The following is a 57,084-nucleotide window of genomic DNA, read 5'->3' as shown; positions in this document are numbered from 1 at the left end:
CGGCGGGGGAGCGGAGTGGCCCGACGTTCCAGCCCATCGATCAGCAACCGCTCCAGCACCCGGATGGTGCGGTAGAACTCGGCCACCGCCTCCGCACTGCTGACATCGATGACGTGCACGTAGGCCGCACAGTGTTCGCGATCGATCTCCAGCACCATGGTGCCCGGGATCAGATTTATCAGGTTGGTGCACAGCACCATGACCAGATCCGACCGGAACGCGAACTGCACCTTCAGCACGCCGGAAGGGGGCGGTGGCCCGGGCCGCAATGCGAACCAGGCAAGTTGCAAACTGGATTCCAGGGCGTAGTAGATGCTGACCGCCGTCAGTTTCACCAGCGGTACCGGCCGTAACCGTCCGCGCGTCGGTATCCAGGGCAGTGGGAGGGCCACCATGATGACCACTCCGACGCCGGCGCCCGCCAGCACATTGGCGACGCTGACCTGGCCCCACAGCGCCACCCACACCGCGGTCAGCCAGATCAGGATGCCGACGCGCAGCACATTGTCGCGGTTCATCAGTTTGCTCATCGCGACCCCCCGCCCAGGACCGCGCCGATATAGACGCCCCGGTCCTGCAGTTCGGCCGCGGCACGGTCGGCGATCCCCAGGACCGGGCCCGCCCATACCGTCAGCGCCAATCCGACCGCGACCAGCGCCGCGGTCGGCAGCACCATCATGGTCGGCAACCGGCCCGGATCGGTGCGTTCGTCGTAGAGCATGTCGGTGTTGTCCTCCACCAGCGACGGCAGGGTGGCGGCCACCAGATGCCCCTCGGGGGCCTGTTCGCGCGGCCGCCAGAACGCCTTGCTCCAGACCCGCGCCATGACGTACAGGGTCAGCAGACTGGTCACCACCGACCCCGCGACCAGCACCCAGGCCAGCGCGCTGCCGTCCTGCGCACCGGCCTGGAGCAGCGCCACTTTGCCGATGAAACCGGAGAAGGGCGGGATCCCGCCGAGGTTCAGTGCCGGGATCAGGAACAGTCCCGCCAGGAGTGGGCTCGCCGCGGCCAGCCCGCCCACCCGCCGCAGCGAGGTGGAGCCCGCCTGGCGTTCGATCAGCCCGGCCACCAGGAACAGCGCCGTCTGCACGAGAATGTGGTGCGCGATGTAGTACACCGTGCCCGCCAGCCCGATCGAACTGGCGATGCCCACCCCGAACATCATGTAGCCGATATGGCTGACCAGCGTGAACGAGAGCAGTCGCCGGATATCGCTCTGCGCGATGGCGCCGAATATGCCGATCAGCATGGTGAGCAGGCCGCTGATCATCAGCAGATTGTCGAATCCGCCGTCCGGGAAGAGCAGTGTTTGGGTGCGCACGATCGCGTACACACCGACCTTGGTGAGCAGGCCGGCGAACACCGCGGTGACCGGCGCCGGCGCGGTGGGGTAGGAGTCGGGCAGCCAGTTCGACAGGGGGAACACCGCGGCCTTGATACCGAAGGCGACCAGCAGCACGGCGTACACCGCCTGGCGGACGCCGTCCGGGATGGCGTCCATCCGCTGGGCCAGTTGCGCGAAGTTGAGGGTGCCGGTGGCGCCGTAGGTGACAGCGGTGCCGATCAGGAAGATCAGCGACGACACCATGGAGACCATCACGTATGACACCCCGGCGCGGATACGTTCCGCCGTCGCGCCCAGGGTGAGCAGGACGAACGAGGCCACCAGCAGGATCTCGAAACCGACGAACAGGTTGAACAGGTCGCCCGCCAGGAACGCCATCGCCACCCCCGCACTGAGGATCAGGTAGGTGGGCCAGAAGATGGAGGTCGGCTGGCGGACCTGGGCGTCGCTGATGTTCTGGCCGGCGCCGTAGAGGGCGACCGCGAGCAGCACGATCGCCGAGACCAGCAGCATGGCCGCGGAGAGCCGGTCCACCACGATGGTGATACCGATGGGGGTTTCCCAGCCGCCGACCTGAACGGCCACCGTCCCGTCGCGGTCGGCCAGATACAGCAGCACCGCGCAGACGGCCACCGCGGCGCTCAGCGCGACCGTGGCCAGGATCCGCTGGACGCGGGCGCGACGCCCGGCCACCAGCGTCGCGGCGGCGGCCAGCAGCGGGATGAGCACCGGCAGCGGGGCGAAGGCGGGGACCAGATCGGGGGACAAGCTCATTCTTCGGGTTCCTCCGGCCGGCGCGCGGCGATCCCGACATCCTCCGGGTCGTTCTCGACTTTTTCGCTCGTGGTCAGGATGTAGGAGCGATAGGCCAGGGCCAGCACGAACGCCGAAACACCCATGGTGATGACGATGGCGGTCAGCACCAGCGCCTGGGCCAGCGGGTCGGCCATGGTGCTGTGTGCGATATCGTCCGTACCCCGGATCGGTGCCGCCCCGTCGGGTCCGCCCATGGTGAGAATGAGCAGGTTCACCGCATTGCTGAACAGCAGGATGCCGAGCAGCATTTTCGTCACGGTGCGTTCGAGCAGTAGGTACACACCGCAGGCCACCAGTACGCCGACGACGATCAGCAGGGTCAGATTCGCGCTCATGACTGCACCAACTCGTCGTCGAGGCGCGCGCCGAGGCTGCGCAATACGTCCAGTACGAGACCCACCACGATCAGATAGACACCGAGGTCGAAGAACAGCGAGGTCACCAGCTTGACATGGCCGAGCAGCGGAACGGTCGTCTCCAGGATGACCGAGCTCAGCGGCGGCGCACCCAGCAGCAGTGAGGCGCCGGCGGTACCGGCGGCGAGGATCAACCCGGCGCCCAGCAGATGGCCGGCCTCCACCGGTAGTGCCTCGCCTAGTTCGTACTGGCCGCCCGCGAGATAACGCAGTACCAGCGCCAGTCCCGCGATGAGACCACCGGCGAAACCGCCGCCGGGCGCATTGTGGCCGGAGAAGAAGAAGTAGACCGACAGCACCATGATGGTGGGGAACACCAGGCGGGTCGTGATCTGCAGGACCATGGAGCGGTCGCGGCGGTCGACCAGCCGGCCCGCGGGCAGCCAGCCCACCTTGCCGCCGGGCCGATAGTTGGGTGCGTCGGCGGCCCGCGGCGGCAGACCGAACCGCCGGCTGCGGAACACCAGTGAGGCCACGCCGGTGGCAGCTACGACCAGCACCGATATCTCGCCGAGCGTGTCCCAGGCACGGATATCGACCAGCAGCACATTGACCGCGTTCTTGCCGCCGCCGAATTCGTAGGCCGCGTCCGGGATACGTTCCCAGATGGGCCGGGCGTTGCGCGCCGCCGCGGCGAATGCCGCCAGCACCGGCACCGCGATACCGGCCGCGATGGCGATCGTAGCCCGGCCGACCTGGAAGCCGGCCTGCTGTTCCGGTCCGATCTCGGCCGGGAAGGCCCGCAGGACCAGGACGAACACCACCAGCGTCAGCGTTTCCACGAGGAACTGCGTCAATGCCAGGTCGGGCGCGCCGTGCAAGGCGAAGACGACACCGCATCCGTATCCGGTGAGCCCGACCACCAGCACGCTGGCCAGCCGGTTGCGCAGTACGGTCGCGCCCAGTGCCATGGCGATCATGATGGCGCCGATCACCATTTGCAGCGGAGAGTCCCAGAGGCGAAGTTCGACCCCGGCCCGGGTGCCGACGGCCAGTACCACCGCGGGCACGATCACCAGGGTGACGAGGATGACCGCCTGGGTGAGCGGCAGCGAACCGCGCTGGACGGCACCGGTCATGCGTAGCGAGAGCCGGTCGGCCGCCCGCAGTGCGGCATCGTAGCCGCGGTCGGCGTTGCCCAGCAGTGTCGCCGACTCACCGAACCGGTCCCGTGCCGCGAACAAAGCGAGGCCACCGGCGATGATCACGACGGTGAGCAGCAACGGCCAGGTCAGGCCGTGCCAGAGCTGGAGGTGACCGGTCAGGGTGCCGGGCAGGGTTTCGGCATAGGGCGCCAGCAGACCGTCCATCCAGGGGGCGGCGAGTCCGGCGCCCAGCGAGCCCACGGCCAGCAGCACCGGCGCCGCGCTCAGTCCGATGCCCGGCGCGTGCCACCCCGGGACCGGGACTCCGGGCTTGTCGGCGAAAGCGCCCCAGATGAAGCGCGCGCTGTAGGCGACGGTGAGCATGGACCCCAGCACCAATCCGGCGGCCAGCAGCAGCCGCACGGTGGGTGAGAGCGGCGCGGCGTCGAGTTCGGCGGCCAGCGCCGCCTCCTTCGCCACGAATCCCCAGAGCGGTGGGATGCCCGCCATGCTCAGCGCGGCCAGCGACGCGGCACCGAAGAGGACAGGTGAGCGCCGGCCCAATCCGGAGAGTTCGCGCAGGTCACGGGTGCCTGCCCCATGGTCGATGATGCCGACCACCAGGAAGAGCGCGGCCTTGAACAGCGCGTGCGCCACCACCAGGCCGATACCGGCGAGCGCCGCATCCGGGGTGCCCAGGCCCACCATGGTCACCAGGAAGCCCAGCTGACTCACGGTGCCGAAGGCCAGAACGAGTTTCAGGTCGGTGACCTGCATCGCGCGCAAACCGGCCAGCAGCATGGACGCCAGGCCGAGAGTGAGAACGAGCGGCCGCCAGACCGGGGCGTCGGCGAACGCGGGCGCCAGGCGCGCGATCAGGTAGACGCCGGCTTTCACCATGGCGGCGGCGTGCAGGTAGGCGCTGACCGGGGTGGGTGCGGCCATGGCGCCGGGCAGCCAGAAGTGCAGCGGCACGATGGCGGACTTGCTCAGTGCGCCCACCAGGACGAGGACCACCGCGACCTGTATCGCGACGCCGCCGGGCCGGTCGGTGGCAGTCAGCAGATCCGACAGCAGGTAGCTGCCGTACGCCTCGCCGAGGATGACGATGCCGGCGAGCATGGCCAGGCCGCCCGCACCGGTGACCAGCAGCGCCTGCAGAGCCGCGCGGCGGCCCGGCACGCTGTCGGAGTTGTGGCCGACCAGCAGGAACGACAGGACGGTGGTCACTTCCCAGAAGGTGAACAGCAACAGCATGTTGTCGCTGGTGACCAGGCCGAACATGGCGCCGGAGAAGGCGACCAGCCAGGCGGCGAAGGAGCCGAGCTTCGGTTCGTCGTCGGTGAAGTAGCGGGCGCAGTAGGCCAGGACCAGGGCGCCGATGCCCAGGACGAGCGCGCTCATCACGGTGGCCAGGGAGTCGAAGCGCAGGTCCAGGCTCAGATCGATGGTCGGAGCCCACTCCATCCGGACCTTTATCTCGTCGTTCCAGTGGGCGATCACCCAGCCGAGGCAGCCGAGCGGTACCAGCGCCAGCGGGTAGAACGCGTTGCGGCCCAGTACTCGCACGGCGGGGGGCGCGATCAGCGCGGCCAAGGCGTGTGCGAGCAGAATGGCGAGCAAGCGTTACCTCCGTCGAGAGAGGGGCGGCGGGGTATTGCGCGCTCATCATATGCGAGCACGAACTGGGACAATCGTACAGATTAAGAGATGCGCGCTCGCATCCGGCTACCCTCGGGCAACGATTTCACCAGGTCAGGCATATCGGACAGAACGGGAACGAATCAGCGGCGGGCCTCCGCGTACCGGCGCAGCGACTCCACCTGATCGGCCTCCAGCGAGGGGCGCACCGCCCGGCGGGCGGCGTCGATATCCGCGGCCGTCACATCCGCGGCGTCCACATCACGGCGCATGGCCGCCAGCGCCGCCTCGCGCAGCAGTGCCGCGCAGTCCGCGGCGGAGAAACCGTCCAGCTCAGCCGCGAGCCGGTCCAGGTCCACCGACTCCGCCAGCGGGACCGCGCGGCCGGTCGTACGCAGAATGGCCGCCCGGGCCTCCGCGTCCGGTGGGGGCACGAACACCAGCCGTTCGAGCCGGCCCGGTCGCAGCAGGGCAGGATCGATCAGTTCCGGCCGGTTGGTGGCGCCCAGGACCACCACATCGCGCAGCGGTTCCACTCCGTCCAACTCGGTGAGCAGCGCCGCCACCACCCGGTCGGTGACTCCGGAATCGGAGCTCTGGCCGCGGCGCGGCGCCAGCGCGTCCACCTCGTCCAGGAAGATCAGTGAGGGCGCCGAGTCCCGGGCCCGCTGGAACAGTTCGCGCACCGCGCGTTCGGAGGAGCCCACCCATTTGTCCATCAGTTCCGCGCCCTTGACGGTGTGGACGCTCAGCTGTCCGCTACCCGCCAGCGCCCGTACCAGGAAGGTTTTCCCGCACCCCGGCGGCCCGTACAGCAGCACCCCGCGGGGCGGCTCGATACCGAGCCGCGCGAACGAATCGGGGTGCCGCAGCGGCCAGAGCACCGACTCGGTCAGCGCCTGCTTGGTCTCGGCCATATCGCCCACATCGTCGAGACCGAGATCACCGAGCGCCAATTCCTCGGTTCCGGAACGCGACAGCGGCCGGATGACCTCCAGCGCGCCGCGCAGGTCCTCCTGCTCGAGTAGTGGTTCGGTGCCGTCCCGGCTCGCCCGAGCGGCCGCCCGCAAGGCCGCCTCCCGGCACAGCGCGGCGAGATCGGCGACCACGAACCCGGGGGCCGACGAGGCGATCTCGTCCAGTCGTAGCTCGCCGGTGGGCACCTTGCGCAACAGCTGTTCCAGCAAGGCCCGGCGCATCCCGGCGGTGGGCAGCGTCAACGCGAGTTCCCGGTCACACAGATCGGGCGCCCGTAACCGCCGGTCGATCGCCGCCGGATGCGCGGTGGTGGCCAGCAGCGCCACGCACGGTTCGGCCAGCGCCGCCCGCAACTGATCCAGGATCAGCGTCGCGACCGGTTCGGCCGGTTCGGGTAGCAGCGCATCGATATCGGTGATCAGCAGAATGCCGCCCCGGCCCGAACCCACGGCCGCGGCCGCGGCGGCGACCGCGCGCAAGCGGGCCCCGCTCTCCGCCGCGCCGACCGACGGCCCGTCCAGTTCCACGATCCGGCGCGGTGCCACGACCGCTCTGGCCAGCGTGGTTTTACCCACCCCGGCCGGGCCGGTGACGAGCACACCCAACCGCGGGGCCGCGCCCAGCGCCTTCAGCAATTCGGGTTCGTCGAGTGCCAGGCTCAGCCATTCCGCCAGCTTCGCCGCCTGCGGCTGCACCCCGGCCAGATCCTCCACCTTCAGTTCAGGAGGGGGCGCTGTCCCGACCGGAACGGATCCGGGCAGGTCGCCGCCCGTCACTGTGTCGAGGTGGCTCGGCGCCAGCGCCTGCTCCGGCCCGGGATATTCGTGCACCCGGACCGGGGCCGGCTCGTCACCGGTGGCGACTCCCGCCGTCCACTCGACCGCGGTGTTCGGTTGCACGCTGACCGGCACACCGGGCGGATCGGTGGTGACCACGGTGAGCAATTCGGAGGTCCAGGCGATCCCGAACGCCCGCGACAAGGCCTGACTCGCCACCGACGACGGAATATCCGGTCCCAGTTCCCGGGGCAGCAGGGAGACCGTGTCACCCACGGTCACCACCTTGCCGAGCAGCGCCTGGCGCAGCGTGGCCGCCGGAATCGACTGCGTGGCCTGCCGGGATCCGCTCACGGTGACGCGGCGGGCGCCGTACACCACGGCCGGCGCCACCACCACGCCCGCATTCTCCCGCAGTCCGGCATTGGACAGGGTCACATCGTCGAGGAGCGCGGTACCGGCCGGAGTCCCCGCGGGGGCCCGGCCCACCACGGCCGCGGTACGGCGTGCACCGATGAGTGAGACACCGTCCCATTCGCGTAACCCGAGGGCGGTAAGCGCCTCGGGATGCAGCCGGACCACCCCGCGCCGGGCGTCGGCGGCGGAGGGATTCAGACGAACGGTCAACGCCAACTCAGCCACCGTGCCATTCTGCGCCGTTTTCGGGAATGCCGGGGCGCGGGCCCGGTGACCGGCTACGCAATCCGGGTGTCCGAGGCCGGGCATGGCGACGAACGGTTCTGTCGATCGTGTCCCGGGAGACGGGCCGGGTTCTCGGGTCCGTCCCGGTGCACGGTGAGCGCCACCGTCGATCTCGGTGACGGGGTGTCCCGCGAGCTATCACGATCGATACCGGGTGGAGATACCGCTTACCTCACCCATGGTAACGATGAGATCGCGGTGATCGGTAGCTGAAAGTGTGCGGCCGCGGCCGGCCGCACCCTCTTTATCCGTTGGCGACGATCCCCGCGACCACGGCGACCTTCTGATCGGCCAGCTTCTGCGAGTTGCACACCAGTTTGGCGGTGCCGAGTGCGGCGTTGGGGTTGCCCACGAACGCGCTGTCGGGATTCTCGGCGAGGATCTGACCGATGAGTTGCTGCTGCTGCGGTTCGTCGAGCTGTGCGAACTGGCTGCAGGTGGTGTCGGAGGGGCGGTCCGCGGCAGGGGCGTCGCCGGCGGAATCGTCCTCGGTCAGGGTGGTTTCCGGCGACGGCGCGGGGGTTTCCTCCGCGCCGGGGGTGGTGGTTCCGGCGGTGGCGACGTCGCCGGATTCCGTCTGCGGCGCCGTCTGCGCGGTCGCGGTGTTCTTGCGCAGGCCCGACGCCTCGGCCGGCTCTTCTTCGGAAGAGCAACTCGAAAGCGCCAGCGCCGCGGTGGCGGCAGCGGCGAGCACAACAGTTGAGATTCGCTTCATAACGCATTCCCCGGTGGTCGGCCACGCCGGAGCCTCCGGCGCGCCCAGCAGCGTACCGGGTGGCGCGCGGCCACCCCGGCCGCAGCCGGGGCTCCGGACGCCGGGGTTCAGACTCGGTGGTGCAGGACCATATCCAGTTCGGTGGGGGTGAGCAGACGTTCCAGCCGTTCGTCGATCCTGGCGGTTCCGGAGGGGTCATCGGGTTCGAGTGCCGGGAGTTGCGGCAGTCCCCCGGGGGTCTGGCGGCGCAGTAGCGAGCGAAAGTTCACGGCCCATCACCTCACGGTAGCTGTGTATTTGCTGGCGACGCGTCTTGCTGGCGGTGGCGTGTACGGCAACCGATGGGGTCCCGCAATCAATTCTGCTTCCGGATCGGTGATATCGATACACGGCACGGGAAAATGTGACCGAGCCGTCGCCTATCGCTACTCTTTCTGATACTTGGAGTTTCATCTACCTGGAGGCAATGTTGCCGAAAAACCTCGAAGCCAGCATCGAAATCGCCGCGCCGCCGGAGCGGGTCTGGGCGGTGCTCGCCGACCCGAGCCGGATGCCGGAGTTCAGCCCCCAGTGTGTCCGCATGGTCCCGATCGGCAAGCCGCGAGCGGGCACGCTGACGATCAACCTCAACCGGGACGGTTGGAAGTTCTGGCCGACCACCTCGCGCATCCTGCGCTACGAAAAGAACAGTGCGCTGGCCTTTCGCGTGAGCCAGAACCGGACGGTATGGACCTACACGCTCGAGCCCACCGAGAACGGGACCCGGCTCGTCGAACGCCGGGACGTCCCCAACGGCACCACCTGGGTATCGCGGACCCTGATCGACGCAGTGCTCGGTGGGGAGCCGGCGTTCGAGGAGAACCTCGTGGCCGGGATGAACGAATCGCTGGCGAAGATCAGGACAGCGGCCGAGGCGAACTGAACTTCGGCAGGTTCACGACCTGGGCCGCGTAGGACAGCCCCGCGCCGAAGGCGATGAGCAGCGCGGTATCGCCGGGCTTGGACTGCCCGGTGCGCAGCAAGGTCTCCATCGCCAGCGGAATCGAGGCTGCCGAAGTGTTGCCGGCCTCCTCGATATCGTTGGCCAGCGCGCAGTTCTCCGGCAGTTTCAGCACCCGCGCCATGATCTCGATGATTCGGCCGTTGGCCTGGTGCGGGATCATGGCGTCCAGGTCGTCGGTGGACAGGCCGGCCCGGTCGATGGCGTCGCGGCAGACCTTCTCCAGGGAGTGCGCTGCCCACCGGAACACCGCGGTGCCCTCCATGGCCAGGTAGGGACGGACGGCGTCGGTGCCCTTCTCCTCGATCTCGGCGAAGAACTCGACCCAGTCCTTGTCCTGGCGGATGACGCGGTGCTGGGTGCCGTCGGAACCCCAGACGGTCGGCCCGATGCCCTGTTCCTCGGCCGCGCCCACCACCACCGCGCCCGCACCGTCGGCGAACAGGAACGCGGTACCGCGATCGGCCGGGTTGACGGTGTCGCTGAGTTTTTCCACCCCGATGACGAGCACATGCGAGGCGGTGCCCGCGCGGACCAGGTCCGAGGCCATGGCCAGGCCATGGCAGAAGCCGGCGCACCCCGCCGAGATATCGAAGGCGGCGGCGCCGCCGGTGCCGAGTTCGGTGGCGATCCGGGGCGCGGCGGCGGGAGTCAGCAGCAGGTGGGTCGAAGTGGCGACGATGACGCAGTCGACCTGGTCGCCGGCGATCCCGGCCGAGTCCAGGGCGCCGCGACAGGCGGCCACGCTCATCGAATGGATGGTCTCGGTGTCGTCGGCGAAGCGGCGGGTGCGGATACCCGAACGGGTCCGGATCCACTCGTCGCTGGAATCGATCGGTCCGGCTACCTCGTCGTTGGTCACGACTCGCGCCGGGCGGTACACGCCCAGTCCCAGGATCGCGGTGTGCTGGGCCCCGGTTGTCTGGGCGATCTGAGTAGCCATGGTGCTTCTCCTATGTACCTGCGGCTGGGCCGCCGCGAGGGGACCCGATTTCGATGTGGATTCCTCACCCGCCGGCCGCGTGGTCGCGGTCACCGGGCAATCCGGAGACATGAGGCACCCTCATATTATCTCCTCGTACGGGCGATGGCATCGCTTATTCGATATTCAGCGGGGTTATCGAGATCGACTCCGGGTATTGCGGCGATACACGCCCGCGGCCGCGGGTGGGTACCCGGAGAACAAGCGAGGAACAACTCATGCTCGGACTCGGCATCATCGGCTGGATCATCATCGGCGGTATCGCCGGCTGGATCGCCAGTAAGATCATGAAAACCGACGCCCAGCAGGGCGTTCTGCTCAATATCGTGGTAGGTATCGTCGGCGGGCTCATCGGCGGCTTCCTGCTCTCGGCATTCGGTGTCGACGTGAACAGCGCAGGCTGGTTCTTCAGCTTCTTCACCTGCCTGGTCGGCGCCGTCGTCCTCTTGTTCCTGGTGAAGTTGGTCGTACGGAGGTAGGCCTCGGTTCGACACCCGGTGCCACCGGCCTGTTCGGCGTAAGGTGTGAACGCTTGCGCCGACAGGTTCGGCCGGCCCGTGCGCGGTGACCGGTCGCCACCCGGAGTCCGCGCCGATCGAACCGAGTACGAAAGAGGAATCAGTGGCACGCCGTCCCACGCCGCCCGGCACCCCGGAAACCACCGGTCCGGCCCATCTGGCCGATCTGGTGCGCAGTGCGATCCCGCCGATGCATCCGGCCGGATTGCCCTTCGTGGCCGTTCCGCTCGGGGTCGCCGTCCTGGGCCGCAGGCGGCGCTGGGTCCGCCGGACCGCCCTCGCGGCGGCCGCGGCGAGCGCCGTCTTCTTCCGGCATCCCCACCGGGTCCCGCCGAACCGGGCCGGAGTGGTGGTCGCCCCCGCGGACGGTGAGGTCGCCCTGGTCGACACGGCGGCGCCTCCGCCCGAGCTGGGTCTGGGCGATCAGCCGCTGCCCAGGGTGAGCATCTTCCTGTCGGTCCTGGACGTGCACGTCCAGCGCACGCCGGTCTCGGGCGTGGTGCGCGATGTGCGCTACCGGCGCGGGCAGTTCAAATCCGCCGACCTGGCCGATGCCAGCGAGGTCAACGAACGCAGCAGCATGCTGATCGAGACCGCGGACGGGCAGCAGGTGGTGGTGGTCCAGATCGCCGGTCTGCTGGCCCGGCGCATCGTCTGCGACGCCGCCGCCGGTGACCGGATCACCATCGGCGACACCTACGGCCTGATCCGTTTCGGGTCCCGCGTGGACACCTACTTCCCGGCCGGGACCGAACTGCTGGTGAACATCGGCCAGCGGACGATCGGAGGGGAGACGGTGCTGGCGGTCCTGCCGTCGGCGGGCGTGTGATGGAGCAGGTCATCGAAGGCAGGCGGCGTCGATCGATCCGGCTGCTGCCCAGTATCGTCACCATCCTGGCGCTGTGCTCGGGATTGTCCGCGGTCAGGTTCGGCCTCGAGGGGGAACTGAAGATCGCGCTCGCCATGATCGGCGCGGCCGCGGTCCTGGATACCCTCGACGGCCGGCTGGCGCGGTTGCTGTCGGCGACCACCAAGATCGGCGCCGAGCTGGACTCCCTCTCCGATGCCATCTCTTTCGGGGTGGCGCCGGCGCTGGTGCTCTATGTGGTGCTGTTCAACGGTGCGAGCGGCGGCTCGGGCTGGATCGTCGCACTGCTCTTCGCGGTGAGCATCGTGCTGCGGCTGGCCCGGTTCAACACCCTGCTCGACGACGACACCCGTCCCGATTGGGCGCGCGAGTACTTCGTCGGGGTCCCGGCTCCGGCCGGCGCGCTCATCGCGATGGCTCCCATCGCGGTCTACGTGCAGTTCGGCGACGGCTGGTGGACGAGTTTCCCGGTGGTCGCGGCTTGGACGGTCTTCGCCGCGGCGCTGTGCGTGAGCACCATTCCCACACTGGCCCTGAAATCGGTGTCGGTCGCCCCGCAGGCCGCCGCCGGCCTGCTCGTGCTGGTCGCGCTGGCCGGCGCGGCGCTGATCACCTACCCCATCGTGCTGTTGCTCGTACTGATCGTGCTGTACCTGGGGCATATCCCCTTCGCGTGGTACTCGCGGCGCTGGGTGGCGGCCCGGCCCGAGACCTGGCAGTACAAACCGTCCGAGCGCCGCGCGCAGCGCCGGGCCGACCGCCGGTTGACCGTCCTGCGCCGCCCGGAGATCCGGCGGCCGGCGCTGCGCCGCCCCGATATCCGGCGGCCCGCGCTGCGCGGCGATTCGCGGTTGCGGTTGCGCCGGCCGGGCGGGCGGAACTGAGGGATCGTTTCGTCAACTTGTGGTTGACGATATGCCATGCGTCAACCTATAGTTGACGCATGGCAACAGTACGTCTGGACGACCTCATCGAGGTCATCAAGAAGGCCCGGCCCGACAATGCGCTGGATCAACTCTCCGACGCGGTGGTCACCGCAGGGCATCTCGGTGAGCTGGCCGACCATCTGATCGGTCATTTCGTGGATCAGGCCCGCCGGTCGGGCGCCTCGTGGACCGAGATCGGCGCCAGTATGGGTGTGAGCAAGCAGGCGGCCCAGAAACGCTTCGTGCCCAAACCGCCGGGCGATCCCTCCGCCGAGATGGATCCCAATGCCGGATTCGGCAAATTCACCCCGCGCGCTCGCATGGTCGTGGTCGCGGCCCAGGAGGCCGCGAATATCACCGGCGGTGCCGAGATCTCCATCGGCCACCTGGTCCTGGGCCTGCTCAGTGAGGCGGACGGCCTGGCCGGTCAGTTGATCGTGGAGCAGGGGGTCGCGCTGGCCGATGTCGCGAGCGCGGCGCTGACCGCGGTGGGCGGCGATGCGACAGCCGGACCGGAGGCCCTCAAGACGGCGACCGCCGCCGGCAAGATGAGCGGACTCATCCCCTTCGGCGCCGACGCGAAAAAAGCGCTGGAGCTGACTTTCCGCGAGGCCCTGCGGCTCGCGCACAACTACATCGGCACCGAGCACATCCTGCTCGCCGTGCTCGAATTGGAGAACGGCTCGGGCATCCTGAGCGATGCCGGATTGCGCAAGGAGCCGATCGAGACCCGGTTGCTCGAACTGCTGCGGCAGATCGTCGCCGAGAAGGAATAACGTACGCCCGGCCGTGGAAGCGCCCGGGACTCCGCGCCGTGCGATCACCGCGATTCGAACCGGTCCGCGGTGCGTCCTGGGCCGGGTGGCGCCCGTCCGCCGCGCTGGTGTTACCGCAGGCGGCGGTCCCGATGCGCCCGATCCGGGCCGGTGGCCCGGTAATCTATAGCAATGGCGGATGAAACGGACTCCGACCTGGTGGCCGGTGAGCACAGGGACGATCTGCTGCGCGCATTGACCTACGTCTCCACCGAATCGTTGTCGGACGGGAGCTATGTGGTCAACGGTGATCTACCGCCGGAGGTCGCGCCGCCGTTCATTCGCGCCATCATGCGGGTCGAGGCCGAGCTGCTGCTACACGATGCCGAATTCGTCACGATCGACGAGGGGGAGCCGCGCACCCCGGAGGAACGGCGTGCGGATGCCTTTCTGGCTCTTGCTCTGCGGGTCACCGACAGTCTCTGAGTTTTCGGCACCGCCTCCGGCATCGCAGGGTTCGGGGCGCCTCGGTCTCCATTCTTCACTCCGCCGATCGGTCGCTGTGCGCCTTCGCTCTGTCGCTCCGGAATCGGGACGGGCGCCGGGCTTATTCGGGTAGCCGTATCGGGGGTCGTCGCACTCTTCGTGTCGACCGACCTTGCACTCGGAACCGGCGAGTGCTAAAAATGGCTTTGGCACTCCCCACCGGAGAGTGCCAAGGTCGGGACGGTGAGATCGGGTACCACGACACCCCTGGTCGTCCGTCGCGGGCACCGAGCCTGGCCACAAGCGTAGCTAAAGGGTGACCCGACAATGCGGTCATCCTGTGTGTCAGCCTCATTATTTGGAGGATCTCACCGCAATGGCCAAGACAATTGCGTACGACGAAGAGGCCCGTCGCGGCCTCGAGCGGGGTCTGAACGCCCTCGCCGACGCGGTCAAGGTGACGCTGGGGCCGAAGGGCCGCAACGTCGTGCTCGAGAAGAAGTGGGGCGCCCCCACGATCACCAACGATGGCGTGTCCATCGCCAAGGAGATCGAGCTGGAGGACCCGTACGAGAAGATCGGCGCCGAGCTGGTCAAGGAAGTCGCCAAGAAGACCGACGATGTCGCGGGCGACGGCACCACCACCGCCACCGTGCTCGCCCAGGCGCTGGTGCGCGAGGGTCTGCGCAATGTCGCGGCCGGCGCGAACCCGCTGGGCCTGAAGCGCGGCATCGAGAAGGCCGTCGAGGCCGTCACCGCCCGGCTGCTCGACTCCGCCAAGGAGATCGACACCAAGGAGCAGATCGCGGCCACCGCGGGTATCTCCGCGGGCGACTCGTCCATCGGTGAGCTGATCGCCGAGGCCATGGACAAGGTCGGTAAAGAAGGCGTCATCACCGTCGAAGAGGCGCAGACCTTCGGTCTGTCGCTGGAGCTCACCGAGGGTATGCGCTTCGACAAGGGCTACATCTCGGGCTACTTCGTCACCGACCCCGAGCGTCAGGAAGCGGTCCTCGAGGATCCCTACATCCTGTTGGTCGGCTCGAAGGTCTCCACCGTCAAGGACCTGCTGCCGTTGCTGGAGAAGGTCATCCAGGCCGGCAAGCCGCTGCTGATCATCGCCGAGGACGTCGAGGGCGAGGCCCTGTCGACCCTGGTCGTGAACAAGATCCGCGGCACCTTCAAGTCCGTCGCCGTCAAGGCCCCGGGCTTCGGTGACCGCCGCAAGGCCCAGCTCGCCGATATCGCCATCCTCACCGGTGGCGAGGTCATCAGCGAAGAGGTCGGCCTCTCCCTGGAGACCGCCGGCATCGAGCTGCTCGGCCAGGCGCGCAAGGTCGTCGTCACCAAGGACGAGACCACCATCGTCGAGGGCGCGGGCGACGCGGAGGCCATCCAGGGCCGCGTGGCGCAGATCCGCACCGAGATCGAAAACTCGGATTCGGACTACGACCGCGAGAAGCTGCAGGAGCGCCTGGCCAAGCTGGCCGGCGGTGTTGCGGTCATCAAGGCCGGTGCCGCGACCGAGGTCGAGCTCAAGGAGCGCAAGCACCGCATCGAAGATGCCGTGCGTAACGCCAAGGCCGCCGTCGAAGAGGGCATCGTCGCCGGTGGTGGCGTGGCTCTGCTGCAGTCGGCTCCGGCTCTGGAGGACCTGAAGCTCGACGGTGACGAGGCGACCGGCGCGAACATCGTGCGGGTGGCGCTGTCGGCTCCGCTGAAGCAGATCGCCTTCAACGCCGGCCTCGAGCCCGGCGTCGTCGCGGAGAAGGTTTCCAACCTGCCCGCCGGTCATGGCCTCAACGCCGCGACCAACGAGTACGAGGACCTGCTCGCCGCCGGTGTCGCCGACCCGGTCAAGGTCACCCGCTCGGCCCTGCAGAACGCGGCCTCCATCGCGGCCCTGTTCCTGACCACCGAGGCCGTTGTCGCCGACAAGCCGGAGAAGGCGGCCGCCGCGCCGGCCGATCCGACCGGCGGCATGGGCGGCATGGACTTCTGAGTCCCGCCTCCCGGCAATCCTTTTCGAATCGAGGGCCGGTCCACCGTTATGGTGGACCGGCCCTCGGTCTGTTCAGGTACGCCGCCGGAAACTCGCGGGCCGGACCCGCCGTGCGACGGCGGGTCCGGCCCCGATGGATCGGCGGTCAGAGGCCTGTTACCGCGAGCACACGGAACGGGGCGGTGGGTGTGCCGGGACCCAACGGCCCGCCTCTGTCGAATTGCGAGGCGACCACGAGTACGCGGTCCCTGTCGTGGACCAGTGTGGTGGGAGTGCCTAGCGCGTCGTCGTGGTATTCGGCGGTCCGGGTGGCGGTGTAGCCGTTATCGGACAGGGCCCAGGTGCTGACGATGTCGTTGGCGTTGAGGGCCGCCCGCAGGGTGGTGCCCTCCAGATCGAGACCGTCGCCGAGGGGGAGTTCGCCGCCGACGAGATTCACTCGGCGGATCGGCGTGGGGTCCGGGGTGAGGGCGACCCGGTAGAGATCGCCTCCGGTGGAGTCCGCGGTCAGCAGATAGGCGCCGGCGGGGTCGGCGACTATTCCGTTGAGGGTGTAGGCGTCGGGGCCGTGTGGTTCCAGGACGGACGTCAGATCGAATGCCGGGGCCAGTTTTCCGTGCCCGGCCCCGGTCAGTGCTCGGTCCAGGTCGGCGGGGGTGACCTGGTAGATGAGGTCGCGGCGGCTGTCGGTGAGATAAGCCGTCCCGTCGGGCCCGAAAGCGATGTCGTTGACGAAATGGTCGGCCGTTCCCGGTACGTCGAATCGTGCGCGCAGTTCCCGCGAATCGATGTCGTAGACGGCTACCCCGGCGGTCGAGTCGAGGACCCACAGCCGACCGGCTCGGTCGACTCGTAAACCGTTCGCGGTCCGGCGGCCGTCGGTTCCGGAGGGCAGGAAGACTTCCGCCCGGGTGGCGCCGACGGCGTTCCGGTAGATCGTCCCATCGGCATAAGAGCCGACATAGGTATCGCCGGTTTGCTCGTCCAGAGCTATGCCTTCGGGATAGACGCGGTCGCCGGGAAGCTCGAATGCGGTGTCGATACGGGGCGCCGGGGTCGGTTCCGCCGGATGCCCGCAGCCCACCAGAACAAGGCCGGCGGCAGCCGCGAGCACGGCGGCGGACCAGCGGCCGGGGGTGGTACGAGACATGGCTCATGCCCTTCTGTGCAAGGTGTTCAGGCCGATTAGGTGTAGGCTAATCTAGATTAGAGTTCTAATCTTAGTCAAGACTCTAATGGACGCAGGCATGGATACCATGCCTGCATGACGTCCATGCCCGCCGAGGAGCGCATCGGTTCGTATGTCAAACGTGCCGAACAGGCGCGGAACGCGGCCAAGAGTGCCGCGCTCAAACCCATCGGCGTCACGGAGGCGCAATACGCGGCGCTGTTTTTCCTCAGTGAAAATCCCGGTATCTCGGCGGCGGCCCTGGCCCGGCTGTGCGGGGTGACACCCCCGACGATGAACACGGTGCTGACCAACCTCGTCGACCGCGGACTGATCGAACGCACCCCGCATCCGTGGCACAGGAACATACTGGAAACGCGCCTCACCGAACGAGGGGAAACGGTGATGGGAGAGGCCGACGCCCGCGCGATCGCGGTCGAGCGAACCGTCGGCGACGGATTCACCGATGCCGAACGGGAAACGCTGTGCCGGTTGCTCACTCGCTGTGCCGAACTGTTCGATACCGCCCGGGTGGACGTACCGGCGGCTTTCGCCGCCGGGCGCGCCGAAAAGTAGGGGCCCGCAGGGCGGCTCACCATCTGGTGGACGGCCTCCGGCGTTCCGCACCTATCAGAGCGGGATGGCGTGCGGGCGGCCGGCGGTCGGCTCGGTGACCACCCGGGCGGCGAGGCCGAAGACATCGTGCAGCACGTCCGAGTGTACGACGTCGTCGGCTCGTCCAGCAGCATGATGTCGGTTTCTTCCGCTGGCCGCGCACCCTCGTCGGCATCGCCGCGGGAGCGTGTCTGGGTGTAGCCGGAATCCTGACCCAGGGGCATCCGCGCAACGCTGCCGCCGAGCCGGGCCTGGCCGAGCCCGACCTGCGCGACGGCCGTGCGCGCGGGTGCGGCCTTGTGTGATCCGCCACGGTCCGTACCGCCCGTCCGGTTGGGTGACAATGGTCGGATGAGTGGCGTACAGGACAGCGAAGCCGATCCCTACCTCTGGCTCGAAGAGGTCACCGGCGAGCGGGCACTCGATTTCGCCCGGGCGCACAACGACGTCGTCATGGAGCGCTTCGCCGCGGCCGACCGGTTCGACGTGCTCCAGCGCCGGATCCTGGACATGCTGGATACCGACGCCAAGATCGCCTTCCCCAGGCGGCGCGGGCAGTGGCTGTACAACTTCTGGCGCGATGCGGCACATCCGCGCGGTCTGTGGCGGCGCACCACCTTCGCCGAATACGTGAAGGCGGAGCCCCAATGGGATGTCCTGATCGATCTCGACGCGGTCGCCGCCGCCGAGGACGAGAACTGGGTCTGGGGCGGTGCCGGAGTGTTGCGCCCGGCCCAGAGCCGGGCGCTGATCAGCCTGTCGCGGGGTGGTGCGGACGCCAAGGTCGTCCGTGAATTCGATATGGAAGCCCGCGAATTCATCGCCCCGGCGGACGGGGGCTACTTCCTGCCGGAAGCGAAGTCGCGGATCAGTTGGATCGATATCGATTCCGTATATGTAGGAACCGATTTCGGCCCCGGCTCGCTCACCGGATCCGGATATCCGCGGATCGCGAAACGCTGGCGCCGGGGTACCGCGCTCGACGCCGCGGAAACAGTTTTCGAGGGCGCGGTAACCGATGTCTCGGTCTCGGCGGGTTACGACCGGACCCCCGGCTACGAGCGGCACTACATCGCACAGGCGACCGATTTCTTCCACGAAGAGCTCTTCCTGCTGGAGGACGACGGTTCCCGGACCCGCCTGGAGACACCGTCGGACGCCGACGAGTCGTGGTACAAAGAATGGTTGCTGGTCCGGTTGAAATCGCCGTGGGAGGTCGGGGGCAACACCTATCCCGCCGGCGCCCTGGTCGCCACGAATTTCACCGATTTCCTTGCCGGCGGGCGCGATTTCGATGTGCTGTTCGAGCCGGACGCGCACACCTCGCTGCACGGATACGGCTGGACCGAGAACCATCTGCTGCTGGTGACCCTCGAGGATGTGCAGACCAAGCTGTACGTTCTCACTCCGGGTGCCGAGGGCTGGCGCACGGAACCGCTCGCCGACACCCCCGCCATGGCCACCACCGGCATCATGAATCTCGACCCGCTCGAGGGCGGGGACGACTACATGCTGATGACCAGTGGGTTCACCACACCGACGACACTGCTCGCGGGGTCGGTCGGTGCGCCGGTGACCGAATGGAAACAGGAGCCCGCGTTCTTCGACGCGACCGGTATCGAGACCGAACAGTTCTTCGCGCGCTCGGACGATGGAACATCGATCCCGTACTTCGTGATCCGGCACCGCGATACCCGGGATACGCCGGCGCCCACGGTGATGTCGGGCTACGGCGGGTTCGAGGTGTCCCGGACCCCCGGCTACGGCGGCGCTTCCGGTATCGGATGGCTGGAACAGGGCGGCACCTATGTGATGACCAATATCCGCGGCGGCGGGGAATACGGGCCGCAGTGGCACACCTCGGTGCAGAAGGAGAACCGGTACAAGGTGTACGAGGATTTCTCCTCGATCGCCCGCGATCTGGTGGCCCGCGGAGTAACCACCGCCGATCGGCTCGGTGCCGTCGGCGGCAGCAACGGCGGTCTGCTGATGGGCGTGATGCTCACCCGCTACCCGGAATTGTTCGGGGCGATAGTCTGCCAGGTGCCGCTTCTGGATATGCGGCGGTACCACCGGCTGCTGGCGGGTGCGTCCTGGGTGGCCGAATACGGTGACCCGGATGTGCCGGAGGAATGGGCCTATATCAGTCGGTACTCCCCCTATCAGCGGGCCGCGGAAACCGGTGCGGGCGCGACCTATCCGCCGATCCTGCTGACCACCTCCACCCGTGACGATCGTGTGCATCCGGGGCATGCCCGCAAAATGGCGGCGCTGCTGGAGGATCAGGGACACCGGGTCTGGTACCACGAGAACATCGAGGGCGGGCACGGCGGCGCCGCCGACAACAAGCAGTCGGCGTTCCAGGCGGCATTGATCTACGAGTTCTTCACCCAGATGCTCATCGAGGGCCGGACCGCGAAGTGATCCGGCCGGTCACCGATCGTGTAACCACTTCTCGATACGGTCGACCACGTCGGCGGGTTCGGAGATCCAGCCGTTGTGGCCCAGCGGCCGGGGTGCGTGCCAGGTCGTCTTGTCGGCGTTCGGCAGTTTGTCCAGCAGATGCCCGGCCGACGTCCGCGGGGCCAGTTCGTCACCGGTCAGGGTGATCGAGAGTACGGGCAGTTTCAGCCGGGCGAGACGTTCCTCGTAGTCGATATCGGCGCCGGCCGGGTCGAACCGGCCGGTGCGGGCCAGCCGGGCCCAGTCGGAGACGAGCACCTTCGACTGGCGGCCGAAACCGTTGGGGCCGAGTTTGTCGCCCGGCCACACTCCGGCCAGTCCGGCGGTCAGCGAGACCGCGGCGGTGCCGACCAGCATGCCCGGTGCGAGCAGACCGCGGAAACCCCGGTAGTAGGGGGTCCCGGACGCGACGAGGATCAGTCCCGCGAGGCGGCCGCGGACCCGCGCCGCGTACAGCGCCGACAGTTGCCCGCCCATACTGTGGCCCAGCACGTACGGGGAGCGGTCGGGGAAGCGGGTGCGTACCACCTCGAAGATCGCCGGGAAATCCACCGCGGCTAGTTCGTGGTATCCGTAGGTGCTGGCCGCGCTCGGTTTCGGTGAACTGGCGCCGTTGCCGCGCAGTTCGCCCACCGCGACATCGATGCCGCGCCGGGCGAGCGCACGAGCGAAATAGAGGTAGTACTCGCCGGGAACGCCGAGCCCGGGTATCAGTACGACCACCGGGCGAGGTGTATCCGGGGTGACCGGACGCCCGTCCGACCCCGTGGCCGGGACCAGCCGCACCGGGACGGTACTGCCGTCGGGCATCTGGATCGCAACGGTCTCCACCGGTCAAGGCTAGCCGCCGGACGCCCGCGCCCGGCGGCGTGGTCAGGCCCGGATCGCGCCCACGATGATCCGGCTCAGCACCCGGATCACCTCGTCGAGCGGTTGCCGCGGTTCGGCCCCGCTCCATTCGTCCACCACATAGTTGACCGCGCCGATGATGGCGAGCATGCGCAGGTCGTAGTCACCGGTCGGGATTTCACCGTGCAGTGCGGCGTCCTCGGCGGCCTTGGCGAGCACCGAACTCCAGGCCCGGCGCGACTCCCCACGCATCTTCTCGACTTTGGTCCCGGCACCGACCACTTCGACGAGCACGACCCGAGCCCGCCGCATATCGGTGCCGATGGATTGCACATAGGCGCGGATGGCGCCGTCGATCCGCTCCAGCGCGCTCTGGTCGGTGCTCTGATCGAGGGAGGCGAGCACCGCGGTCCGCGATTCCCGGTCGATGAGAGCGAAGAGTTCGACAAGGAGCGATTCGCGGCCGGTGAACTCTTCGTAGAACTGGCGCGAGGACAACCCCGCGTCTTTACAAATGGCCCCTACCGAGCTATTGGCATACCCGTCTCTCGCAAAAACCGTCAGGCCGGATTCGAGAAAACGAGCGCGTCGCTCGCGTTGCCGATCTTCTACGGGCTGCCCGGCATACCGTCGTCCCGAATTCGCTTCCTGTGACATCGCGCAGAACAATACCGAAAAGCCCGATCCTCACGTCATCGATCGGGCCTTTCGTAGCATGCCGGTAGCACAGTACGGGTTTGCCGAAAGTTGGCTGCCCGCAACTCGGGTCACCGGCGGAACTGTCAAACCGGACAATACCCGGATCCTCGCTGGTCCAGCGGATTTTAGAGGGAATTTCTAGAATAATTTCCATAGGCCGGGCATGACCACTGCAATAACCCGGCAACACATAGGGTTCACCTTATGGGAACCGCACTGCTGTATGGGCTGGGTACGGCAATTCCATTGCTGATCGGTGCGGCCATCGGTTTGCGAACCACATTGCCCAAGCCATTGCTCGCTTCGCTGATGGCGTTCGGTGCGGGCACCATGATCGCCGCCGTGACCAACGAACTGTTCGAACCCGCCTTCCTACAGGCAGGGGCATTCACCGCCGGCGCCGCGTTGTTTCTCGGCGCCGCCGTGTACGTGGTCGCCAACCGGCTCCTCGAGCGCCGGCAGGGGACGGGAGCGGTCGGCTGGGCACTCATGCTCGGAACAGTTCTCGACGGTGTTCCGGAGAATACGGCGCTCGGGGTATCGCTCGGGTCGGGCGGCGGGATCGTGCTGCTGGTCGCCATCGCCGCGGGCAATGTACCGGAGGCGATCGGGGGATCGGCCCTGCTGCACCGGCAGCGAAACGTGCCCCCCGGTAGGGCGTTCACCCTCTGGCTCCTCACCGGCGCGGTCCTCGTCATGGTCACCGTCGCCGGAAACCTGCTCTCCGACCATCTCGAGCCGACCCATATCAGTGCGATCCAGGCCTTCGCGGGCGGCGCCACCATCGCGGTCCTCGCCGATTCGCTCATGCCCGAGGCGTACCGGGAGGGCGGCTGGTGGGTCGGCATGGCGACCTCGATCGGTTTCCTGGTCGCCTTCCTGCTGGGATGACCGGCCGGACAGGCGGATAATCGGTTTTCCCGCACGGCCGGTCGGTGCAGGATGGCAGCGGTATGGCTGCCGACGCCTCCCGCCCTGTATTCCCCCGCGACCTCCGGCTGCTGCGGGACCGGTCCTTTCGCGGAATCTTCCTGGGTGCCGCGTGCTCGGGCGCGACCGACGGAATCGTGCCCGTCGCCTTCGCCGTGCATTCGATCGAGGTGTTCGGTTCCGCCGGTTCCCTGACCGTCATCCTGATCGCGCTCTGGGCCGGGCGGTTCGTGTGCACACCCGTCGCCGGGATCGCCGCCGCCCGCCGCGACCAGTTCGCGATCATGATCGGGTCCGATGTGGCCCGCATCCTCGCCCAGGCCGGACTGGCGCTGGTGCTGGTGGGCACGGGCCGGGATTCGCTGCCGGCCATGGCGGTGTCGGCCGCCCTCTACGGCGCGGCCACCGCTTTCTACGCTCCCGCTCTTGCCACGGTGCTGCCCCGGGTGGTGCCCGGACCCGGACTGCGCCGGGCCAACGCCCTGATCGCGCTGGTTGCCGATATCAGCGTGCTCATCGGTCCGGCAGCGGCCGTGGCGTTGTCGGCGATGGTCGGATTCGTCTGGATTCTGGTGCTGGATTCGCTGACCTTCGGCGCGAACCTACTCGCACTGGTCTACGCCCGGCGCGCGGCCGGGCTTGCTCCCGGTCCGGGCGGACCGCTGGGAATCGGCGGAGCGCGGGGTGTGGGCGGGTCGGCGGTGCGCGCCGGGTGGACATCGATGCGCGGGATCGTGGCCCGTGCGCCCTGGCTCGGCTGGTCGGCCGGGCTGTGGTTCGCGGTGTCCTTCGCGATCGGACTGGTCGCGGTGGCCGGCCCGGCGCTGACGGTCACGGCGACCGGCGGCGGTGGGCTGTGGGCGGCGCTCGCGACCGGTATGGCCCTGGCCGCCCTGGCCGGATCGTTGTCGGTGATCGCCGGTGCCGCGCGGTTCGGCTGGCGCACCGCCTGCGCCGCGCTGGCCGCCGCTGTCGTCCTGGAGCTGGCCGCGCTGGCCGGTTACGGCCGAGAGGTGAGTGGACCGGCGTTGCTGTTCGCCGGTTGTCTGGTCGCCGGGTTCGCGGTCTCGGTCACCGGCATCGTCTGGCAGTCGCTGATCCAGGCGGAACTGCCGACCGAGGAGCTCGGGGTGTTCGGTTCGGTGGAAGGTTTCCTGGGGGCCGCGGGTGTCCCGGCGGGGATGATCGCGGGCGGGTGCGCGCTCACCGGAGTCGAATACGTGGCGGTAGGGGTCGCGGTGGCACTGCTCGGCTGTAGCGTCGCCGTCCGGGTGACCATGCGCACATCCGCGCACGCCCGGCGGGGGTCCGCGGCGGACCCGGTCGAGGCGTCGTAGCACCGTCGCGGCCCGTCAGGGCCCGGTGGGACCGTCGGCGCGGCACCGGTGTGCTCAGCGGCGGGAGGCGGGCGGGTGGCCCCGGCCGGAGCCGGGAGAGTTAGGCTCGACACCGTGACTTCCCACTACGATGTCGTCGTTCTCGGTGCTGGTCCCGGCGGTTACGTCGCCGCGATCCGCGCCGCTCAACTCGGCCTGCGAACAGCGATCGTCGAGCAGAAATACTGGGGTGGCGTGTGCCTGAACGTGGGCTGCATCCCGTCCAAGGCGCTGCTGCGCAATGCGGAGCTGGCCCATATCTTCACCAAGGAAGCGAAAACCTTCGGGATCAGCGGGGAGGCGACCTTCGATTTCGGGGCGGCCTTCGATCGCAGCCGTAAGGTCGCGGACGGCCGGGTCAAGGGCGTCCACTTCCTGATGAAGAAGAACAAGATCACCGAGTACGACGGCAAGGGTTCGTTCACCGACCCCAACACCATCTCGGTCGAGCTCAGCAAGGGTGGCACCGAGTCGATCACCTTCGACAACGTCATCATCGCCACCGGCACCAACACCAAACTGCTGCCGGGCACCTCCCTGAGCAAGAACGTCGTCACCTACGAGGAGCAGATCCTCACCCGCGACCTGCCGGGTTCGATCCTGATCGTCGGCGCCGGCGCCATCGGTATGGAGTTCGGCTACGTCCTGCGCAACTACGGCGTGGACGTGCGCATCGTGGAGTTCCTGGACCGCGCGCTGCCCAACGAGGACGCCGATGTCTCCAAGGAGATCACCAAGGCGTACAAGAAGCTCGGTATCACCATCACCACCGGTGCGGCCGTGCAGTCCATCGACGACGACGGGTCCAAGGTCACCGTCGCGATCAAGGACAACAAGTCCGGCCAGGTGGAGACCGTCACCGTCGACAAGGTGCTGCAGGCCGTCGGCTTCGCGCCCCGGGTCGAGGGCTTCGGGCTGGAGAACACCGGTGTGGCGCTCACCGACCGCGGCGCCATCGCGATCGACGACAATATGCGCACCAACGTCGCGGGTATCTACGCGATCGGTGATGTGACGGCGAAACTGCAGCTCGCGCATGTCGCGGAGGCGCAGGGCGTGGTCGCGGCCGAGACCATCGGCGGTGCGGAGACGCTGCCCCTGGGCGACTACCGGATGATGCCGCGCGCCACCTTCTGTCAGCCGCAGGTCGCCAGCTTCGGTCTCACCGAGCAGCAGGCGCGCGACGAGGGCTACGACGTGAAGGTCGCGACCTTCCCGTTCACCGCCAACGGCAAGGCGCACGGTCTCGGCGACGCCACCGGTTTCGTCAAGCTGATCTCGGACAACAAGTACGGCGAACTGATCGGTGGCCATTTGATCGGCCCCGATGTCTCCGAACTGCTGCCCGAACTGACCCTGGCCCAGAAATGGGATCTCACGGTCAACGAGCTGGCCCGCAATGTGCATACGCACCCGACGCTGAGCGAGGCGCTGCAGGAGGCCATCCACGGCCTGGCCGGGCACATGATCAATTTCTGATCCCCTCGGATCCTTCTTGTTCCCCGACCCGGCGTCGTGCCCGCACGGTGCCGGGTCGCTTCGTTTCCGGCCATCGTGCCCGGCGGGCTCCCGCGCCCTGCTGTTCGCGAATCCCGGAGGCAGACGGCCCGGGTGATTCACCCGGCGCTGCGGTCGAGCCATAGGCAGCCGGCAGGTTCCCGCTGTGTGCGAGAACTCGGGTGGACCGTCTCGTACGCGCCGTGCTGCCCGGGACGGTTTCCGCGGTAAGCCGCTTTCCGGTGTGGGAGCCCGTCGGTGGCCGGACGGTAGATCCGGGCGGCCGCTCGCGGCGGCGAATGCGCAGCGGATTCTCCCGGGATATATTCCGGTGGTGAGCCCGGAACCGCCGCGGCCGCCCGCCCGAGCCCGGGTCGCCGCCACACGCCTGGTTCTCGGTGTGTCCGCGGCGCTGATGCTGTTCGTGTTCCTGCTGATCGCGGTTTTCGTCGACGCCCGGGTGGTGCGCACCGAGGTGGTGCGCACCGAAACCCGGCCGGTCACCGTCGAGTACGACGGCGCCACCTATTACGCGGGCCTACTGCGCCGGGAGAGCCTGCTGCTGCACCGGCGGCTGCCGGATGCGATCGTGGTCGGCCGGGATCCGGGTATGGGATACGGCCACCCGGTGTACTTCGAGATCCTCGGTAATCGCGACCCCGAGCTCGCCTCGGCGCAATGGAGCCCGGAGGGAGTGTCGATCCGCCTCGACTCCGGACACGAGATATTCGTCCCCGCCGACGCTTTCACCGGCGGCCGGTAACCACACCCGGCGAACCAAAACGGCGCGGCCTCCGGTGGCCTGCTCTCGGCCGTGACCGATCCGTTCTTCGGGCTGATGGCGCAGTGGCAGCCGTTAGAACTCATCCGGCGCAATGTCGCAGAGAACGGGTCCTCGCGCACTACTCACACCGCGGATCTCACCGGCCCGGGTGGTGTGGTGGTCGCCCGGCACGAACAGGAGGTCTACGCGCGCTTGCGGCAGCCGAGCCGACGCGGGAGATCAGAAAACGTCGCGGCGGATACGGAGGGTGGTGATGGTGGCGGCCAGTCCCTCGTATTGATTGACCAGCAGCACGATTTCGATGAGGCGGCGGTCGTCGTAGTAGGTGGACAGGTGTGCCCAGGCGGCATCGTCGATATCGCGGGTGTGGACCAGCTGATCGACCGCGGTGAGCAGGGCCCGGTGTTTGTCGGTCCAGCCCTGCGCGTCGGCTCCGGCCCGGATCCGCTCCAGGATCTCCGGCGTCACCCCGGCCCGCCGGCCCAGGCGGATGTGGTGGTCGGTCTCGTACGCGCAATCGCGCAGATGGGCCACACGCAAGATGACCAGTTCGGTGTCGTGCCGGCGCAGCCGCCCACCCGGCATCAGCGTTCCGGAGAAGTGCAGCCAGCCGCGGAACAGCCGCCCGGCCCGGCCCAGCGTGCTGAACAGCTGCGCGTCGGCCGTACCCGAGGCCCGCGAGAGCACCTGCCAGGCCGCCCAGTTGACCGGTCCCAGCTCGCGGAGCCGGCCGGGGGTTATCCGTGGTCGCTCCTGCGAAACCATGACATCGTCCTCTCCGGTGTGTCGTACGGCCACGGTGCCCGCCGGGCTCCCAGTGGCGCGGCACCGCTCCCGAACCTACCCGCCGGTGTGCCGCTCGAACAGGCGGCTTCTCGGCATGTGTATCACGAGCGTGCGGAGTCGCCGTGCTCGAGCAGTGCGGAGACCGTGACGAACCGGTAGCCCTGCGCGTGCAGTTGCGCGGCGATCGGGACGATCGCGGCCCGGGAGGCCGACCCGGTGGCGTACATGGTGTGCAGCAGAACGATCGACCCCGGGCGCGCCTGGTCGACGGCGGCGTCGACGATGTCCCCGGTGGAGGTGTTGCCGTCCTCGGGTTCGACATCCCAGGTGACCGTCGTGCGGTCGTGATCGGCGAGGTAGTCGGGCAGGGTCCACAATTTCTTGCCGTAAGGCGGGCGGAAGGTGATGTCGCCCTGGTATCCGGCGGCCCGGATCTCGGTATCGGTACCTTCCACCTCGTCGACGACCGTATCGGACGAGACCAGCACCATCCGCCGGTGGTTGTAGGTGTGGTTGCCCATCTCGTGACCGGCCGCCACGATCGCCCGGCCCAGCTCGGGGCGGGCGGCCAGATCGCGGCCGTTGAGATAGAAGGTGGCGGGGATACCGGCGGTGGCGAGCAGCTCGAGCACCTCGGGGGCGCGCTCGGACGGTCCGTCGTCCAGCGTCAGGGCCACCACCTTCTCGGTGGTCTCCACGCGGTCCACCAGCCGTCCGGCCAGCTGGTAGGTCCGTGAGTTCATCAGGAAATAGCCGCCGACCGCGACGATCAGTGCCGTAACCACGGCGACTGCCGACCCCGCCAACCACTTTCGCATCCCAGGTGTATATCAGGTGCCGGGCGGCCGACGTAGGAGTGCGCCGCAGACCTCGGGCGGCGTCACGTCCGGTGGTCCGGTCCACATCAGCGGTCCGGCGGCAGTGGTGCAGCGGAATCGAGGCGACCGTCAGGCGGTGCGGTCCGTACGATCCGTTCCCGTTCCAGTGCTCGTCCCGCGGCGTACGCGTTTGCCGCGGGCGACCTCGGTCGCGAGGGCGTCGAGGGGTTGGGCGAACCGGGCCAGCGGATCCACCAGTTCGGCGAGCCATTCCCGGGCGGCGGCCGGCCCGTCGGGATCCAGCGCGTAGAACCGGCGGTTGGCTTCCGAGCGCACGCGGACCAGTCCGGCTTCCCGTAATACCTTGAGATGCTGGGATACCGCGGGTTGCGAGATCGGGGTGTGGCCGCGGATCTCCTCGACCAGGGTGCCGGCGGACCGTTCACCGCCGGCCACCAGTTGCAGTATCGCGCGGCGCACCGGATCGGCGAGCGCCTCGAACACGCTCGCCGGGGAAGGCCGGCTCATCAGGACCGCTCCTCCTCCTCGGGGGTGACGGTGTAGAAGCCGGTGGTCGCCTCGGCGCCCGCGTGGGCCTGCGCCGGATCGTCGCCGTCGGCGATCGCCGCCTCCGCCCAGCCGGTCGCCGCGGTCCGGACGAATTCCAGACCTTCGGGGGTGGCCGGGAATTCCAGCGCCACCGCCGGGTCGACTCCCGCACCGGTTTCCAGGTGCAGGCCGAGTCCCATGAGTGCCAGATCCCAGCCGACACCGACCGCGCCGGGGCCGTATTGTTTCCACATCTCCGGATCGACCGGTGCTTCGTGCACCAATTCGAGTGTGGTCCCGCCGGCGCCGGGTTCGAGCCGGATTTCGAGCCAGGAAACCATGGGTCCCATCTCCCAGGTCACCGCGAACCGTTTCGGTCGTTCACATTCTTCGACCACACCGCCGGCATTTCCTTCGAGCTGATACCTGCCGCCCACGGCCAACTCGCCGGTGATCGGCAGGAACCAGCGCGGAATCCGTTCGATATCGGTGAGTGCCTCCCACAGATCGTCCGGATCGGTGGCGTAGGTGCGCCGCGCCACGGCGATCCGGGTGACCGCTCCTTGGCGTTCGGCGGTGCGGACCTCCCGGGCGACCAGTCCTGCGATGGCGGCGGGATCGGTGAGCAAAGCCATGTCTTCCTCCCTTTATAAGTTTCAACTTATATTAGCGCGGGGTGGCGGGTTGCGCCAGGCCGGAAGCGCCGGGTGGGGGAGGCGGTCCGGAAACGCAGGCCCCGCAACCGTTTCGGGGCGCACGCGCGGACCCGCGCGGGAAATCGACCGTGTTTATCCGGGCGCTCGTCGGGATAAAGTGACGGGCGGACCGCGGGGTGGGATTCCGCGGCGGAATTCGGTATCGCCGGAGCCCGCGCGCGGTCCCGTCCGAGGCCACTGCGCTCGGCTCGGGCGGGTAATGGATCAATTCGCTACTCCAGACGGCCCGTGCCGGTCAGGCGCGCAGCGGTCTACGCGCCGCCCGCGGTCCGCGCGTGATCTGACCCGGCCTGACCGGTGGCCGGTGCGGCGGGCCAGAATTCTTTCGGCTCGGCCGCCGCCGCCTGCCGGACGCCGGGTTCGTAGGCCGGATTGAGGGCGGTGTCGGCGAAGAGGTCGGTGCCGAACGCGGCGACGGCGATATCGTCCGGGCGTATCGAGATCTCCCGGGCCGGTCCGAGTTCCCGGTCGGCGCGGGTACGCGGATACACATGTGCCAGCGGTTCCAGGATCACGATCACCTCGTGGCCCACGGCGAGGTCGGCATTGGCGATATCGATCCCGGAGGCGAGGGCCGAGCCGACAACCGCCCCGGCGGAGGTGCCGATGATGCGGTCGGCCAGCGCCAGATCGATCCCGGCGTCACGTAGACCGATCGCCAGGCCGCTCAGCCAGGCGATGCCGACCGGGCCACCGCCTCCCAGTACCAGCGCGATCGTGGGCGTTGCGGTGGGCCGGGCATCAGGCATGGCACGAGATCAGCCGCACGGAACGGGTTCCGCCCGGCGTGACCGGTCGGTATCGCCGAAGGCAGGTGGTCCGCTCCGGGAAGTCTCCGGCGTGCGGCGGATCACGGTGCGGTGCACGATCCGATCGGGTACAAATACTACGTACACCATACGGTGTTTTCGGAAAACGGAGGTCATATGCGCATCACCGGATCTGCCATCTCGTTGAACGTTGCCGACCCGGCCGCATCGGCGGAGTTCGTCACCACCCATTTCGGCTTCACCGAGCAGATGGCGGCCGACGGTTTCGTCTCGCTCGCCCACCCGGAAGCCGGGATGAACCTCATCTACCTGCGCGCCGGCCTGTCCACCTTCAAACCCGAACGCGCCGCCGGCTCCGCCGGGGACGGACTGCTCGTGGTGTTCGTGGTGACCGATATCGACACCGAATACGCGCGCCTGCAAAAGGAAGGTGCCCCGATCGTCACCCCCATCGAAACCGAGGAATGGGGGGAGCGCTACTTCCAGACGACCGATCGGAACGGGATCATCTACCAGCTCGTGCAATGGGTCTGATCCCCGCACGGGTGCCGTAGCGGTTATCAGCGCCCCCGGGTCCGGGGGCGCTGATTCCCGATTCGCCTGAACCGCAGGTCATATGAGTGGTACGAAAGTGGCTGGCGGGCCATGATCGACACGGGGGTCGGTGGTGGCATGAGGGGCAACGACACACGGCAGAGGTAGAGCACGATGCTGGTGAAGGTCGACGATCGGGCGGAACTATCCGCGCCCGAAAAGGAATTCGTGGAATGCCTGCGGCAGTTGCCGACGACCGGCCTGGCCATCGTCGACCTGCGGATCGGCACCCAGCGCGGAACCCGGCAGGTCGGGGCGGTGATCTGGACGCCGCAGGGTGTTCTCGTGATCGAGGTGGTCGGGTTCCGTAGCCGGCAGAGCGGTGTGCTCACGGTTTCCCAGGACCGGCCGTGGCAGGTGGGCGCGGCCGCCGCGGATCTGGAACTGGAATTCGGTGCGAATCCGATTCGGCAGCTGGAGAGCGCGGTGCGGGAGGTCGAGCTCACCTTCGAACGCGCCACCTACGATCCCGGACAGCTGTGCGGGGCGGTGGCGCTGGTACCCATGCGGGGCGTGGTACTGCGGCCGGGCCGGGAAACTTTGCGGCCGGGACTGGATGTGGTGGTCGGGAACGCGGTCGACTCCACCGAATTACGGATCTTCCTGGAGAATTTCGCCCCCGGGCAGCCCCGCTGGACGCTGGGCCGGGTCTGCGCGGCCACCCGGGCACTCACCGGCTGGGCGCCGGATCGCGCCGAACTCATCGCCGCCGGCTTCGAGGACAAACTGCCGGAGCCGCCGCGGAAACCGCGGGAGCGGCCCGGCTGGCGCCGTCCGGATTCCGGCCGCACCCAGGACCTGCTCGGCTGGGCGGTGCTGGGGGTCGCGGTACTGGGCGTATTGGTAGTGCTGGGCGCGATCGCCGGTTCCCTGCTCGCCGACGGTCCCGCCGCCGAACCGGCGGCCCCCAGCACCACTGTCGCGCCGGCCGTACCCGCGCCCGCGGGCCCGGTGGAGTGCTGGCCGTTGCAGCCGGGTTGCTGAGGCGATAACGCGCGCCGTCCCGGACACTGTCGGCGGGTACGTACCGCTTCCATCTCGCGGGCGTGCGCGATGGCCTTTTCGGTGGGCAGGATCCGGCTGCAGCGCCGATCCGCCGGGTCGGGTTCACGGTCGATGAGGCCGCTGCTGCTGGTGGTGTTGGCACTGCTCTCGGCGGCCGCGCCGTTCGCGGGGGACATGTATCTGCCGGCGTTCACCGACCTCGCCGATCTGGACACCAGCGCGGCGAGTGTGCAGCTCACACTGACGGCATTCCTCGTCGGGCCGGCCGCGGGTCAGTTGCTCATCGGCCCCCTCTCCGATCGGTACGGCAGACGCAGGCCACTCGTCGTGGCCACCGCGATCACCGTCGTCGTCACCGTGATCTGTGGGCTGGCGCCCACCATCTGGCTGCTCGTCGCCATGCGTTTCGTGCAGGGGCTGACGGCCTCCGCCGGCCTGGTCATCGGCCGCGCGGTCGGCGCCGACCGCACCGAAGGCGCGGCCACCGCCCGGATCTTCACCCTGTTCTCCGCGATCGGCGGTATCGCGCCGGTGGTGGCCCCGCTGCTCGGTGGCGTGCTGGTGAGCGCCGGGTCCGCCTCGGCGCTCATGGGCGCGCTGCAGTTCGCGCTGGGTGCGGTGGTGTCCCCGCTGGTGGGTCTCGGCGGGCCCGCCACCGGCGTGCCGATGGGGGTGGCGATCGTGAGCTGCGCCTGCCTGGGCATCATCGCGCGGCGAGCGGGCGACAAGGCGGGTGCGGTGGTGCGGCCGGAACCGGAACCTGCCCACGCGTGATCCGGTGCGCCGTTCGATACACGCAGGTGACAGCTATCTTTTGGCGACCGGCCGATCCCGCCGGAAGAGGACGGCCGGGGTATGACGCACAATGCAGGGCGTGACAGTTGAGCTGCTCATTCTCTTGGTCGTCATTGTCACGGCGCTGGCCTTCGACTTCACCAACGGTTTCCACGACACGGCCAATGCCATGGCGACCTCGATAGCGACCGGGGCGCTCCGCCCCAGAGTCGCGGTGACCTTGTCCGCGGTCCTGAACCTGGTGGGCGCGTTCCTGTCGGTGGCGGTCGCGGCGACAGTAGCCGAGGGGATCGTCCGGCTCGGCGAGGTGTCCGGGCACGACCTGCTGCTCATCGTCTATGCCGGATTGGTCGGCGGCATTCTCTGGAACCTGCTCACCTGGTTGTTCGGTCTGCCGTCGAGTTCCTCGCACGCACTGTTCGGCGGATTGATCGGCGCGACCCTGGCGGCGCTGGGCTGGAGCGGGGTGGTGTGGATCTCCGCGGAGGGCGGGGTCATCAACAAGATCGTGATCCCGGCGCTGCTCGCGCCCGTCGTCGCCGGTCTGGTCTCCGCCATCGGGACCTGGTCGGTGTACCGGATCACCCGCGGCGCCGCCCCGGACAAGGTGACCACCGGATTCCGGTGGGGCCAGGTCGGGTCGGCGTCGCTGGTGTCGCTGGCGCACGGCACCAACGACGCGCAGAAGACGATGGGCGTCATCTTCCTGGCCCTGATCGCCTACGGCGAGCTCACCCCGGACTCGGCCATGCCGCTGTGGGTGATGGCCGCGTGCGCGTTCGCGATCGCGGCCGGCACCTACCTCGGCGGCTGGCGGATCATTCGCACCCTCGGCAAAAAACTCGTCGATATCGATGCACCGCAGGGGCTGGCGGCCGAATCGGCGTCGGCGGCGATCATCCTGACCTCCGCCCATTTCGGGCTGCCGCTCTCGACGACCCAGACCGTCACCGGAGCGATCCTCGGTACAGGCCTCGGCAAGGGGGCGGAGGTGCGCTGGGGGGTGATGGGGCGGATGGTCGTGGCCTGGCTGCTGACCCTGCCCGCCGCCGGCATCGTGGGCGCCATCTGCTGGACGCTCGCCTACTACATCGGCGGCCTGGCCGGGGTGCTGGTGGTGTTCACGTTGCTCATCGCGCTGGCTACCGTGATCTATCGGCGCTCGTTGCGGGACAAGGTGTCCAGCGGCAATGTCAACGCTGCCCCCGACACCGACCTCGGGCCGGGGGATCCTTCGCCCGCGCAGCAGCCACGGGTCGCCGGGTCGACATCCGAGGAGGCGTAATGGAAACCGTGTTGACCAATCTGCGTTCGCTGGGGGAGGTGACCCTGGCGGCGCTGGTGCTGGGCGCCGGGTTGCCCATGCTGTTCGCGCTCGGGGTACGGCTGTGGTCGGCGGCGGCGCCGGCCGGGCCCGACGGAACGGTACGGCGTAACCCGGTCGCCCTGGCCGGTGCGTACCTCTGCCTGATCGCCGTGCTGGCGGTGGTGGTGGTCGCGGTGCTGTTCGTCGCGAAGGCGTTTCTGGCCGACCGGCTCGGTATCCACCTGTTCGGGCAGGCGTGATGAGCACCGGGAACGGGTTGCCCCCGGAGCGGTCGGGACTGCTGGCGCGGGTGCTCGCGTGGCTGCGGGCCGGGTATCCGCAGGGTGTGCCCCGATCGGACTATGTGGCGCTGTTCGCCGTACTGCACCGGGACCTCACCGAGTACGAGGTGGTGCTGGTCGCCGAGGAGCTGGTACGTGACCGGGGGGACCGGGAGATCACCCACGCCGAGGTCGAGGACGCGGTCAGCCGGCACGCCCGGGAGCAGGCGGGTCCGGAGGACATCGCGCGGGTGGCCTCGCATCTGGCCGCCGGCGGCTGGCCGCTGGCCTCGCCGTTGGCCGAGATCGCGCAGCCGGACGGGGAGCGGTGAGAGTGCCGCACCCGCCGGGTTCGATCGTGGACCGGCCGCGGCGGGATCGTCGCGGGCGTGCCGGAGCCCGGTCCCGGAAGCCAAATTCTTGCTAACCCGCTTATCGCATCGTGCGAACGACCCCTAAGCTGGACATATGGCCAAGACTTATGTCGGCGCCCGGTTGCGGCAACTGCGGACCGAACGCGGGCTCAGCCAGGTGGCGCTGGCCCAGCAGCTGGAAATATCGGCCAGCTATCTCAACCAGATCGAGCACGATGTCCGGCCGCTCACCGTGCCGGTGCTGTTGCGAATCAGTGAGGTCTTCGGCGTCGAGGCCACCTTCTTCTCCCCGCAGGACGACACCCGGCTCATCGCCGAACTGCAGGAAGTAGTGATGGACCAGGAGCTCGGTATCGAAGCCGACGCCCGGGAGATCGCGGAGATGGTGTCGGCCCATCCGAGCATGGCCCGGGCCCTGGTCAATATGCACAATCGCTACCGCAACACCAGCGCCCAGCTGGCCGCGGCCACCGAGGACCGATTCGCCGACGGCTCGGGCAGCGCCACCATCAGCAAACCGCACGAGGAAGTACGCGACTACTTCTATCAGCGGCAGAACTATATTCACGAGCTCGACACCGCGGCCGAGGAACTGGCCAACCGTATCCGCTTCCACAACGGCGACGCGCACAGCGAGATCCCCAAGGTGCTGCGCAGCTACGGCGTGCGGATCATGGAACGTATCGATCTCGGTGAGGGCGTACTGCACCGGTACGACCCGGACAACCAGCTGCTCGAGATCGCGCCGCATCTGTCCGGTGGCCAGCGCCTGTTCAAACTGGCCGCCGAACTGGCCTATTTCGAACGCGGGCAACTGCTGGAGAAGCTGGTGGCCGAGGGGAATTTCTCCGGTCCGGACGCGCGCAGGCTCGCCATGCTCGGTCTGGCGAACTATTTCGCCGCCGCCACCGTGCTGCCCTACACCTACTTCCACGAGGTCGCCGAAGGCTTCCGCTACGACATCGAACGATTATCGGCGTTCTTCGCGCAGAGCTACGAGACCGTCTGCCACCGCCTGTCCACCTTGCAGCGGCCGGAACTGCGCGGGGTGCCCTTCTCGTTCGTCCGGGTGGACCGGGCCGGGAACATGTCGAAACGGCAGTCCGCCACCGGTTTCCACTTCTCCTCCAGCGGCGGTACCTGCCCGCTGTGGAATGTGTACGAGACCTTTGCCTATCCGGGCAAGATCATGACGCAGATCGCGCAGATGCCCGACGGCCGGAAATATCTGTGGGTGGCGCGCACCGTGGAACGCCGCGCGACCCGGTACGGGCAGCCGAGTAAGACCTTCGCGATCGGGTTGGGTTGCGAGATCCGGCACGCGGCGCGGGTGGTGTACGCCGACGGTATCGATCTCCGGGAGGCCAATGCCACCCCCATCGGCGCGGGCTGCCGGGTCTGCGATCGCGCCAACTGCCCCCAGCGCGCCTTCCCCCCGCTCGGTAAGACCCTCGATATCAGCGAACACCGGAGTTCGGTTTCCCCGTATGTCCTGAAATAGGCGATGCCGCGGCGACGTGCGGTCAGGCCGATTCCCGGCGCGGTGTCTCCAGTTCGGAGATCAGCACGGTCGGAGCCAGGTGACCGCGCAGCCGCCGATCGATCTCACCGGCCACCGGGATGACCACCGAGGCGGCCGAGGTGGCGACCGCGTCGACCAGGATCGCCGGCCAATCCGGAGTCCGCGTGGTGGCCAGGGCCGCGATCACGGCGGCGGTCACCGGATCGCCGGCGCCGGTCGGATTACCGGTCAGCGGCTCCGGCAGCCGGGCCTCCCAGGACCCGTCCGAGGTCACCGCGACCATGCCCTGTGCCCCCCGGGTGATGAGCACCGCGCCCACCCCGCGATCCACCAGCGGCCGGGTCGCGGTGACCAGCGCCTCCGGGGTTTCGGGGCGGCAATGGGTGAGCGATTCGAACTCGTCGAGGCCGGGCAGCAGGACCACCCCGGGCACCCGTGCGGCCATTCGCAGGGCCGGTCCGTGCAGGTCACAGACCGTGGGCACCCCCGCGTCCAAGGCGGTTCGGGCGATGCGGGCGGGTAGGCCGGGATCGATCCCGTCAGGTAGGGATCCGGCGATCACCAGGCCCGAGATATGTGTCAGCATGCCTGATACGCGGACCTCGAGTTGTTCGGAGGCGTGCGGGTTCGATATCCGCGCTCCCGGTTCGCGCACCGCGGTCGCGGTGCCGGTATCGGATTCGCTGATCACCACGGTGCGCCGGACCCACGGCAGCGCGTGCACGAAATCCACCGGCATCTCGGCCTCCGCGGCCGCGGCGAAGGCGTGATCGGCGAAACCGGTGGCACGGGCATAACGGCCCAATTGGTTGAGCACTCGGGTGACGTTGATGCCCTTACCGCCGAGGCGCTGCTCCACCGAGCGAACCCGGTGGGCCTGCCCGCGGGCGAAATTCTCGACGCGGTAGGTCACTTCGTAAGCGGGATTCATTGTCACAGTGAGGATCACGAGAACCACTGTCCACGAGAGTCGGCACGGCACAAGATCGAGGGGCGGGATTGCGAGGGTGATTTCGGTCGCCCTCGGCCGGGCCGGGGCGAGGGCGCGCTGCGCTCAGATCGCCGCCTCCGCCGGGAACGGCACGGTGATCCGGCCCAGCCGCCCGTTCCGCGCGGCCACCATCTCCGCGGTCACCGCCAAAGCCGTTTCGGTGGCGGTGGCCGCGCCGATATCCATTCCGGCGGGGGAGTGCAGCCGGGCCAGCTGCGTCTCGTCGAACCCGCTCGCGCGCAGGTCGTCGAGGCGGCGCGCACTGGATATCAGCGAGCCGACCGCGCCGATGTAGCCGATTTCGGGTAGCCGGAGCGCGACCGTCAGCAGCGGGATCTCGAACTGCGGGTCATGGGAGGCCAGCACGATACCGGTGGAGGAATCGATCTCCCCCTCGGATACCAGCACGTTCAGATAGCGGTGCGGCCAATCGCAGACGACCTCGGCCCCGGGGAAGGATTCCGGCACCGCGAACGTGGGACGCGGATCGCAGATGGCGACCCGGTAGCCGAGCAGCCGCGCCTGCGCCGAGAGCGCCGCGGCGACGGTATTGGCGCCGAACACCACCAGCAGCGGGGGCGGGGCGAACGAGGCGACGAAAATATCGGACTGCGGTAACGAGACCAGTTCCGTCGCGTGTCTTTTATCGGTGATGAGATGCTGCCCGATCATTCCCGGCTCCGGATTCCACACGACGGTGAAAAGCGTGACCCGCCGATGCTCGGCTATTTCGGCGGCAATGGTCGGGAATTCCGGAAAATGTCCGCGGGAGAACGGTTCGGTGAACACATCTATCACCGCGCCCTCACCGCCGGGTACCGGGAGCCGGTGCAGAGCGCGCTGTCCGGTCCGGGCCGACTGCAGGGTCGATTCGTAGACGGTGTCCTCGATCCCGGTGGCCGCCATGGATCCGTAGATCATGCCGTCGGGATCCACCAGAATCGCCGTACCCACCGGAATGTCCACCTGGCCACCCGTGCGCACGATGGTGGCCAGCCCGCCGGTCCGGCCCGAACGCCACACCTGCAGCAGGTCGTCGACGATGTCGCGCATCAACAGCTCCGATCCCACCGTGCGACGGAGGGCAGGCGCTCACCATCGGCACCCGTCACCGATGACCGCGCACGTGACGGACACCCTAGCGCTGTTCTCTGTGAATTTGGCACGCCTGCGAAAATCTCGTCGGGCGAGAACATGAATGGTTGGCCAAGTGTTGTGCGCCGACACTGTCCCTTTCTGGGCATGTTGCGAAATTTTGGTGGTTCACCAGCGGGTTGTTCTCCCCGTCGGCGGGAAGATGCACCGTCTGGAAGCCTCGAGATCTGGGGTAACCACCGATCGAGTAACGCTTACATCCCGTCCGGGCCGGCGGGACATACCGGCGGCGAGCAACTCTCCCGGCCTACCATCAGGGACAGGATCTGTCATCGGGGCTCGAAATCCAGGTGTGGTGAGTGCTCACCTCTGCCGTCCGGCTATCGCCAGAAGTGTTCCGGATGGGCTCACTCCCAGGACTGATCAGGTGCGACGATCAGAAAGCCACCTGCAATACCGGCACCGGCGTCACCCACCGGGTCTGCGAGATAATCAGGCGGCGGGTGCGAAAAAACAGGAGCAGCGTGTACAGCGAGATGGCAGCAGCAATGCGCCGGTTTGCCGCCCAACTCGCCGATGACGTGCAACGGTTCGGAATTACCGACGCCCGGCGGATCCGCGAGATCATCGGCGATCCACTGCAATACGCGCCTCGTGCGCTACCCGGCAGCGACGAATCGGCTGCACGATCAGTTCCCGGCGCAGTGAATACTCTCGGAATCCCAGGCACACACCTTCCCGGGGCCACCGCCGGTACGCCGAGAATCTTCCGCGATGCGGAAGAGGCGCATGCGTACGGAACGCGAACATGGGGCGCTGTCGCCGATCGCCTCGACCCCGCTCAGCGGCAGTTGCTCTGGGAGTACACCCGAGGTGACAGCACTCTGATCAACGATCTGCTACGGGCAGGGATCCCCCTGTGGCCGGGCGTCCGGGAGCAGGCGGCGGGCCTCGACGCGATCGTGGGTTTACAACCGACTCATGAGTGGGTCCAGGTCACCAAGACCATCCAGGCCGGCAGGCTGTTTCCCGACCGCGGCATCACCGGGGTGACTCCCGGTTACCGGGGCACGTTTCGTGACTTCGTCAGCACCTCGATGTACCCCGGCGGGGTCAACGGCCTGAAGAACGTCGAGGGCCGGGATGTCGATGCGACGATCGCCGTACCGCCCGGCACCCCGGCCTTCTACGTCGGCGATCTTTCCGCCACACCAGAAGAAAAGGAACTCTTGCTCGGGCGCGAGCTGGAGTTCGACCTCACCGATCTACAGCCGGCTGGGGACAGATGGAAAGCTGCGGTAACAATCCTGCCGCCGTAACCGACCCGCCACCGCCGATCGGTCGAGACGAGTCCTTGCGGCCACGCGCTACTTCCACTCGAGGTGTCACATGGCTTCGGCTCATGTGGGTTGCGTCGGAATTCGACGCCCTGGCCGGTGCGCCATCGCGAACCAAGTCTTCTGGCTGCCGACCGTATCTGTCGCGGTCCTCCGTGGACGTCGTTCGGATGCATATCACATTTGAAGTCGGGCGACCTCAGTTATGAACGTCCTCACAAGGTCGAGCCGCGGCGGAGGGGATCGAACCCGGATACCCGCCTCCGCTAGCAGTACAAGCGTTACGCTAAAACCCCATGTCAGAGCTACTGGTGAGTAGGCTTGGCGGTGGTTACGCGCTGGCAACTTTCACAGGCTTAGCAAAGTTGTGGCCGATCCTAGCTCAGATTCACAGAAGCAACAGGTAGACGCCATTTTGATGGTGTGCCATGGTGTGGAAGTACACCCACCGGGCATTGCAAGCCTGCAAATCGTCGTTCCAGCAGTGCGACGCGGAAACGCATCGTCGACGCGGACACGGCGGACCGACCGACCAAGGAAGTGGAGTCGCAAGATGTCGACCACCGGCACCCCGAAGACCGCCGAGGAAATCCAGAAGGATTGGGACACCAACCCGCGCTGGAAGGGCGTCACCCGCAACTACACCGCCGAGCAGGTTTCCAAGCTGCAGGGCACCGTTGTCGAAGAGCACACCCTCGCGCGACGTGGCTCGGAGATCCTCTGGGATCTGGTGAACAACGAGGACTACATCAACTCGCTGGGCGCCCTCACCGGCAATATGGCGGTGCAGCAGGTCCGCGCCGGGCTCAAGGCCATCTACCTGTCGGGCTGGCAGGTCGCCGGTGACGCGAACCTCTCCGGTCACACCTACCCCGACCAGAGCCTCTACCCGGCCAACTCGGTGCCCGCCGTGGTCCGCCGCATCAACAACGCGCTGCTGCGCGCCGACGAGATCGCCAAGGTCGAAGGCGATACCTCCGTCGAGAACTGGCTGGCCCCGATCGTCGCCGACGCCGAAGCGGGCTTCGGTGGCGCGCTGAACGCCTACGAACTGCAGAAGGCCATGATCGCCGCCGGCGCCGCCGGTGTGCACTGGGAAGACCAGCTGGCCTCGGAGAAGAAATGCGGCCACCTCGGTGGCAAGGTGCTCATCCCCACCCAGCAGCACATCCGCACCCTGACCTCCGCGCGCCTGGCCGCCGACGTCGCCGAGGTGCCCTCGGTGATCATCGCCCGCACCGACGCCGAAGCCGCCACCCTCATCACCTCCGATGTGGACGAGCGCGACCGTGAGTTCCTCGACGGCACCCGCACCGCCGAAGGCTTCTTCGGAGTGAAGAACGGCATCGAGCCCTGCATCGCGCGCGCCAAGGCCTACGCTCCCTACGCCGACCTCATCTGGATGGAGACCGGTGTGCCGGACCTCGAGGTCGCGCGCAAGTTCGCCGAATCCGTCCGCAGCGAATTCCCGGACCAGCTGCTGGCCTACAACTGCTCGCCGTCCTTCAACTGGAAGGCCCACCTGGACGACGCCACCATCGCGAAGTTCCAGCGTGAACTCGGCGCCATGGGCTTCAAGTTCCAGTTCATCACCCTGGCCGGCTTCCACTCGCTCAACTACGGCATGTTCGACCTGGCCTACGGCTACGCCCGCGAGGGTATGACCGCCTTCGTCGACCTGCAGGAGCGCGAGTTCAAGGCCGCCGCCGAGCGTGGCTTCACCGCCATCAAGCACCAGCGTGAGGTCGGTGCCGGTTACTTCGACACCATCGCCACCACCGTCGACCCCAACACCTCGACGGCGGCGCTGAAGGGCTCCACCGAAGAGGGACAGTTTCACTGAGTTGTCTGCGGCGCCTTCGGCGCCGCGGGGTTGAGGCCCCCCGGGTCTCGCCGTTTCGGCCTCGAGACTCGAGCCTTCGGCTCATGCGATGTGCGGTGGGCCGTTCATAGAGGGCGACCGTTGAGCACCTTCGGCCGAGGGGCGAGACGGGCCTCAACCCTTTGTAGGCCTCGTAAGACTCGGCACCAGGCGGTGGTTGCGGTGAGGATCGGTGTTCTGCGGTCCGGGTTCCGGTTGTTATCGGAACCGGCGCGGGGAACGGGTCTGTCGGCCGTCCGCGCCAGGGTGCCGGAAGTACGGCCCCGGCTCGGGGTTTCTGCTCCGGGCCGGACTCGGGCCCACGGGGCCGAGTCCTTCGGGACCGATCGTGGTACTCCGTCTTCCGACGGGTATCCCGGACCCACTACCTCGGTAGGGGTGTACCGCCCCCTCGCAACAGCCCGGCGAGGGGGTTTCGGTCTCTCCGGCGAGACGGAAGCGCCGAACCCGACCGCCGCCGGCGCTCATCCTCCTGCCGAGCGGTCGGCATTGTCGACGGGGTCCCGAGGGCTCCGAGCCCGCGCTGCCGGATGCGGCGCCGATGAACACAGCCCCGCGCCGCCGAAGCGGCGCCACGAACACAGGAGTGGGACGTGAACGAGAAGATTCAGCGTGTCGGTGTCATCGGTGCCGGCCAGATGGGCGCGGGTATCGCGGAAGTGTGTGCTCGCGCGCATGTCGATGTGCTCGTGTACGAACAGACCCGGGACCTCGCCGCGGCCGGCCGGTCGCGGATTCTGCGGTCCCTGGACCGGGGGGTGAGCAGCGGCAAGATCACCGAGCGCGAGCGGGAACAGGCGGCCTGGCGGCTGCGGTTCACCTCCGACCTCGGCGATTTCGCCGACCGGCAGCTCGTGGTGGAGGCCGTCCTGGAGGACGAGAAGGTCAAGACCTCCATTTTCGCCGAACTCGACAAGGTGGTCACCGACCCCAGCGCGGTACTGGCCTCCAACACCTCCTCCATTCCGATCATGAAGATCGCGGTGGCCACCAACAACCCCGAACGGGTCGTCGGTATGCACTTCTTCAACCCGGTGCCGGTGCTGCCGCTGGTCGAACTGGTGACCACACTCAAGACCAGTGGCGCCGTCACCGAGCGGGCCGAGAAATTCGCGGCCGAGGTCCTCGGCAAGGAGATCGTGCGTTCCTCGGACCGCTCCGGCTTCGTGGTCAACGCGCTGCTGGTCCCGTACCTGCTCTCGGCCATCCGGATGGTGGAATCCGGTTTCGCCACCAAGGAGGATGTCGACAAGGCGATGGTGCTCGGCTGTGCCCACCCCATGGGCCCGCTCGCACTCACCGACCTGGTCGGCCTCGATACGGTGAAATCGATCGCCGACTCGATGTACGGCGAATTCAAGGAGCCGCTGTACTCGGCGCCGCCGCTGCTCATGCGCATGGTCGAGGCGGGGCTGCTGGGCAAGAAGTCCGGCACGGGCTTTTACCAGTACAACAAGGCGTAGGCAGTCGGCGGTCACCGAGATGAGCGGCGGAGTGAAGAACCGGGGTTAACAGGGCCCCGACCCGCCCTGCCGAAGGCGGGGCAAATAGACACGGAGGTCGGCAATGGTCAACGTCGGTGAAGGGTTCGGCTCGAGTGTGCTCGGGTATCCGCGGATCGGTCCGCACCGGGAGCTCAAGCGCGCGCTCGAGGCGTACTGGCGGCAGGCGATCACCCGGGAAGAGCTGCGCGCGGTCGGACGCGATATCCAGGAGCAGCAGTTCAACGAGCTCGCCGCCACCGGGCTCACCCAGGTCCCCGGGAACACCTTTTCCTTCTATGACCATGTCCTCGACAACGCGCTGCTCTTCGGCGCGTTCCCGTCCCGTTTCGCCGAATACCGCGCCGATCTGGACCCGCTGGATTTCTATTTCCTGATGGCGCGCGGCCGGCCCGATCTACCGCCGCTGGAACTGGTGCGTTTCTTCGGTACCAACTACCACTACCGGCAGCCGGAACTCGATGCCGATACGGAATTCTCCCTGCACGCCGAGGCGCTGCTGGACGAATGGGACCGGGCGATGGCGGTGGGCATCGAGCAGCGGCCGGTGGTGCTGGGGCCGGTGTCGCTGCTGCTGCTGTCGAAGGCGGGCAGTGTGCCCGGTGAATCGGCCGGCTTCGACACCATCGATCTGCTGGACCGGCTGCTCCCGGTCTACGAGCAGTTGTTCGAGATCCTGGCCCGGCGCGGCGCCACCTGTGTGCAGCTGGACGAACCCTGTTTCACCGCCGAACGCTCGGCCGCCGAACTCGCCGCCTTCGAACGCGTCTACGACCGGCTGTCCAAAGCGCCGCTGCGGCCGCGCATCCTGGTCACCGGACAGTACGGCGATTTCGGGGAAGCGCTGCGCATTCTCGCCGGTACCGGGGTGGAGGCGATCGGCCTCGATCTGGCGTCCTACCGGATCCGGCCCGAAGACCTGGCGCAGATCCCGGGTATCCGGCGCAAACGGCTCTACGCGGGGGTCATCAGCGGCACGAATGTGTGGCGGGCCGACCGCTACGTTACACTGGAATACCTGAACGAACTCGCCAAGGTGTGCCCGGATCTGGTGGTCTCCACCGGGACCACACTGTTGCATGTGCCCTACGATGTGCTCGCCGAATACGATATCGACGGAAATGTGGCCGATCGGCTCGCTTTCGCGAAACAAAAGGTCGGCGAGGTCGTCTCACTGGCCAAAGCGCTCACCGAGGGTCCCTCGGACAAATGGCGTAAACGCCCCGGCGAAGTGCATTTCAAGCAGAAACACGCGGTGCGCCAGCGGGTCTACGCGATCACCCCGCAGATGCGGGAACGCGCACCCTATGCCGAGCGCCGGGCCGCGCAGCAGGAGAAATTGCAGCTGCCGCCGGTGCCCGCCACCACGCTGGGGTCGTATCCGCAGAGCGTCGAAGCCCGGCAGGCCCGCCACCAGCTGGGTGAGGGCCGGTTGTCCTACGACGAATACCGCAAGAAGATCGAGGCGGAGATCGCCGCCACCATCGCGTTGCAGGAAGATATCGGTCTCGATGTGCTGGTGCACGGCGAGCACGAGCGCAACGACATGATCCAGTATTTCGCCGAATTACTGGACGGTTTCGCCACCACGCATTTCGGCTGGGTGCAGGTGTACGGATCGCGCTGTGTGCGTCCGCCGATCATCTACGGCGACGTGTCGCGGCCGGCTCCGATGTCGGTGGAGTGGATCACCTATGCCCAATCGCTGACCGACAAACCGGTGAAGGGCATGGTCACCGGACCTGTCACCATGGTGGCGCGTTCGTTCGTCCGGCAGGACCAGCCGCTCTACGAGACGGCCGACCAGGTGGCGCTGGCGATCCGCGACGAAGTCGTGGACCTGGAACGCGCCGGTATCGGCATCATCCAGGTCGACGAACCGGCGTTGCGGGAGCTGTGGCCGGCCCGGCCCGAAGGCCGCGCCGAATACCTGCGCTGGGCGATCGGGGCATTCCGGCTCGCGACCTCCGGTGTGGCGCCCAGTACCCAGATCCACACCCATATCCCGTACTCGGGCCGCACCGAGATCGTCCAGGCCATCGAACAGCTCGACGCCGACGTCACCGCGATCGTCGCCACCCGGTCCATCGAGTGGGTGTTGAAAGCGCTGGAGGAGGACTACGCCTCCGGCCACGGGCTCAGTCACGGGGTCGGCCCGGGCGTGTACGAGAGCCGTTCGGCCCGGATCCCGGATATCGACGAACTGGATGAGCTGCTCACCGCGGCTGCCGCGGCGGTCGGCCCGGACCGGCTCTGGGCCAACCCGGACGGCGGCCTCAAGACCCGCCACCACTGGCAGCTCGACCCCGCCCTGCGCAATATGGTCGCCGCCGCCCGCCGCGTCCGCCGCCGCCTGGAGACCGAGCAGGACCGCGATCCCGCCCCGGAGTGAGCGCAGAACGCTGCGCAACTCCCGGGAACGGGGCCGCGTGCGTCTCCTCGTGTCTATCCGCACGGTCTCCAAGACAACCAGCAGCGGGTGGATAACGGCTGGCCTACTTCTGCCTTCGCGGTCGGCGCCGAAAGTCACACCACCTTGGCAAATCCGGTATGCGCCGGTAGGCATGGACGCATGAGTACTGCTGTAGCCGCGTACGCGATGGCCGGTCCCGAGGCCGAGTTCGAGAAGGTCACCATCGAGCGCCGGGAGCTCGGGCCTCATGATGTCCTGATCGATATCGCGTATGCCGGGATCTGCCATTCCGATATCCACACCGCCCGTAACGAGTGGGGTGGCGCGGCCTATCCGTGTGTGCCCGGGCACGAGATCGCGGGGACCGTCGCTGCTGTGGGGTCGGCGGTGAGCCGCCACCGGGTGGGCGACCGGGTGGGTGTCGGCTGCATGGTGGATTCCTGTGGAGTGTGCGAGCCGTGTCTGGCGGGCGAGGAGCAGTTCTGTACCCGCGGCGCGGTGATGACCTACAACTCCCGGGTGCCGGAGGAGGTGCAGCCGGGTGGGCACACCATGGGCGGATACGCCACCCGGATCGTGGTGACCGAGAACTTCGTGGTCGCCATCCCGGAGGGAATCGATCTGTCGGTGGCCGCGCCGCTGTTGTGCGCCGGAATCACCCTGTATTCGCCTTTACGACAATGGGGTGCGGGACCCGGGAAAAAGGTCGCGATCATCGGAATGGGCGGGCTCGGCCATATCGGTGTGAAAATCGCCGCCGCGCTGGGCGCCGAGGTGACAGTGCTCAGCCATTCGCTGAGCAAACAGGACGACGGAAAGCGATTCGGCGCGCACCACTACTACGCCACCAGCGATGCCCGGGTGTTCCGGGAGTTGCGCAGCAGCTTCGACCTCGTCATCAACACCGTCTCCGCGGATCTGCCCATCAACGACTACATGAAGCTGCTGCGACTGGATGGGACGCTGGTCGTACTGGGGTTGCCGGAGGCCCCGCTCCAGGTTCAGGCCCGGGTGCTGGCCGGCCGCCGGCGTTCGCTCTCGGGTTCGATGATCGGCGGTATCGAGCAAACACAGGAGATGTTGAATTTTTGCGCCGAGCACGGAATCGGGGCGGAAATCGAGTTGATTTCCGCGGACGAGATCGACAGTGCGTACGAGCGGGTGGTGGCCAGTGATGTGCGGTATCGGTTCGTCATCGATGCCGCGACCATCTGAGTGTTTCCGCCGGCGTGATCCGGCGGATTCCTGGTCCGCGAAGTCGATTCGCTCGGTCGCCGTCGAATAATCGGTCACCGTCGAACAAAGGGATTCCGGCTCGTGCCCGCCGATTATCCACACTGTGGAGAAGGCTGTGGAAAACCGCGCTCCGCAGTGTGGATGAAGGCCGAGCGGCTGTGGATGGATTTCCTGGTGGCGGGGTCGGGGATACGGAATTCTATTGATTCGGTTTCCGCCGGGTAACGAGCGGGCCGTATTTCCGATCGCGCCGGTCGGCCGGTTCGCGCGGGCAGACGCCGACATCCGGGGCGGTTTTCGCCCGGACGGTGTAAAGGGCCGCCGCGGGGGATGTGACACGGATGTGACCCAGACGGGCCGGTGGTAACGAATCAACAGGTATCCGGTCGGTGTTTCCCCAGACCCGCGCCGGCCTGTGGATAACTGGGGATGCCTGTGGATAACTGGCGGCAAGGGGAAGAAACTCGACTGTCGCGCGTTGATCCGGGCGACAATGGTCGTGATCGGCTGCGGCAGCGGGAGGCTCCTTGGACAACCAGTGGCAGAGCACCGGCTCCCGCGGGCCCACCGGCGGGGGACGGGTGCTCGTTACCGTCTTCGCCGCGGTGCTGGCCCTCGGGGCCCTGTTCGGCTACCGGGGCGAACTACCCGGACCGGCGCAGCCCGGCCGCAGTGTCGTCGCCGCACCCGTCCGTCCCGCGCCGCGGCCCCCGCTGAACGCGAGCGAGGTGACGCGCGGTATCTCCCCGGTGCTGGTCAACATCACCGCCGCCGCCCGTCCGTTCGGCGCCGCGGCGGCCGGATCCGGAATAGTCCTCACCGGAGAAGGACAGGTGCTCACCAGCCACCATGTCGTGAAGGGCGCGAAGACGGTCCGGGTCAGCCGCGTCTCCGACGGTGCCGTGTACGCCGCCGAGGTACTCGGCTACGACGCCCACGCCGATATCGCCCTGCTCTCCCTTGCGGGCGCGCGCGGGCTGGCCACCGCGCGGATCGGCAGTTCGGCCGGGCTGCGGGTACGGGACGAGGTCCTGGCCATCGGTAACGCCGGCGGCAGCGGTACGGCCACCGCGGTCACCGGGGAGATCAGCGATCTGGACAGCACGATCATGGCCCTGAACCAGCAGGACCTGTCCCGGCAGGCATTGACCGGAATGCTGGAGATCGAGGCGGCGGTGAGCGCGGGCCAGTCCGGCGGGGCGGTGACCGATTCCACCGGCGCGGTCGTCGGGGTGATCGCCGCGGCCTCCGGCAATCGGGACCCACCACCCGGCGCGGCCGAGGACCCACCCAACGGTTACGCGGTGCCCATCGACGCCGCCATGCGGGTCGTGCGGCAGATCCGGTCCGGTACGCCCACCGACTCGGTGCACATCGGCCCCACCGCCACCCTGGGGGTACTGATCTCCGATGCCCGACCGCACGGCGCCCGCATCGATATGGCGATCCGCGGGCTACCCGCGCAGGTGGCGGGCCTGACGGCCGGGGAGATCATCACCTCACTGGACGGTCGCGCCATCACGAGTGCGCGCGCGCTGCGCGCGGCGATCGACACCCGCAAACCGGCCGAAACGGTGCGGCTGGGCGTGCGGGCACCCGACGGCGGCGAACGGTTCGTGGCGGTGCGGCTGGTCGCCGGCACACCGGGCTAGGGTGGGCCGGCGACGCCGGTCAGAACAGCGACAGCCAGTAGTCCTGGAAGCGCAGGAATACCAGCACCAGCACCACGGCGTAGAAGACCGCGACGAAGGTCCAGCGCCATTCCGCGACCACCCGCAGCGCACCTCGGTCGTTGCCCCACAGTTGTTCGGTGAGTACGGCGAGCAGCGGCGTGATGATGGCCCACACCACCATGCAGTAGGGGCACAGCGCATTGATGCGGTACAGGCTCTGGAAGATCAGCCAGCAGATGAACAGTGTTCCGGCGACCGTCCCCAGCCATAGACCGGTCCAGATCCAGCGAGGCAGTACCACCCCCGCGACCGAGAGCACACCGAGTGTCACCACCACCGAGAACCCGGCCAGCCCGATGATCGGGTTCGGGAAGCCCAGAACCGCCGCCTGATCGGTGGCCATCACCGAACCACAGGAAAGCACCGGATTCAAGCTGCACGAGGGGATGTAGCCGGGCTCGCTGAGCAGTTTGAAGTCTTCGACCAGCAGGACGAATGCGGCGATCCAGCCGGCCAGACCGCACAGCAGCAGCGTCCAGGCGGCAGGCGGCGAAGTCCGGGTCACCGGCCCGCAGCCGCCTGGATCGCGGCGGTCAGCGGCGCGGTGTCGAAGCCCGTCCGGTCCTGCTTCAGCGCCAAGTCGACCTTTTCACCGTTGACGAAAACCGTCGGAGTGCCGTCGATGCCCTCGTCCAGCGATTCCTGGGATTTCGCGCCGACGAAGCCGTCGTATTTGCGGTCGGTGATGCAGTCGGCGATGGCGGGGTCGGTATAGCCCGCCTGCTGCGCGATGGCGATGAGCTGCTCGTCGGTCAGGCCGGCGCCGCCTTCGGACGGCTGCTGCCGGAACATCAGCTTCAGCCAATCCTGGTATTTGTCGGTGCCCGTATCGGCGACACAGTAGGAGGCGTTCGCGGCCCGGGTGGAATATTCGGTGCTGGACATCTTGTCCAGGTAGGCCACGATGTTGTATTCGATCGCGGCGGTGCCGTCGGTGACCGATTTGCTCAGCAGTTCGGCGTGGTCGGCCTCGAACTTTTTACAGACGGGGCACTGCATATCCGCGACGATCCGTACGGTCGCTTTCGCGTCGGGCTGTCCCACCCGGATGGCGCCGTTATCGGTTGCCGCCGCCGGGACGGCGCCCACCTCGCCGGAACCGGAGTTGCGCACGGCCAGGCCGATACCGATCGCGGCGACCAGCGCGACCAGTACGGCGGCCACGCCGACCTGTATCGCGATCTTGCGGTTGCGGTCTGCGCGCGCGCCCGCCGCCAGCGGATTCGGCCGCCCGGGGTTTTTGCTCACCGTGCGTTCACCACGCCTTTCCCTCGCCTCGCCTGCCCCGGCCACTCGGAGGTTCGCCGGGAGGCGCCGGGCTGCCCGGCGCACCGCCCATCATTGTCCGGCTTGCTGAGAGTTTCCATAACTCACCGGTCCGCGCCGGTCAGGCTGTGTCGAGCCGGCGCAGTTCGGCGGCCGGGTCGAAATTAGCCGGCGGCCAGCTCAGGTCCAGCTTCTCGAACGCCTCGATCAGCAGTTCGGTGACGGCCAGGCGGGAGAACCACTTCGCGTCGGCGGGCAGCACGTACCAGGGCGCGTAATCGGTGGAGGTGCGGTCCAGCATATCCTGATAAGCCTGCTGGTAGGCGGGCCAATAGGCGCGTTCGTCGATATCGCCGGGGCTGAACTTCCAGTACTTGTCCGGTCGTTCCAGCCGCTCCCGCAGCCTTTTCTTCTGTTCGTCGAGCGAAACGAACATCGCGACCTTCACCAGTGTTGTTCCCGCTTCGGTCAGCTCCTGCTCGAAATCGTTGATCTCGGTGTAGCGCGGCCGCCAGACCGCTTCGGGCACGAGCTCGTGGACCCGGGCGACCAGGACATCTTCGTAATGTGAACGATCGAACACCCCGAGTTGCCCGCCTCGCGGCAGGGCCTTGCGGATCCGCCACAGGAAGTGGTGCCGCTTCTCCTCCTCGGTCGGCACGCCGAACGCGGCGTGATCGACGCCCTGCGGGTCCACCGAGCCGATGACATGGCGCACGATTCCACCCTTGCCGGCGGTATCCATACCCTGCAGGACCAACAGCACGCTGCGATTGTCACCGGAGCGGCCGTTGGCGTAGAGCTTCTCCTGCAAACCGGCCAGTACCTTGCCGCGTTCGGGCAGCAGCGTCTCCCCGTCCTTCTTGCGGCCGCGGAACCCGGGCCGGGCGGAGGTATCGATATCGGTGATACGCAGGCCGTCGGCGCGCAGGGCCCGGCTCGCGGGGGTTTTCCATAGCTCGGACATCGGACAGACCTATCACAGTCCGGGAGTGCTGCCGCGGATGCGGGCCAGGCTCTGCAGGTTGTCGGCGAACTCGGCATCGCCGACCGGTGCGAGAGTCAGTACATCGGCGGTGGTGAGCAGATAGCGGCCGTCGTCACGGATATCGAGCCAGCTGCGGTGCAGCGTGGGTGGTGACATGGGCTCGTCCGGCGCCACCGTGACGGTGATGAAGCCGCGGGCGTCGACGGGTTCACGCAGCGCCGCACGAAAGCGGGCGGCGTCTCCGTCTCCGTCGCAGGTGGACAGGGGGGCGTCGGTGAGTACCGCGTCCTGGGGCTGGTGGAACGGGCCGTGGGCACCGGGGCGGGCGGAACCGATCAGCTGGACCAGCCGGCCTCCGAGGTCCCGGGCATGGCACATGTGCACGGTGACCTTCGTGGGTGTGGCGTGCAGGACGGCGGCGTGATGATCGATAACGGCGGCGAAGCCGAGGATCTGCTCGGGATGCGGCTGGTCGCCGTTGCGGGGGAGCGCCGGGCGCTCTCCGGAAATCGTGACTGCGGTGGCGTCCGGGCGGGCGCAGAGCATGAGCGCGGCTGCCAGATCCGGGTCGGCCTGTCTGGCGAACCGCTGTGGTAATCGCAGCCCATCCAGTTCGGATTCGGTGCGCACGACGCTGGCCGGGGCCAGATTCACCGGGTAGGGCCGGCGGTCCAGGCTTGTCTCATTGGCCCAGACGTAACTGAACTCGTCCGGGGTCAGGATCCACTTCACCGGCGCGGGCTCCCGCCGCCGGTACCAGTGGACGTGCCGGGGAACCGGGGTACCCGGTCGCCGGAAGCCGGGAGAGTGGGGTTGTAGATGCTGTGCATCGCGTCCTGCGCATCGGCGGCGGCCGCGACGGCGGCGATATCGTGGTCCATTCGGCGGCGCCCGCCGTGTACGGCCTCGGCCGCCGGATCGTCGAGCGGCCGATAGGGTTGCGGCGGGGCCAGCGCGGACCGCAAAGTCTGTGCCGCTTCGGTATTGCCCTCCATCAGGCGCTGGAGTGCGCGGCACGCCTCATGGGTTTCGTCACCGGCGGCGATGAACTCCCGTGTCGCCTGCCGGGCCGCGTTCGCCGAATACCCCGACCAGCGCTCGAATTCGCGCCGGGTGGTGTCGGTGAACACGGCGAAGGCATCCGCCACGGCGGCCGCGTTCGACTGCCACGCCGCCGCGGCGGCGGCGAGCGCACCGGGATCGAGGGCCTCGTGCACCCGGTCCCAGATCTCCTGATGGGTGAAACTGCTGAAACATTCGCGTTCGGGCGCGTAGGGCGGATCGGTGCCGGCGGGTTCAGCCATGGCTGTCCTCGTCGTGGCGGTCGGGGCCGAGGCCGGGATGCGCCGCCACCACCGCGAGGGCGGCGCGGTTGGCGAGATCGGCCTCGGCGAGCCGGCCGCCGGCGGCGAGATAGGCGGCTTTGAAGCGGAGCGCCGTCTCCTGGAGCGCGGTGAGGGTTTCCAGGTACTGCACCGCCTTACCGCGGAACCCCGCGGCGAGGGCGTGCCCGGTGGGCAGATCGGGGAAACCGGCGGCGCCGTGGGATTCGGCGATGCGGTGGCCGCCGTCCCGCGCCGCTTCCAGATCTGCGACCAGGGTGTCGCATGCCTCGGCCAGGCGCAGCGCGACGTCCTCGGCGAGGGTGAAGGAGTTCTCGCCCCCGGCCATGGCCGCGGTGTAGAGCTGCCGAGCCGTGCTCTGACCCACCTCCGGTACCGACATCTGGAATCCCCCTTCCGGCCCGTGGGTACGCCAGCCGACTCTACCGACGAGTAGCCGCGTACGCGGGGGAAAACCCGCCGGTCATGGGGATTCGGCTGTGAATTGGCGCACGCATGGCGGGCCGCGGGCAGCAGTGTATCGAGGGGTGGCAACGGGTCGGGCACTTCTCTCGCGTAACCCGTCAGACGCCGGACGTCGCCGGCCGGCCGGGCGCGCGCCCCGCCGCGCCCGCGGCGGGGCGGGTGGCGGTCACGTATTGGAAAAAGCGGTGTACGGATTGGTCGATATCGACCAGTCCGGCCGCCGCGAACAGCTCCGGGAAGGTCCGGGCGCCGAACATGCGCAGTCCGCTCACTCCCGCGGTGAGCCGGGTCAATTCGCCGAGCGGGTTGTCCGGGCGATGGCTGGTGGTGACGGCGATCCGGCCACCGGGCGCCAGCACGCGGATCATCTCCCGGGCCGCGACCAGTGGGTCGGGGATGAGGTACAGCGCGCCGAAACAGCAGACCGCGTCGAAGATCTCGTCGGCGAACGGCAGACAGCGCGCATCGCCGCGTACGTATCCGGCGCGCGGCCCGGCATTGTCGGCGCGGGCGCGCGCCAGCATGGGCGGCGAATAGTCGATGCCCGTGACGTACCCGTCGGCCGGTACGTGCTCGCTCAGGAAATGGGTGAAATTACCGGGCCCGCAGGCGATATCGAGGACCCGCCGCGACCGGTCGAGGTGTAGCGACTCCACCGCGAACCGGCGATCGGCGGCGGTGGTGCGGCCGGTGGCCAGATAGAACACCGTGGGCCGCCAGACCCTTTCGTAGACCGCCGCCAGTGCCGGGGCGTTCATGGTGCGCCGAGCGAGGTTCATCCCAGCGGCTCGACATCGATCGTCATCCCGGCCGCGCGCAGCCGCACGGTCAGCGCGTCGCCCATGGCCGCGGCGGGCGTCAGCACACCGGCGAGCTCGGGCTTGTCGTCGAAGGCCAGTGCGAGACCGCTCTCGCCGAGCATGACCGCGGTCGCCTTGTACCCGGGGTCACCGAGACCGGCGAAATCGGCGCGATACCGGGCGCCGGAAGAGGTGCGGGTGTAGGTGCGCATGCGGAACCAGCCGCTCTCCCGGGTGGCCTCGCTCGGACCGGTGCCCGGCGCGGGCAGCACTCGGTCGAGCACCGCGCGACCGGCGCCGAACCGGGACAGCAGACCGCCGACCGCCATCCCGGCGACGACGCCACCGGAGATACCCGCCGCGATCACCGGCGCCAGGGCCGAGTTCCCGGCGCCCATGGTTTCGCGGTAGCGGAAGTTCTTGCCGTACACCCAGCCGAGCAGGCCGTTGCTCCGGCGCACGATCTTGGTGTTGTGCGAGGCCATGATGAACGTGCCGACCCAGCCGTCCAGACTCGGGTCGATCTCGCGTGCCCGTTGCAGGGTGAGGTCGGACTGGCGGCCCACCTGGGGGTCCATGGATCTGTCGGGACTCAGCGAATAGGGGTGGCCGAGTACCGCGCCCTTGGATCTGTCCGCCGCGACCGCCTCCATCATCGCCCGGCCGGAATCGATGGTGCCGCCGCTGACTCCGCCGCGCAGCGTCGCGACCAGTGTGGTGTCGCCGAGCTCGCCGGTATTGTCCGCGACCGACCGCCGGTAGAGCTGATAGACGCTCAGATCCGAAGGGACCGAGTCGTAGCCACACGAGTTCACGATCTTGGCGCCCGTGCGCGCGGCCTCGTCGTGGTAGGTGTCGATGGCGTCGCGGATGAACAGCGGTTCGCCGGTGAGGTCCGCGTAGTGGGTACCGGCCTTCGCGCAGGCCGCGACCATCGGCATCCCGTAGCGCAGATACGGGCCGACCGTGGTGATGACCGCGGTCGTGCGAGCGGCGAGGGCGTCCATCGACTCCTGATCGGTGGTATCGGCCACCACCAGACCCCAGTCGGCGGCTCCGATCTCGTCGCGGACCGCGGCGAGTTTGTCCGCCGAACGTCCGGCCAGTGCGATCCGCGCGCCGGCCGGTGCCGCGCCCAGCAGGTACCCGGCGGTGAGCTTACCGACGAAGCCGGTGGCGCCGAAGATGATCAGATCGAATTCGCGAGTGTCGGTCATGGATAAAACCCCTTGGATATGTCCGGTGCCACGGCACTAACCCGTACGCCGCTTACCGCGTTTGGCCGGCCGGCGCCCGGCCAGCCACTGTCGGTGGAGGCGCCCGAGCTCGGTGACCGGCTCTTCGCCGTACAACCATTCCCGGGCGATGCGATGCCAATTGGCGGTTGCCTCGAGCTGACCCAGCATGCCGAAGGTCAGGAAATCGGCCCGCCGCGAGAACAGATGCTCCGGCGGCAGATTCTGTTGTTTCATCCCGGAGAACTCACTGGACCGCGGGTCCACTGCCAGCAGGAACGCGCCGCTGGCCAGTTCCGGGGTGATGGTGAGTTCCTGGTCCACCAGGCACCATTCCGAGGCCGAGAGCACATACTCCAGGCATTCCTCGACGCCGATCTCGTCCGCCGAATCGATGACCCCGCGCTGGATCATGAGGTCACGCAGATCCGCGCCGCGGTCTTCGGCGGCCGCGCACAGACAGATCGCCTCGAATCGGACATGTTCGGGATCCATCCGGTTGAACAGCCCGAAATCGAGGAACCCGACCCGGCCGTCCGCGGCGAGCAGCACATTGCCCGGGTGCGGGTCGCCGCAGAACTCGTTGAAATCGAACAGTGACCCCACATAGAAGCGGTAGATGATCTCGCCGACCCGGTCACGGTCGGGCGCGGGCATCCGGCGGATGTCCTCGAACGCGGTACCGGCCAGATACTCGGTGACCAGCACCCGTCTGGTGCTGTGCTCGAGGACCGGTCGCGGGACCACGACGAACGGGTGGTCGGCGTAGAGCTCCGCGATATCGCGCTGGGTTTCGGCCTCGATGTGATAGTCGAGTTCGGCTTCCATGTTCAGCCGCAGTTCGTCGAGAACCGCCGGGGTGACCCACGGCATCGCCGACTGCAAGACCCGCCGGAACATGTTCAAATTCTTCAGATCCGCCCGTACCGCCGCATCGATGCCCGGATACTGCACCTTCACCGCGACCTGGCGGCCGTCGTGCAACCGGGCGAGATAGACCTGCCCGATGGAGGCCGCCGCGATGGCCTCGGGTTCGAACTCGGCGAATACCGCGTCCAGCGGCTGCCCGTAATCCTCTTCGATCACCGCGCGCATGGCCTCGAAAGACACCGAGGGCGCGGCATTGCGCAGTACCGCGAGCCGTTGCTGGAACCGTTCCTGATGCTCCGGCGGCACCAGGTCCAGGTCGAGTACCGACATCATCTGGCCCAGTTTCATGGCCACGCCCTTCATGGTGCCCAGCACCATGACCAGCTGTTCGGTACTGCGCAGGATCGACTCCTCGGCCATCCGGGCCCGTACCGCCTCGGATCGGCCGCGCATCGAGAGCCGGGCGCGTTGTGTGCGCATCATCGAGCCGGCCGCCACCGCACCCAGCTTGGTGCCGCGGGCCAGCCGGGATGTCGGCACTTGTTTCGCCATCGAGGAACCTCCGTTGGTGCCGACGCCGCGCCTACGGCAACAGAAGAACACAGCCGGTTCCTCGTCACCGCACGGCAATCAGACTAGCCAACCCGGCCGGGTTGTCGAGCCAGGCGAGTCCGCCGACTCAGACGGCCTGGTCGTCAGGGGAGACCGGGGGCAGTACATGCTCCTGTTCGGCGAACCTGGTCCGCGAACCACCGGCGCGCGCCATTCCCTCGATGGCACTCCACACCATCATCGTGAGGTAGTCGATGACCTCTTCCCGGGGCAGTGTTTTGTGGGTGGTCCACCAGTGGGTCGCGAGCTGGATGCCGCCGACCAGCACATAGGACCACAGCATCACCCCTTCGGTCTCGATACCGCGGGCACTGCCGCGCTCGGTGATAGCGGCCGCGACGACCTCCGCGAACAGCCTCTCGAAATCGGCCAGCGACGACGGATCGCCCGAACCGGTGCCCATGATGAACCGGTACACCTCGGGATCCTCGTCGACCGCGCCCACGTATTCGGCCAGCGCCGACCGCACCAGCTGATACTCGTCGGCGTCGAGGCTGATCGCGCCGTAGACGCGCGGCATCAGGGTGATCTCGATGAACCGCTGCATCGCGGCGTTGACCAGGTCGTTCTTATCGGAGAAGTAGCGATACAGGACGGTCTTGGACACACCGATCTCGGCGGCGATCTCGTCCATACCGGCACTCCCGCCGCGCGTGCGCACCGCGGCCAGCGTGCCGTCGACGAGCTCCTCGCGGCGGTCGATCTTGTGCTGGCGCCAGCGCCGCTTGCGCCCGTCGGTCCGCGGGGTACGCACCGGCGCCGATCGATCGGCTGATGTCCCGATATCGAGCAGGTCTTCGGTGGACAGCGTGGGCTCCTCGGTCCGGACGGTTCACGTGCGTTCCACTCTAGGCCCCATCCCTGCCCGGATGGTTCGTTTGGTCCTTGTGCAACCGATCCCACACTTCCCGCCCGTCCAGCGGCCGGCGGGCGTGTGTGGTGGGCCGCGTGCGGACGGAACCGTTCCGGTGGGTGCTGTGCCGTCGGCGCAACCAGGCCGACCGGAACACCTCCTACCCTTCGACCGGTCGCGTGCGACAGCCATCCGGACACGACGACCTCGACACCTGTCCACGCTTCTTCGAGCGCACTTTCGCACCCGCCGTCCGGTCATTCCGATCGATCCCCTTCGGTGCCGAGATGCTCCTATGGATGTCAAGTGGGGAGCTCGGGTGTGGTGATGAGGTGGTAGAGCTCTCGTGCGATGTAGCGTTTGAGGCAGCGGATGATCTCGGGTTTGGAGAGTCCTTGCTGGGTGCGTCGTTGCACGTAGTCACGGGTTCTGGGGTCCCAACGCAGTCGGCAGAGCGCGACCCGGTAGAGGGCGGCGTTGGCGTGGCGGTCTCCGCCTCGGTTGAGGCGGTGGCGGGTGGTTTTGCCCGAGGACGCAGGGATCGGTGCGACA

General features: G+C 68.0%; 55 protein-coding genes and 1 pseudogene (1 of these 56 only partly in view). 27 read left to right on the top strand and 29 right to left on the bottom strand.

The annotated features are described in order from the left end of the window. The 7 genes from ACLML9_RS02950 to ACLML9_RS02920 all read right to left on the bottom strand — a co-directional run. A protein-coding gene (locus tag ACLML9_RS02950; RefSeq protein ID WP_411943995.1) for a Na+/H+ antiporter subunit E crosses the window boundary here: on the bottom strand, positions 1-530 show its 5' portion. The gene continues 16 nt to the left of window position 1, outside the view; the window shows 530 of its 546 coding nt (coding positions 1-530); the start codon lies at positions 528-530; the stop codon falls past the left edge of the window. After that, positions 527-2,122, bottom strand: a complete 1,596-nt coding sequence (locus ACLML9_RS02945; RefSeq protein WP_411943994.1) for a Na+/H+ antiporter subunit D — start codon at positions 2,120-2,122, stop codon at positions 527-529. The genes ACLML9_RS02950 and ACLML9_RS02945 overlap by 4 nt, the downstream gene beginning before the upstream one ends. Continuing rightward, the gene (locus tag ACLML9_RS02940) at positions 2,119-2,499 is read right to left on the bottom strand and encodes a Na(+)/H(+) antiporter subunit C (protein ID WP_030524673.1); all 381 of its coding nucleotides are present in this window, start codon (positions 2,497-2,499) and stop codon (positions 2,119-2,121) included. Before ACLML9_RS02940 ends, ACLML9_RS02945 begins: the two co-directional genes overlap by 4 nt. After that, positions 2,496-5,288 carry a Na+/H+ antiporter subunit A gene (locus ACLML9_RS02935; protein WP_411943993.1) on the bottom strand — a complete coding sequence of 931 codons (2,793 nt, stop codon included), beginning with the start codon at positions 5,286-5,288 and terminating at the stop codon, positions 2,496-2,498. The genes ACLML9_RS02940 and ACLML9_RS02935 overlap by 4 nt, the downstream gene beginning before the upstream one ends. A 161-nt stretch (positions 5,289-5,449) precedes the next feature. After that, a complete protein-coding gene (locus ACLML9_RS02930) occupies positions 5,450-7,702 on the bottom strand; it encodes an AAA family ATPase (protein ID WP_411943992.1) in 2,253 nt (750 codons plus the stop codon). Between the two features lie 304 nt (positions 7,703-8,006). Then, the gene (locus ACLML9_RS02925) at positions 8,007-8,477 is read right to left on the bottom strand and encodes a hypothetical protein (RefSeq protein WP_411943991.1); all 471 of its coding nucleotides are present in this window, start codon (positions 8,475-8,477) and stop codon (positions 8,007-8,009) included. 107 nt (positions 8,478-8,584) lie between these two features. Then, on the bottom strand, positions 8,585-8,746 hold the full coding sequence (locus ACLML9_RS02920) for a hypothetical protein (RefSeq protein ID WP_411943990.1): 162 nt from the start codon (positions 8,744-8,746) through the stop codon (positions 8,585-8,587). Between the two features lie 200 nt (positions 8,747-8,946). Between ACLML9_RS02920 and ACLML9_RS02915 the strand changes: the two genes are divergently transcribed. Next, positions 8,947-9,399, top strand: coding sequence for an SRPBCC family protein (locus ACLML9_RS02915; protein WP_030524669.1), 453 nt, complete (start codon positions 8,947-8,949; stop codon positions 9,397-9,399). Here the strand turns inward: ACLML9_RS02915 and ACLML9_RS02910 are convergent. Next, the gene (locus ACLML9_RS02910; RefSeq protein WP_356994595.1) at positions 9,374-10,420 is read right to left on the bottom strand and encodes a beta-ketoacyl-ACP synthase III; all 1,047 of its coding nucleotides are present in this window, start codon (positions 10,418-10,420) and stop codon (positions 9,374-9,376) included. The genes ACLML9_RS02915 and ACLML9_RS02910 overlap by 26 nt on opposite strands. Positions 10,421-10,677: 257 nt before the next feature. Between ACLML9_RS02910 and ACLML9_RS02905 the strand changes: the two genes are divergently transcribed. The 6 genes from ACLML9_RS02905 to groL all read left to right on the top strand — a co-directional run bounded on the left by ACLML9_RS02905 (position 10,678) and on the right by groL (position 16,014). Beyond that, positions 10,678-10,938, top strand: a complete 261-nt coding sequence (locus ACLML9_RS02905; protein WP_411943989.1) for a GlsB/YeaQ/YmgE family stress response membrane protein — start codon at positions 10,678-10,680, stop codon at positions 10,936-10,938. Between the two features lie 142 nt (positions 10,939-11,080). Next, complete coding sequence (locus ACLML9_RS02900; RefSeq protein WP_411943988.1) at positions 11,081-11,806, top strand: phosphatidylserine decarboxylase; 726 nt, start codon at positions 11,081-11,083, stop codon at positions 11,804-11,806. Next, entirely contained in the window at positions 11,806-12,729 is a 924-nt protein-coding gene (locus tag ACLML9_RS02895) for a CDP-alcohol phosphatidyltransferase family protein (RefSeq protein ID WP_411944007.1), read from the top strand. Before ACLML9_RS02900 ends, ACLML9_RS02895 begins: the two co-directional genes overlap by 1 nt. A 59-nt stretch (positions 12,730-12,788) precedes the next feature. Further along, positions 12,789-13,547: a Clp protease N-terminal domain-containing protein gene (locus ACLML9_RS02890; RefSeq protein WP_411943987.1), complete on the top strand. Its 759-nt coding sequence runs from the start codon at positions 12,789-12,791 to the stop codon at positions 13,545-13,547. 171 nt (positions 13,548-13,718) lie between these two features. Then, complete coding sequence (locus ACLML9_RS02885) at positions 13,719-14,012, top strand: DUF222 domain-containing protein (protein ID WP_030524663.1); 294 nt, start codon at positions 13,719-13,721, stop codon at positions 14,010-14,012. Between the two features lie 376 nt (positions 14,013-14,388). Next, complete coding sequence (gene groL / locus ACLML9_RS02880) at positions 14,389-16,014, top strand: chaperonin GroEL (protein ID WP_411944006.1); 1,626 nt, start codon at positions 14,389-14,391, stop codon at positions 16,012-16,014. A 145-nt stretch (positions 16,015-16,159) separates the two neighbouring features. Here the strand turns inward: groL and ACLML9_RS02875 are convergent, their stop codons facing one another. After that, the gene (locus ACLML9_RS02875) at positions 16,160-17,164 is read right to left on the bottom strand and encodes an SMP-30/gluconolactonase/LRE family protein (RefSeq protein WP_411943986.1); all 1,005 of its coding nucleotides are present in this window, start codon (positions 17,162-17,164) and stop codon (positions 16,160-16,162) included. A gap of 114 nt (positions 17,165-17,278) precedes the next feature. Here ACLML9_RS02875 and ACLML9_RS02870 point away from each other — a divergent pair, with 114 nt between their 5' ends. The 3 genes and pseudogenes from ACLML9_RS02870 (at position 17,279) to ACLML9_RS02860 (ending at position 20,221) form a co-directional block, all read left to right on the top strand. Next, positions 17,279-17,758: a MarR family winged helix-turn-helix transcriptional regulator gene (locus tag ACLML9_RS02870; RefSeq protein ID WP_411943985.1), complete on the top strand. Its 480-nt coding sequence runs from the start codon at positions 17,279-17,281 to the stop codon at positions 17,756-17,758. Between the two features lie 194 nt (positions 17,759-17,952). Further along, a pseudogene (locus tag ACLML9_RS02865) lies at positions 17,953-18,102 on the top strand (iron chelate uptake ABC transporter family permease subunit); the annotation flags it as partial. Between the two features lie 46 nt (positions 18,103-18,148). After that, positions 18,149-20,221 carry a prolyl oligopeptidase family serine peptidase gene (locus ACLML9_RS02860; protein ID WP_411943984.1) on the top strand — a complete coding sequence of 691 codons (2,073 nt, stop codon included), beginning with the start codon at positions 18,149-18,151 and terminating at the stop codon, positions 20,219-20,221. 9 nt (positions 20,222-20,230) lie between these two features. Here the strand turns inward: ACLML9_RS02860 and ACLML9_RS02855 are convergent, their stop codons facing one another. Further along, complete coding sequence (locus tag ACLML9_RS02855) at positions 20,231-21,091, bottom strand: alpha/beta fold hydrolase (RefSeq protein WP_411943983.1); 861 nt, start codon at positions 21,089-21,091, stop codon at positions 20,231-20,233. A 42-nt stretch (positions 21,092-21,133) separates the two neighbouring features. Then, the gene (locus tag ACLML9_RS02850) at positions 21,134-21,766 is read right to left on the bottom strand and encodes a TetR/AcrR family transcriptional regulator (RefSeq protein WP_030524649.1); all 633 of its coding nucleotides are present in this window, start codon (positions 21,764-21,766) and stop codon (positions 21,134-21,136) included. Positions 21,767-22,012: 246 nt separating this feature from the next. Between ACLML9_RS02850 and ACLML9_RS02845 the strand changes: the two genes are divergently transcribed. The 4 genes from ACLML9_RS02845 to ACLML9_RS02830 all read left to right on the top strand — a co-directional run bounded on the left by ACLML9_RS02845 (position 22,013) and on the right by ACLML9_RS02830 (position 26,374). Beyond that, positions 22,013-22,699 carry a ZIP family metal transporter gene (locus ACLML9_RS02845; RefSeq protein ID WP_411943982.1) on the top strand — a complete coding sequence of 229 codons (687 nt, stop codon included), beginning with the start codon at positions 22,013-22,015 and terminating at the stop codon, positions 22,697-22,699. Positions 22,700-22,761: 62 nt separating this feature from the next. After that, positions 22,762-24,075 (top strand): MFS transporter, encoded by a 1,314-nt coding sequence (locus ACLML9_RS02840; RefSeq protein WP_411943981.1) that lies wholly within the window; start codon positions 22,762-22,764, stop codon positions 24,073-24,075. A gap of 114 nt (positions 24,076-24,189) precedes the next feature. Continuing rightward, positions 24,190-25,593 (top strand): dihydrolipoyl dehydrogenase, encoded by a 1,404-nt coding sequence (gene lpdA, locus ACLML9_RS02835; protein ID WP_411943980.1) that lies wholly within the window; start codon positions 24,190-24,192, stop codon positions 25,591-25,593. Positions 25,594-25,945: 352 nt separating this feature from the next. Beyond that, a complete protein-coding gene (locus ACLML9_RS02830; RefSeq protein ID WP_411943979.1) occupies positions 25,946-26,374 on the top strand; it encodes a hypothetical protein in 429 nt (142 codons plus the stop codon). Between the two features lie 240 nt (positions 26,375-26,614). Here the strand turns inward: ACLML9_RS02830 and ACLML9_RS02825 are convergent, their stop codons facing one another. The 5 genes from ACLML9_RS02825 to ACLML9_RS02805 all read right to left on the bottom strand — a co-directional run bounded on the left by ACLML9_RS02825 (position 26,615) and on the right by ACLML9_RS02805 (position 30,013). Beyond that, positions 26,615-27,160 (bottom strand): carboxymuconolactone decarboxylase family protein, encoded by a 546-nt coding sequence (locus tag ACLML9_RS02825; RefSeq protein WP_411943978.1) that lies wholly within the window; start codon positions 27,158-27,160, stop codon positions 26,615-26,617. A 122-nt stretch (positions 27,161-27,282) separates the two neighbouring features. Then, on the bottom strand, positions 27,283-27,999 hold the full coding sequence (locus tag ACLML9_RS02820) for a polysaccharide deacetylase family protein (protein ID WP_411943977.1): 717 nt from the start codon (positions 27,997-27,999) through the stop codon (positions 27,283-27,285). A 129-nt stretch (positions 28,000-28,128) separates the two neighbouring features. Continuing rightward, positions 28,129-28,527 (bottom strand): ArsR/SmtB family transcription factor, encoded by a 399-nt coding sequence (locus ACLML9_RS02815; protein WP_411943976.1) that lies wholly within the window; start codon positions 28,525-28,527, stop codon positions 28,129-28,131. Continuing rightward, the gene (locus tag ACLML9_RS02810; protein WP_411943975.1) at positions 28,527-29,183 is read right to left on the bottom strand and encodes an SRPBCC family protein; all 657 of its coding nucleotides are present in this window, start codon (positions 29,181-29,183) and stop codon (positions 28,527-28,529) included. Before ACLML9_RS02810 ends, ACLML9_RS02815 begins: the two co-directional genes overlap by 1 nt. 332 nt (positions 29,184-29,515) lie before the next feature. Next, complete coding sequence (locus ACLML9_RS02805) at positions 29,516-30,013, bottom strand: hypothetical protein (protein WP_411943974.1); 498 nt, start codon at positions 30,011-30,013, stop codon at positions 29,516-29,518. A gap of 177 nt (positions 30,014-30,190) precedes the next feature. Here ACLML9_RS02805 and ACLML9_RS02800 point away from each other — a divergent pair, with 177 nt between their 5' ends. The 7 genes from ACLML9_RS02800 to ramB all read left to right on the top strand — a co-directional run bounded on the left by ACLML9_RS02800 (position 30,191) and on the right by ramB (position 35,890). Next, the gene (locus ACLML9_RS02800; RefSeq protein ID WP_411943973.1) at positions 30,191-30,568 is read left to right on the top strand and encodes a VOC family protein; all 378 of its coding nucleotides are present in this window, start codon (positions 30,191-30,193) and stop codon (positions 30,566-30,568) included. A 174-nt stretch (positions 30,569-30,742) separates the two neighbouring features. Then, positions 30,743-31,612: a nuclease-related domain-containing protein gene (locus tag ACLML9_RS02795; RefSeq protein ID WP_411943972.1), complete on the top strand. Its 870-nt coding sequence runs from the start codon at positions 30,743-30,745 to the stop codon at positions 31,610-31,612. Positions 31,613-31,744: 132 nt separating this feature from the next. Then, complete coding sequence (locus tag ACLML9_RS02790) at positions 31,745-32,407, top strand: MFS transporter (RefSeq protein ID WP_411943971.1); 663 nt, start codon at positions 31,745-31,747, stop codon at positions 32,405-32,407. 100 nt (positions 32,408-32,507) lie between these two features. Beyond that, positions 32,508-33,713 carry an anion permease gene (locus ACLML9_RS02785; RefSeq protein ID WP_411943970.1) on the top strand — a complete coding sequence of 402 codons (1,206 nt, stop codon included), beginning with the start codon at positions 32,508-32,510 and terminating at the stop codon, positions 33,711-33,713. Continuing rightward, positions 33,713-33,994, top strand: coding sequence for a hypothetical protein (locus tag ACLML9_RS02780; RefSeq protein WP_411943969.1), 282 nt, complete (start codon positions 33,713-33,715; stop codon positions 33,992-33,994). The genes ACLML9_RS02785 and ACLML9_RS02780 overlap by 1 nt, the downstream gene beginning before the upstream one ends. Beyond that, a complete protein-coding gene (locus tag ACLML9_RS02775) occupies positions 33,994-34,347 on the top strand; it encodes a DUF3349 domain-containing protein (RefSeq protein WP_411943968.1) in 354 nt (117 codons plus the stop codon). The genes ACLML9_RS02780 and ACLML9_RS02775 overlap by 1 nt, the downstream gene beginning before the upstream one ends. A 136-nt stretch (positions 34,348-34,483) precedes the next feature. Continuing rightward, positions 34,484-35,890 (top strand): acetate metabolism transcriptional regulator RamB, encoded by a 1,407-nt coding sequence (ramB, locus tag ACLML9_RS02770; protein ID WP_411943967.1) that lies wholly within the window; start codon positions 34,484-34,486, stop codon positions 35,888-35,890. Positions 35,891-35,912: 22 nt separating this feature from the next. On the opposite strand, the gene ACLML9_RS02765 is transcribed toward ramB, so the two are convergent. Beyond that, complete coding sequence (locus ACLML9_RS02765; RefSeq protein ID WP_411943966.1) at positions 35,913-36,860, bottom strand: hexose kinase; 948 nt, start codon at positions 36,858-36,860, stop codon at positions 35,913-35,915. A gap of 105 nt (positions 36,861-36,965) precedes the next feature. After that, entirely contained in the window at positions 36,966-37,955 is a 990-nt protein-coding gene (locus tag ACLML9_RS02760; RefSeq protein ID WP_411943965.1) for an XdhC family protein, read from the bottom strand. A 401-nt stretch (positions 37,956-38,356) separates the two neighbouring features. On the opposite strand from ACLML9_RS02760, the gene ACLML9_RS02755 reads away from it, so the two are divergent. The 6 genes from ACLML9_RS02755 to ACLML9_RS02730 all read left to right on the top strand — a co-directional run bounded on the left by ACLML9_RS02755 (position 38,357) and on the right by ACLML9_RS02730 (position 48,019). Then, on the top strand, positions 38,357-39,316 hold the full coding sequence (locus tag ACLML9_RS02755) for an ADP-ribosyltransferase (RefSeq protein ID WP_411943964.1): 960 nt from the start codon (positions 38,357-38,359) through the stop codon (positions 39,314-39,316). A gap of 571 nt (positions 39,317-39,887) precedes the next feature. Next, the gene (gene aceA, locus ACLML9_RS02750) at positions 39,888-41,177 is read left to right on the top strand and encodes an isocitrate lyase (RefSeq protein ID WP_411943963.1); all 1,290 of its coding nucleotides are present in this window, start codon (positions 39,888-39,890) and stop codon (positions 41,175-41,177) included. A gap of 632 nt (positions 41,178-41,809) precedes the next feature. Beyond that, positions 41,810-42,679 carry a 3-hydroxybutyryl-CoA dehydrogenase gene (locus ACLML9_RS02745; RefSeq protein ID WP_030524620.1) on the top strand — a complete coding sequence of 290 codons (870 nt, stop codon included), beginning with the start codon at positions 41,810-41,812 and terminating at the stop codon, positions 42,677-42,679. 103 nt (positions 42,680-42,782) lie between these two features. Then, positions 42,783-45,110: a 5-methyltetrahydropteroyltriglutamate--homocysteine S-methyltransferase gene (gene metE / locus ACLML9_RS02740; protein WP_411943962.1), complete on the top strand. Its 2,328-nt coding sequence runs from the start codon at positions 42,783-42,785 to the stop codon at positions 45,108-45,110. Positions 45,111-45,290: 180 nt separating this feature from the next. After that, positions 45,291-46,346: an NAD(P)-dependent alcohol dehydrogenase gene (locus tag ACLML9_RS02735; protein ID WP_411943961.1), complete on the top strand. Its 1,056-nt coding sequence runs from the start codon at positions 45,291-45,293 to the stop codon at positions 46,344-46,346. Positions 46,347-46,894: 548 nt separating this feature from the next. Continuing rightward, positions 46,895-48,019, top strand: coding sequence for a S1C family serine protease (locus ACLML9_RS02730; protein WP_411943960.1), 1,125 nt, complete (start codon positions 46,895-46,897; stop codon positions 48,017-48,019). Positions 48,020-48,038: 19 nt separating this feature from the next. On the opposite strand, the gene ACLML9_RS02725 is transcribed toward ACLML9_RS02730, so the two are convergent. From ACLML9_RS02725 to ACLML9_RS02675, 11 genes are all read right to left on the bottom strand, one after another. Then, positions 48,039-48,605, bottom strand: coding sequence for a vitamin K epoxide reductase family protein (locus ACLML9_RS02725; protein ID WP_411943959.1), 567 nt, complete (start codon positions 48,603-48,605; stop codon positions 48,039-48,041). Further along, positions 48,602-49,348: a DsbA family protein gene (locus ACLML9_RS02720; protein ID WP_411943958.1), complete on the bottom strand. Its 747-nt coding sequence runs from the start codon at positions 49,346-49,348 to the stop codon at positions 48,602-48,604. The genes ACLML9_RS02725 and ACLML9_RS02720 overlap by 4 nt, the downstream gene beginning before the upstream one ends. A 139-nt stretch (positions 49,349-49,487) precedes the next feature. Further along, a complete protein-coding gene (locus tag ACLML9_RS02715; RefSeq protein WP_411943957.1) occupies positions 49,488-50,333 on the bottom strand; it encodes a polyphosphate kinase 2 family protein in 846 nt (281 codons plus the stop codon). Between the two features lie 12 nt (positions 50,334-50,345). Then, on the bottom strand, positions 50,346-51,086 hold the full coding sequence (locus tag ACLML9_RS02710; RefSeq protein ID WP_411943956.1) for an ESX secretion-associated protein EspG: 741 nt from the start codon (positions 51,084-51,086) through the stop codon (positions 50,346-50,348). Beyond that, positions 51,083-51,658: a hypothetical protein gene (locus tag ACLML9_RS02705; protein ID WP_411943955.1), complete on the bottom strand. Its 576-nt coding sequence runs from the start codon at positions 51,656-51,658 to the stop codon at positions 51,083-51,085. Before ACLML9_RS02705 ends, ACLML9_RS02710 begins: the two co-directional genes overlap by 4 nt. Then, positions 51,651-52,079 carry a hypothetical protein gene (locus tag ACLML9_RS02700; protein WP_411943954.1) on the bottom strand — a complete coding sequence of 143 codons (429 nt, stop codon included), beginning with the start codon at positions 52,077-52,079 and terminating at the stop codon, positions 51,651-51,653. Before ACLML9_RS02700 ends, ACLML9_RS02705 begins: the two co-directional genes overlap by 8 nt. Before the next feature lie 181 nt (positions 52,080-52,260). Then, the gene (locus ACLML9_RS02695) at positions 52,261-52,941 is read right to left on the bottom strand and encodes a class I SAM-dependent methyltransferase (RefSeq protein WP_411943953.1); all 681 of its coding nucleotides are present in this window, start codon (positions 52,939-52,941) and stop codon (positions 52,261-52,263) included. Then, positions 52,938-54,179, bottom strand: coding sequence for a saccharopine dehydrogenase family protein (locus tag ACLML9_RS02690; protein ID WP_411943952.1), 1,242 nt, complete (start codon positions 54,177-54,179; stop codon positions 52,938-52,940). Before ACLML9_RS02690 ends, ACLML9_RS02695 begins: the two co-directional genes overlap by 4 nt. A 36-nt stretch (positions 54,180-54,215) precedes the next feature. After that, positions 54,216-55,619 carry an ABC1 kinase family protein gene (locus ACLML9_RS02685; protein ID WP_411943951.1) on the bottom strand — a complete coding sequence of 468 codons (1,404 nt, stop codon included), beginning with the start codon at positions 55,617-55,619 and terminating at the stop codon, positions 54,216-54,218. Between the two features lie 127 nt (positions 55,620-55,746). After that, the gene (locus tag ACLML9_RS02680) at positions 55,747-56,433 is read right to left on the bottom strand and encodes a TetR/AcrR family transcriptional regulator (RefSeq protein WP_411943950.1); all 687 of its coding nucleotides are present in this window, start codon (positions 56,431-56,433) and stop codon (positions 55,747-55,749) included. A 401-nt stretch (positions 56,434-56,834) separates the two neighbouring features. Beyond that, positions 56,835-57,084: transposase (locus tag ACLML9_RS02675; protein WP_411943949.1), on the bottom strand; the 250-nt coding region annotated here is incomplete at its 5' end.

It is taken from the genome of Nocardia sp. NPDC002869 (assembly GCF_046764065.1).
GTDB classification, from domain to species: Bacteria; Actinomycetota; Actinomycetes; order Mycobacteriales; family Mycobacteriaceae; genus Nocardia; species Nocardia rhamnosiphila.
The sequence above is the reverse complement of the archived record's forward strand: the minus strand, read 5'-3'. Positions and strand labels throughout refer to the sequence as shown.

Coding starts and splice junctions, on each gene's coding strand:
- ACLML9_RS02945 (WP_411943994.1), bottom strand. CDS start 2,122: ATGAGCTTGTCCCCCGATCTGGTCCCCGCCTTCGCCCCGCTGCCGGTG.
- ACLML9_RS02940 (WP_030524673.1), bottom strand. CDS start 2,499: ATGAGCGCGAATCTGACCCTGCTGATCGTCGTCGGCGTACTGGTGGCC.
- ACLML9_RS02925 (WP_411943991.1), bottom strand. CDS start 8,477: ATGAAGCGAATCTCAACTGTTGTGCTCGCCGCTGCCGCCACCGCGGCG.
- ACLML9_RS02910 (WP_356994595.1), bottom strand. CDS start 10,420: ATGGCTACTCAGATCGCCCAGACAACCGGGGCCCAGCACACCGCGATC.
- ACLML9_RS02905 (WP_411943989.1), top strand. CDS start 10,678: ATGCTCGGACTCGGCATCATCGGCTGGATCATCATCGGCGGTATCGCC.
- ACLML9_RS02895 (WP_411944007.1), top strand. CDS start 11,806: ATGGAGCAGGTCATCGAAGGCAGGCGGCGTCGATCGATCCGGCTGCTG.
- ACLML9_RS02890 (WP_411943987.1), top strand. CDS start 12,789: ATGGCAACAGTACGTCTGGACGACCTCATCGAGGTCATCAAGAAGGCC.
- ACLML9_RS02885 (WP_030524663.1), top strand. CDS start 13,719: ATGGCGGATGAAACGGACTCCGACCTGGTGGCCGGTGAGCACAGGGAC.
- groL (WP_411944006.1), top strand. CDS start 14,389: ATGGCCAAGACAATTGCGTACGACGAAGAGGCCCGTCGCGGCCTCGAG.
- ACLML9_RS02875 (WP_411943986.1), bottom strand. CDS start 17,164: ATGTCTCGTACCACCCCCGGCCGCTGGTCCGCCGCCGTGCTCGCGGCT.
- ACLML9_RS02870 (WP_411943985.1), top strand. CDS start 17,279: ATGACGTCCATGCCCGCCGAGGAGCGCATCGGTTCGTATGTCAAACGT.
- ACLML9_RS02860 (WP_411943984.1), top strand. CDS start 18,149: ATGAGTGGCGTACAGGACAGCGAAGCCGATCCCTACCTCTGGCTCGAA.
- ACLML9_RS02850 (WP_030524649.1), bottom strand. CDS start 21,766: ATGTCACAGGAAGCGAATTCGGGACGACGGTATGCCGGGCAGCCCGTA.
- ACLML9_RS02845 (WP_411943982.1), top strand. CDS start 22,013: ATGGGAACCGCACTGCTGTATGGGCTGGGTACGGCAATTCCATTGCTG.
- ACLML9_RS02840 (WP_411943981.1), top strand. CDS start 22,762: ATGGCTGCCGACGCCTCCCGCCCTGTATTCCCCCGCGACCTCCGGCTG.
- ACLML9_RS02825 (WP_411943978.1), bottom strand. CDS start 27,160: ATGGTTTCGCAGGAGCGACCACGGATAACCCCCGGCCGGCTCCGCGAG.
- ACLML9_RS02820 (WP_411943977.1), bottom strand. CDS start 27,999: ATGCGAAAGTGGTTGGCGGGGTCGGCAGTCGCCGTGGTTACGGCACTG.
- ACLML9_RS02815 (WP_411943976.1), bottom strand. CDS start 28,527: ATGAGCCGGCCTTCCCCGGCGAGCGTGTTCGAGGCGCTCGCCGATCCG.
- ACLML9_RS02810 (WP_411943975.1), bottom strand. CDS start 29,183: ATGGCTTTGCTCACCGATCCCGCCGCCATCGCAGGACTGGTCGCCCGG.
- ACLML9_RS02805 (WP_411943974.1), bottom strand. CDS start 30,013: ATGCCTGATGCCCGGCCCACCGCAACGCCCACGATCGCGCTGGTACTG.
- ACLML9_RS02800 (WP_411943973.1), top strand. CDS start 30,191: ATGCGCATCACCGGATCTGCCATCTCGTTGAACGTTGCCGACCCGGCC.
- ACLML9_RS02795 (WP_411943972.1), top strand. CDS start 30,743: ATGCTGGTGAAGGTCGACGATCGGGCGGAACTATCCGCGCCCGAAAAG.
- ACLML9_RS02790 (WP_411943971.1), top strand. CDS start 31,745: ATGAGGCCGCTGCTGCTGGTGGTGTTGGCACTGCTCTCGGCGGCCGCG.
- ACLML9_RS02780 (WP_411943969.1), top strand. CDS start 33,713: ATGGAAACCGTGTTGACCAATCTGCGTTCGCTGGGGGAGGTGACCCTG.
- ACLML9_RS02775 (WP_411943968.1), top strand. CDS start 33,994: ATGAGCACCGGGAACGGGTTGCCCCCGGAGCGGTCGGGACTGCTGGCG.
- ramB (WP_411943967.1), top strand. CDS start 34,484: ATGGCCAAGACTTATGTCGGCGCCCGGTTGCGGCAACTGCGGACCGAA.
- ACLML9_RS02760 (WP_411943965.1), bottom strand. CDS start 37,955: ATGCGCGACATCGTCGACGACCTGCTGCAGGTGTGGCGTTCGGGCCGG.
- aceA (WP_411943963.1), top strand. CDS start 39,888: ATGTCGACCACCGGCACCCCGAAGACCGCCGAGGAAATCCAGAAGGAT.
- metE (WP_411943962.1), top strand. CDS start 42,783: ATGGTCAACGTCGGTGAAGGGTTCGGCTCGAGTGTGCTCGGGTATCCG.
- ACLML9_RS02735 (WP_411943961.1), top strand. CDS start 45,291: ATGAGTACTGCTGTAGCCGCGTACGCGATGGCCGGTCCCGAGGCCGAG.
- ACLML9_RS02715 (WP_411943957.1), bottom strand. CDS start 50,333: ATGTCCGAGCTATGGAAAACCCCCGCGAGCCGGGCCCTGCGCGCCGAC.
- ACLML9_RS02705 (WP_411943955.1), bottom strand. CDS start 51,658: ATGGCTGAACCCGCCGGCACCGATCCGCCCTACGCGCCCGAACGCGAA.
- ACLML9_RS02700 (WP_411943954.1), bottom strand. CDS start 52,079: ATGTCGGTACCGGAGGTGGGTCAGAGCACGGCTCGGCAGCTCTACACC.
- ACLML9_RS02695 (WP_411943953.1), bottom strand. CDS start 52,941: ATGAACCTCGCTCGGCGCACCATGAACGCCCCGGCACTGGCGGCGGTC.
- ACLML9_RS02690 (WP_411943952.1), bottom strand. CDS start 54,179: ATGACCGACACTCGCGAATTCGATCTGATCATCTTCGGCGCCACCGGC.
- ACLML9_RS02685 (WP_411943951.1), bottom strand. CDS start 55,619: ATGGCGAAACAAGTGCCGACATCCCGGCTGGCCCGCGGCACCAAGCTG.